This is a genomic window from Streptomyces sp. NPDC094448, assembly GCF_044763775.1.
In the GTDB taxonomy this organism is placed as follows: Bacteria; Actinomycetota; Actinomycetes; order Streptomycetales; family Streptomycetaceae; genus Streptomyces.
The window spans coordinates 104,300-159,984 of sequence record NZ_JBIWGU010000010.1 but is presented as its reverse complement, the minus strand read 5'-3'; the positions used below and the strand labels follow the sequence as shown (position 1 = coordinate 159,984).

The following is a 55,685-nucleotide window of genomic DNA, read 5'->3' as shown; positions in this document are numbered from 1 at the left end:
ACCAGGGCATCGGCGGGGGCGCCCTGGCGGACCTGGGCGGCCAGCTCCTGGGAGCCCGCGAAGGAGAAGGTGACCTTGGTGCCGGGGTGGGCCTTCTCGTAGGCGGCGCCGGCGGTCTTGAAGACGTCGGTGAGCGACGCGGCGGCCAGGACGGTCAGCGCGGACTTGGACTGCTTGCTGCCGCCGTCGCCGTCGCTGTCGTCGCCGCCGCAGGCGGTGAGCGGTACGAGGAGGGCCGCCGCGGCCGTCAGCGCGACGGCCGCGCGGCGGGTGCGTGAGGGACCGGTGCTCGGGGAGAGGGACATCCGTTGAGGCTCCTTCAGGGACGGTCGATGTGCACGCTGGTCGACTTCACACGGGCGGTGGCCTGCATTCCGACCTCCAGCCCCAGCTCTTCCACGGCCTCCCGGGTCAGCAGGGAGACCAGACGGTGCGGTCCGGCCTGGATCTCGACCTGGGCGGCGATATCGCCGAGCTTGACCGCGGTGACGATGCCGGGGAAGGCGTTACGGGCCGAGGTGTAGGAGGATTCGCCCTCGGCTTCGTCGCCCTGGCCCAGTTCGACGGCGAACGCGGCCAGGTCCCGGCCGTCGACGAGACGGCGGCCGCCGTCGTCGCGGTGCGTGGTGAACCGGCCCGCGTCGGCCCAGCGGCGGGCGGTGTCGGGGCTCACCCCCAGCAGCTTCGCCGCCTGCCCGATCGTATAGGACTGCATATGCGACAACATATGCGGGCATGGCTTGCATCTACAAGGTGATATCCCTGATCAGCCAGCAGATGCCAGGTGGCCGGGAAGGCTGTCCACGGGGCGCTTGACCAACCCGGCGGGCGGGCGGAGACTCGGAAGTACGCGCATGACACCGGTGCGCGACAGGCACCCGCAGCAGCCCATGAAGGCCCCGGCCAGTCCCCTCCGGCCGGGGCCTTCACCGCGCGCGTCAGGCCCCTTCCTCCGGGGCCTGAACCTCGGAGGAGTACCGCACCCGGGCCTTGAGCGCCTGTTCCACCGCGTACCGGCTCTCCCCGGAGGCAAGGGCATGAGCGGTGATCGCGGCCTGCACCGCTCCGGCGGTCTCCACCGTGAGCCGCCCCTCCTGGATCTCCCGCCAGGCCCGGGTCTCCAGCTCTACCAACTCATCCGTCAGCTTGATTTCAGCCATGGCCGAAATCATATGCCGCAAGGGCCGCCGGGCCCGGGACGCCCGGACCAGCACCCCCGGAACCGGCCGGACGGACCTCTCCACCGGAACGCACCACAGACCGCTCTTCCCTTTCCCGACCCACTCGCCCCGGGGACCCGGGGATCCGGGGATCCAGGCACCCGGGCACCCGGGCACCCTCAACGGGCCTGCCGATCCTGCCGATCGGCGCGCGGAAGGCGGTAACAAGGGGCGCGCAGAGGAGCATTCGCCGCGGAATTCCCCGCTACAGCGGTTCCAAACCTCCAACTTTCCCATTTTTTCTGCTGAAATGAACGTAATCTACAGATCAGCCAGATGAGTCAGCGCCATCCGCACCACTGGAGTACCTCCATGGCAACACCGATGACCGCCGCCCAGTTCGAGGCCGCCCTCCGAGCCGAGGGGGTGAAGGTCGTCGTGGTCGGCAGCTGGCAGACCCACACCCGTACCGCCGCCGGCCGCCCCTGGGGTCCCGTCCACGGAATCGTGATCCACCACACGGTCACCGAACACCCCACCGATCCCGTCCGGCTCTGCCGGGACGGCTACAGCGCCCTGCCCGGCCCGCTCTGCCACGCTGTGATCACCAAGGACGGCACCGTCCATCTGATCGGCTGGGGCCGCACCAACCACGCGGGCGGCGGTGACCCGCGCGTGCTGGACGTGGTCACGGCCGAGTCCTACGGCGAGCGCCCCCCGGCCCCCACCAAGGGCAACAAGGACGGCATCGACGGCAACCGCCACTTCTACGGCTTCGAATGCGAGAACCTCGGCGACGGCAAGGACCCCTGGCCCGCCGCCCAGCTGGAGGCCATCGAGCAGGTGTCGGCCGCGCTCTGCCGGGTCCACGGCTGGTCGGCAAAGTCGGTGATCGGCCACCGCGAGTGGTCGGACGACAAGGTGGACCCCCGGGGCTTCACCATGCCGGACCTGCGCGCCCGTATCGCGGACCGCCTCGCCGCCAAGCCGAAGCCCGCGAAGCCCTCCAAGCCCTCGAAGCCCTCCAAGCCCGCGAAACCGGTGGTCGACCTCTCCCAACTGATCGCCGCCGCCCGCCGCGACCCCGCCCGCCCCGGCACCCCCGTCAGCTACCCCGGTGTCAAAACCGTGGAAAAGGCCCTGGTCAAGGAGGGCCTGCTGACCGCAAGCCTGGCCGACGGCCACTACGGCACCGCCACCAAGGACGCCTACGCGGCCTGGCAGCGCCGCCTCGGCTACACGGGCGGGGCCGCGGACGGCATCCCGGGCCAGGCCTCCCTGAAGAAACTCGCCACGAAGCACGGCTTCACCGTGACGCCCTGAGCCGGCCCTCTGCACGATCCCCGACCCGAGGCACCCCCCACCCCGTATACATCAAACCTGGTATATTGATACACGATGCCATGTATACGGAGGTGGGGCTCATGAGCCGGACCGTGATCGACCTTGACGACGAAGCACTGGCGGCGGCCGCCGAGGAACTCGGCACCACGACCAAACGCGACACCATCAACACTGCACTGCGTGAGATCGTCGAACGCAACCGCCGCCTCCGCGCTCTGCACGAACTGCAGGACCTCGTGGAGAACGGCGCCTTGGACGCAGACATCCTCCTCGACAAGCGCCGGTACCGGGGCCGGCACAACTCATGAGCGTCACCGACTACCTCATCGACACCTCGGCACTGGCCCGGGTATTACTGCGCCGGACCACCGAGGCCTGGGAACGCCGTATTGCCGCGGGCCTGGTGGGCCTCTGTGATCTGACAGAACTGGAGTTGCTCTACTCGGCACGCTCCGTCGAGGACCGGGCCGCCGTCGGGCAGAGGCTGGACCAATTCGCCTGGTGCCCGGTTCCGGACGGGGTCTACCGCAGGGCCCGCGCCATTCAGCAGGAACTGACCGCCAAGGGCGAGCACCGCAGTGCCGGCCCGGTCGACCTCCTGGTCGCGGCCATCGCCGAACAGTCCGGCCTGACACTGCTGCACTACGACCGGGACTTCGAGACCATTGCACGGGTCACCGGCCAGCCGACCCACATGATCGACCTGAGATAGCCGGCAGAACAACGACGAGGGGCCGCTCGATGCGGCCCCTCGTCGACGTGATCCCACAGGTAGGAACGGTTCTGTGGCCGTTCCGGCGGTGGGGCGGGTGGGACTCGAACCCACGGCCGACGGATTATGAGTCCGCTGCTCTAACCGGCTGAGCTACCGCCCCTAACGGCGCGTCGCGCACACATGTGCGCGCCGTCTGCCGCAGCATAGCCGGTCATACGATCTCCTGCCTCGGACGGTCCGGCCTTCGCTCGCAGGTGAAGACTCCGCCGCGGCCTGCACGGTTCCCTTCGGCGCAGAATTCACCCGGTCCTCGGGAGCGAACTCCTCCAACACCTCGCCCGGGGCGGAAGTTACCGAGCGGTCGTGCCGCCGTCGCCGGGGGTGCCGGAAAAGCGAAAAGGACCCTCGACGGGTCCTCTCGCGCTCACTGCTCCCCCGGCTGGACTCGAACCAGCAACCCTCCGGTTAACAGCCGAATGCTCTGCCAATTGAGCTACAGGGGATCGCGCTCCCCCGACTGGACTCGAACCAGTAACCTGCCGGTTAACAGCCGGCTGCTCTGCCAATTGAGCTACAGGGGATTGCTGCATGTGCACCGAACGTACCCACCGGAGGCTTCCCGGGGGGCGTGTGCTCGCTGCGACACATACATTAGCGCAAGCAGGGGGGTGCTCCGCCAATCGGTAGGGTCCCGGTTGATCACGGCCCGTTCCGGGCAGGCGGCCAACGGGCACCGTCGTACGTCAGGGAAGGGTGGCAGAGCATGCGGTACAAGCTCACGTTCCTCGCCGGGCTCGGGGTCGGCTATGTACTCGGCACACGGGCCGGCCGCGAGCGCTACGAGCAGCTGCGGAAGTCGGTACGGGAGCTGTCCCAGAACCCGGCCGTGCGGAACGCCGCCGAGTCCGCCGCGCAGAACAGCCGTCAGCTCGCGGGCAAGGCGCTGCACGTGGTGAGCGACAAGGTCGGGGACCGGGTCCCCGAGTCCGTCGCCGAGCGGGTGCGGTCGCTGCGGGACCGCGGACAGAACGGCCAGGACGACTGGGGCACCAGCAACACCTAGCCTCCGCCGTGCCGGTAGGAGCCGGGCAGTCGGCCGCGGCGGTCCGGACGGGTTCTCCCGGACGTGGGTACGGCCCCGCAAGCCGGGCGACCGGCCCGGCGTCCGGGGCCGACAGCGCCCCCGGGCACCCCGGAATCGCCGGGTGCGCGACCGGGCCCGTATCCGCGTCACGGCCTCCGCGAAGGCCGTCCCGTGGACCGAACCGGCGGCGGGTGGCGTGGGCGGGCCGCGGTTGCGGCAGAATCCTCTTCCATGGGGATAGTCGCCGGTCTGGACAGCTCGTCCGCCTTCACCCGCATCGTCGTCTGTGACGCGGAGACGGGCACCGTGGTGCGCCAGGGGTACGCGCAGCACCCCGTGGACCCTAAGGCCACGGACATCGACCCGCAGATGTGGCTGCTCTCGCTGGGCGAGGCCGCGGCCGGCGGGCTGCTGGAAGGCGTGCAGGCCATCGGGGTCTCCGCGCAGCAGCACGGGCTGGTGGCGCTGGACCAGCAGGGCGCCCCGGTGCGGCCCGCGCTGGTCGGCAACGACCGGCGGGCCCAGATCGCGGCGGCCGACCTGGTCGACGCCCTCGGCGGACAGCAGGCGTGGGCCGATGCCGTCGGCTCCGTACCGCAGGCCGCGCTGCCGGTGGCCAAGCTCCGCTGGCTGGCGCGCTCCGAACCGGAGGCGGCGCAGCGGGTGGCCGCCGTGCTCCAGCCCCACGACTGGCTGGTGTGGCAGCTGCTGGGACGGCCGCCGCGGCGGACCACCGACCGGGGTGCGGCCTCCGGCACCGGCTACTGGTCGGCGGCGACCGGCGGCTACCGGCACGATCTGGTCGAGCTGGCGCTCGGCCACTCCTGCGAGCTGCCCGAGGTGCTCGGCCCGGCCGAGGCCGCGGGCACCACCCCCGAGGGGCTGCTGATCTCCGCCGGGACCGGGGAGACCATGGCCGCCGCCTTCGGTCTGGGGGTCGGCCCCGGTGACGCCGTGGTGTCGCTGGGCGCCTCCGGTTCGGTGACGGCCGTCCACCACGAGGCGCTGACCGACCCGAGCGGGATGATCACCTCGTACGCCGACGCGGGCGGTATGCATCTGCCGGTCGTCCATATCTCCAACGCGGTCCGGGTCCTGCGCGGCACTGCCGAGATGCTCGGGGCCGAGGATCTCGGCGCCCTGTCCGACCTCGCGATGAAGTCCACGCCCGGCGCCTCCGGGCTGGTGCTGCTGCCCTATCTGGAGGGCGAGCGCACCCCCCGGCTGCCGCATACCGCCGGCACCCTCAGCGGGCTGCGCCGGGAGTCGATGCGGCCGGAGCATCTGGCCCGCGCCGCTTTCGAGGGCATGCTCTGTTCGCTGGCCGACGCGATGGACGTACTGCGGGCCCGCGGGGTCCAGGTGCGCCGGGTCTTCCTGCTGGGGGCCGCCGCCGATCTGCCCGCGGTCCGGTCGGCCGCGCCCGGCATCCTCGGTGCCCAGGTCGTCGTACCGCAGCCCGCGGACTACGCGGCGCTCGGCGCCGCCCGGCAGGCGGCATGGGCCCTCGGGGCCTCGCGCGGTGCGCTCTCCCCCTCGTCCCCGCCCCGGTGGCAGCCCCCGGCGCTGGAGGTGCTGCAGCCGGGCGAGGAGGCGGCGGTGGGCATGGCGGTGCGCCAGCAGTACGGGGCGACCCGCGACCAGCTCCACCCCGGCGCGTTCCCGCCGGTACCGGCCGCCCCGCAGGCGCACGGCGGGTCCGGTTACGGCGGTACGGCCGCGGGCCCGGCCGGTCTCGGCCTGGGCGGCATCCTCGGCTGACGGCCGGTTCCCGGCCCGGTGGGGCCCGGTCGGGCCCGGTGGGGCTCCCCGGGGTTCCCGGCCGGGCTTTCGAGGCGCGTACCGCGGCCCGGCAGAGCCGAAGCACCGTCCGGCGGGCGTCGCACAGCGGCCGCACCGTCCGGCGGGGCCGCCGGGCCGCCGAAGCTCCCGGGGCACGCGAGCCGGGGGCGGCGAGGAGCGACCGGCCCCGTCCGCCGGTCCGCGCGGCGGACTTCCGGCCGCGCGGACCGGCGCCGGACCCGACGGACCTCGGGGGTCTCCCCGGCCATGTGGCGACGATCACATTCTCCGGCGCGCAAGGCCGTGATCCGGCGCATGCGCGCAGATATCCGTTCCCTCGCGGGCGCGGGTCCGCGCCGCTCGGCACCGGCTTGACCCGGGTTTGGCGTTAATCGCCTGGGGTTCCGGCGCGCCGTGCCGCAAGATGGACCGGGGGCCGCCGCTTCCGGATCCGTTCCGCCCCGGGCTTCTTCCGCCCGGCCGGACACTCCGAACCGCTCGCAGCCCCGGGACCGCCGCCCCCGTCGACCGCGAGAGACAGCACGTGCTGATACGACTGCTCCGGACTCATCTGCGTCCGTACACCGGACCGATAGCCCTGTTGGTGCTGTTGCAACTGCTCCAGACCAGCGCCTCCCTCTATCTGCCGACCCTGAACGCCGACATCATCGACGACGGTGTGGTCAAGGGGGACACCGGTCTGGTGCTCCGGCTCGGCGGGGTGATGCTCGCCGTCAGTCTGGTGCAGGTGGTGTGCAATATCGGGGCCGTCTACTACGGAGCCCGTACCGCCGCCGCTCTCGGCCGGGACATCCGGGCCGCCGTCTTCGACCGGGTCCAGAGCTTCTCCGCCCGCGAGGTCGGACGGTTCGGGGCACCCTCGCTGATCACCCGGACGACCAACGACGTCCAGCAGGTGCAGATGCTGGTGCTGATGTCGTTCACGCTGATGGTCTCGGCGCCGATCATGTGCGTCGGCGGTATCGCGATGGCGCTGGGCCAGGACGTGACGCTCTCCGCCGTCCTGCTCGCGGTCGTCCCGGTCCTCGGCATCGCGGTCACGTTGATCGTGATCCGGATGCGGCCGCTGTTCCGGACGATGCAGGAGCGGCTGGACACGGTGAACCGGGTGCTGCGCGAGCAGATCACCGGAAACCGGGTGATCCGGGCCTTCGTCCGGGACGCGTACGAGCGGGAGCGTTTCCGCGAGGCGAACACCGGACTGACCGATGTGTCGATGGCCACCGGCCGGCTGATGGCGCTGATGTTCCCGGCCGTGCTGACGGTCGTCAACCTGTCCTCGGTGGCCGTGGTCTGGTTCGGCGCCCACCGCATCGACAGCGGCGCAATCCAGATCGGCGCGCTGACCGCGTTCCTCGCCTATCTGATGCAGATCGTGATGTCGGTGATGATGGCCACCTTCATGTTCATGATGGTGCCGCGCGCCGAGGTCTGCGCCGAGCGGATCGAAGAGGTGCTGGGAACCGAGTCGAGCGTGGTGCCGCCGCGCCGGCCGGTGCGGGAACTGCCCCGGCACGGCGCGCTGGAGCTGCGGGACGTCGAGTTCCGCTACCCCGGCGCCGAGGAGCCGGTGCTGCGGGGGGTCTCGCTGGCCGCCCGGCCCGGCGAGACGACCGCGATCATCGGCTCCACCGGCAGCGGCAAATCGACCCTGCTGGGGCTGGTGCCCCGGCTGTTCGACGCCACCGACGGCGAGGTGCTGGTCGACGGGGTGGACGTACGGGAGATCGATCCGCCGCTGCTGACCCGCACGGTCGGGCTGGTCCCCCAGAAGCCGTACCTCTTCTCCGGGACCGTCGCGACCAATCTGCGGTACGGCAGCCCCGGCGCGAGCGACGGGGAACTGTGGCGGGCCCTGGAGGTGGCGCAGGCCGCCGATTTCGTCCGGCAGCTCGACGGCGGTCTCGACGCCCCGATCGCCCAGGGCGGCACCAATGTCTCGGGCGGTCAGCGGCAGCGGCTGGCGATCGCCCGCACCCTGGTGCAGCGGCCCGAGGTCTATCTCTTCGACGACTCGTTCTCCGCGCTCGACTACGCCACGGACGCGGCCCTGCGCACGGCGCTGACCGCCGAGACCGCGGAGGCGACGGTGGTGATCGTCGCCCAGCGGGTCTCGACCATCCGGGACGCCGACCGGATCGTCGTCCTCGACGAGGGCCGGGTCGTGGGCAGCGGCACCCACTACGAGCTGATGGAGCGGAACGAAACCTACCGGGAGATCGTGCTCTCCCAGCTGACGGAGGCTGAGGCCGCATGAGCGGGCCACGCATGATGACGGCCGGCTCGGCGGAGCGGTCCATGGACTTCAAGGGGTCGGGCAAACGGCTGCTGCGGCAGCTCTCGCCGGACCGGAAACTGCTGTGGGTGATGCTGGCCGCCGCGGTGCTGAGCGTCGGCCTTTCGGCGGTCGGGCCCTGGGTACTGGGCCGGGCGACCGATCTGGTGTTCGCCGGTGTCGTGGGCCGGCAGACCGCCGACACCGGCGCGACCAGCAAGGAGCAGGTCGTCGAGGGCCTGCGGGCCGACGGTGACGACGGGCTCGCCGATATGCTCTCGGGCGTCTCCTTCACCCCCGGCGAAGGCATCGACTTCACCGCCGTCGGGCAGGTGCTGCTGATCGCCCTGGTGCTCTTCCTGTTCTCGGGACTGCTGGCGCTGGTCGCCTCCCGCTGCTCGATCAAAGTGATCAACCGTGCGGTGTTCCGGATGCGGGAGGACGTCCAGGCGAAGCTGGAGCGGCTGCCGCTGTCGTACTTCGACCGGGCCCAACGGGGCGAGGTCCTCAGCCGGGTCACCAATGACATCGACAACGTCTCCCAGACCCTCCAGCAGACCATGGGGCAGTTGATCAACTCGCTGCTCACCATCGTCGGCGTACTGGTGATGATGTTCTGGGTGTCTCCCCTGCTGGCGCTGGTGGCCCTGGTGACGGTGCCGCTCTCGGTGGTCGTGGCGGCCAGGATCGGCAAACGGTCCCAGCCGCACTTCGTCCAGCAGTGGAAGTCGACCGGCAAGCTGAACGCCCATATCGAGGAGATGTACTCCGGGCATGCCCTGGTGAAGGTCTTCGGGCGGCAGGACGAGTCGGCCCGGGAGTTCGCCGAGCAGAACGACTCCCTGTACGAGGCCGGGTTCCGGGCCCAGTTCCACAGCGGTGTCATGCAGCCGGTGATGTTCTTCATCTCGAACCTGAACTATGTGCTGGTGGCGGTCGTCGGCGGGCTGCGGGTGGCGTCCGGAACGCTGTCGATCGGTGATGTCCAGGCGTTCATCCAGTACTCCCGGCAGTTCTCGATGCCCCTGTCGCAGGTCGCGTCGATGGCGAATCTGGTGCAGTCGGGCGTGGCCTCGGCCGAGCGGGTCTTCGAACTGCTGGACGCCGAGGAGCAGGAGCCGGACGCGCGGCCGGCCCGGGTGCGGACGGCGGAGGACGGAGCGGCCCGCCCGGCGGGCCGGGTCGTGCTGGAGAAGGTGTCCTTCCGCTACGAGCCGGACCGGCCGCTGATCGAAGACCTGTCGCTGCGGGTGGAACCGGGGCAGACGGTCGCGATCGTCGGCCCCACGGGTGCGGGGAAGACCACGCTGGTCAATCTGCTGATGCGGTTCTACGAGGTCACGGGCGGGCGGATCACCCTGGACGGGGTGGACGCGGCCTCCCTGCCGAGGGACGAACTGCGGTCCGGGATCGGCATGGTGCTCCAGGACACCTGGCTCTTCGGCGGCACGATCGCGGAGAACATCGCCTACGGCGCGTCCCGCGAGGTGACCCCGGCCGAGATCGAAGAGGCGGCGCGGGCGGCGCACGCGGACCGGTTCGTCCGGACGCTGCCGAAGGGGTACGACACCGTGATCGACGACGAGGGCTCGGGCGTCAGCGCCGGTGAGAAGCAGCTGATCACCATCGCGCGGGCGTTCCTGTCGGATCCGGTGATCCTGGTGCTGGACGAGGCGACCAGCTCGGTCGACACCCGTACCGAAGTGCTGATCCAGAAGGCGATGGCGAAGCTCGCGGAGGGGCGGACCAGTTTTGTGATCGCCCACCGGCTCTCCACGATCCGGGACGCGGACGTGATCCTGGTGATGGAGGACGGCAGCATCGTGGAGCAGGGGACGCACGAGGAGCTGCTGACGGCGGGCGGTGCCTACGCCGGGCTCTACTCGGCGCAGTTCGCGCAGGCGGTGGCCGAGGTCGACTGAACCGGGGGCGGGTACGGCCCCGTACGGATACCGGCAGGGGTACGGGCAGGGGCTCCCGCGGCGGGAGCCCCGCCCGGCGCCGTCAGTCGAGGTAGCCGCGGAGCTGGTCCGCGAAGGCGTGGTCGCGGAGCTTGTTGAGGGTCTTGGACTCGATCTGGCGTATCCGCTCCCGGGTCACCCCGAAAATCCGCCCGATCTCCTCCAGGGTCCGCGGTCTGCCGTCGACCAGCCCGTACCGCAGCTGCACCACCTTGCGCTCGCGTTCACCGAGGGTGGAGAGCACGGCCTCCAGATGCTCGCGCAGCAGCAGGAAGGCGGCGGATTCAACGGGGGACGCGGCATCGCCGTCCTCGATGAGATCGCCGAGCGCGACATCGTCCTCCTCGCCCACCGGGGCGTGCAGGGAGACCGGTTCCTGGGCGAGCCGCAGCACCTCGCCGATCCGCTCGGGCGACAGATCCAGCTGGGCGGCGACCTCGTCGGCGGTTGGTTCATGGCCCTGCTCCTGGAGCATCCGGCGCTGCACCCGGACGACCCGGTTGATCAGTTCGACGACATGCACGGGGACGCGGATGGTCCTGGCCTGGTCGGCGAGGGCGCGGGACATGGCCTGGCGGATCCACCAGGTGGCGTACGTGGAGAACTTGTAGCCGCGGGCGTAGTCGAACTTCTCCACCGCGCGGATCAGCCCGAGATTGCCCTCCTGGACGAGGTCGAGCATGGTCAGCCCGCGTCCGATGTACCGTTTGGCGACCGAGACCACGAGCCGCAGATTCGCCTCGATGAGGCGGCGCTTGGCCATCCGGCCGAGGACGACGAGCCGGTCGAGGTCCGCGGCGAGCGGGGAGTCGTTGAGGTCGGGGGTGCCGGCGAGCTTCTCCTCGGCGAACAGCCCGGCCTCGACGCAGCGGGCCAGTTCGACCTCCTCAGCAGCGGTCAGGAGGGGGATGCGGCCGATCTCCCGCAGATACTGCCGGAAGAGGTCGGAGGAGGGGCCGCCGCTTTCGGCCCGGTTCAAGGCCCGTGCGGCCTCGGGCACTTCGACGGCTTCGGCCTCGTCGGAGCCTTCGGGGCGGGCGGGCGGCAGGGGCTGCGCGGGTACGGCGGGGAGCACGGCGGCCGGATCGCCGCGGGACCCGGTGGAGCCGTCGGCCAGGGGCCCGGCCGAGGTCGGGGGCGGAGCCGGGGGCGGGGGCTGGCCGAGGGTCCGGGTCCGGGTCTGCACGAGGGCGACCTCCAGGGTGATCTGCCGGTCGAGGGCGTGCGGCAGCGGGACGGCTGCGGACGGGCCGCTGTCCGTCCCGTACACGATGAGGATCCAACGGATGGGAGGCCCACCGGCCGCACTCCGAGGACTCAGGCACCGCCCCCAGTGTGGGGTACGGCACATCCTCACCACGAGGGTCGTGCGGTGACTTTCTGAGTCCCCGACGTGACCGCGCGGTTACGCCTCCGGCGGGGCGGGGTGGGGCGGAGCCGGGTCGGCCGGGGAGTGCCCCGCGCCGGAGGCACCGCACCGGGCCGGGTCCCGATGTCGGGAACGGCGCCGCACGGCACCACGGCGGGCCGGGGCCTCCGGGGAACGGCGCGCCTCGGCGGGGGCAGGCAGGCCCGCGCCTCGGCCGGGGGCAGGCAGGCATATGCCCGCTCCGGTCCCCGACCCGGCCCGCGGGCGGAGCGCCCGGCGCCGTGGCCCGGGGGCCCGCAGGCGCGGCTCACCCGGATCCCGGGCCCGGCCCGAGGTCAGAGCGCCGCGGCGCCGTGGTTGCGGAGGGACTGGGCGTACTGCTGGAGCACCCAGAGTTCGTTCTGGACGGCCGAGTACCGCGCGGGGTCGGCGGCCTGGCCGAGGCGGGCGAGGGTGCCCTGGACCTCGGCGATCCGGCGGTCCACCGCCCGGAGCCGTACCTGCACCAACTGGACACCGGCATAGGTCTCGTCGATGGTCCGGCAGTGGATCGCCTCGACGGCCAGCTCGGTCACCAGGGAGCGGACCGTGTCGTCGGCGGCGGCGTCGCGGACCCGGACGAGATATCCGGCGGCGTCCGCCGTGCCCTGGTCGGCGCCGCCCGCCTCGGCGATGGTCTGCCGGACCGCCGCGTACGGCGGGGCGGTGAACTCGTCGGAGCCGTAGGCGTCGAAGGCGGGCGAGACCAGCTCGGGGCGCTGGAGGGCCAGCTTCAGCAGTTCGCGCTCGGTGCGGTGGGCGGGGCTGCGGAGGTTGAGTGCGGGACCGGCGGGCAGTCCGGCGGCCGGTTGCGCGGTATCGGATCCGGGGCCTCGGCGGTCGCCGCCGGAGCCGGCCCCGCGGGAGGGGCCCCCGGCGGGGCCCCGGCCGCCGCGGTCCCGGGCCCAGCGGGCGAGCTGCGCGACCCGCTTGACCACGAACTGGGTGTCCAGGATGCCGACCATTCCGGCGAGCTGCACCGCGGACTCGTGCTGGATCGCGACGTTCTTGATTCCGGCGACGATGGGCGCGGCCTCGTCGAGCGCGGCGGCCCGGCCCGCCGGGGTCTCCAGATTGTGCCGCTTCACCAACTGGCGCAGGGCGAACTCGAAGAGCGGCGTCCGGCTGCCGACCAGGGACCGCACCGCCTCGTCGCCCTCGGCAAGCCGCAGCTCACAGGGGTCCATGCCGCCGGGGGTGATGGCGATGGAGGTCTCGGCGGCGAACTTCTGGTCGTCCTCGAAGGCCCGCAGGGCCGCCTTCTGGCCGGCCGCGTCACCGTCGAAGGTGAAGATCACCTCGGCGGTGGCATGGTCCATCAGCAGCCGCCGGAGGATCTTGATGTGGTCGCCGCCGAAGGCGGTGCCGCAGGTCGCGATGGCCGTGGTGACGCCCGCCAGATGGCAGGCCATCACATCCGTGTACCCCTCGACGACGACCGCGCTGCTGGTCTTGGCGATCTCCTTCTTGGCCAGGTCGATCCCGTACAGCACCTGGGACTTCTTGTAGATCGCGGTCTCGGGGGTGTTCAGATACTTGGGGCCGTTGTCGGTTTCGTACAGCTTGCGGGCGCCGAAGCCGACGACGTCTCCGGCGATATCGCGGATCGGCCACATCAGCCGGCCGCGGAAGCGGTCGATGGGCCCGCGGCGGCCCTCCTGGGCGAGCCCGGAGAGGGTCAGCTCCTTGTCGCTGAAGCCCTTGCCGCGCAGAAAGCGGGTGAGGTGGTCCCAGCCCTGGGGGCTGTAGCCCACGCCGAAGTGTTCCGCGGCGGCCCGGTCGAAACCGCGCTCGGCGAGGAAGGCGCGGCCGGTCTCGGCCTCGGCGCCGTTCTCCAGCTGGTCGATGTAGAACTGGGCGGCGACCTTGTGGGCCTCGATCAGCCGGATGCGCTCACCGCGCTGGTGGGAGGGGTTGTATCCGCCCTCCTCGTACCGGAGGGTGATCCCGGCCTGGGCCGCCAGCCGCTCGACCGTCTCGGAGAAGGTGAGGTGGTCGATCTTCATGACGAAGGCGATCGTGTCACCGCCTTCCTGGCAGCCGAAGCAGTGGAAAAGACCCTTGCCGGGGCTGACCTGGAAGGACGGGGACTTCTCGTCGTGGAAGGGGCAGAGGCCCTTCAGATTGCCGCCGCCCGCGTTCCGCAGCTGGAGGTACTCGGACACGACGGAATCAATCGGGACCGCGTCCCTGACCGCCTTGACGTCGTCATCGTTGATCCTGCCTGCCACGCGTGAAGTCTACGGCGATCCGGCGGCGGTCCCGGGGGCCTGTGGACAACCGGCCCCCGGGAATCCCGTCCGTACCGTCCCGGCCGTCAGCCGGAATCGCGGCCGGTCAGCTCCGTCAGGGGCACGGACGGGTCCGCCAGGGCCTCCGGGTCGATCCGGTCGCCGGAGCGGATCAGCTCCTGCACGGGCTCTGTGACGTCCCACACATTCACGTTCATGCCGGCGAGCACCCGGCCGTCCGCCAGCCAGAAGGCGATGAACTCGCGCTTTCCGGCGTCGCCGCGGAGGACGATCTGGTCGTACGAGCCGGGCGGCGCCCAGCCGGAGTACTCCATGCCCACGTCGTACTGGTCGGAGAAGAAGTACGGAACGCGGTCGTAGGACACCTCCCGGCCCAGCATGGAGCGGGCGGCGGCCGGGCCGCCGTTGAGTGCGTTGGCCCAGTGTTCGACCCGGATCCGGCTCCCCAGCAGGGGGTGTTCGACGGCGGCGACGTCCCCTGCGGCGTAGATGTCCGGGTCGGAGGTGCGCAGGGCCGCGTCCACGGCGATACCGCCGCCGTCGGCCCGGTCCGCCAGGGTCAGGCCCGCGGCCTCGGCGAGCGCGGTGCGCGGGGCGGCGCCGATCGCGGCGAGCACATCGTGGGCCGGGAACTCCTCGCCGTCGTCGGTCTGCACCGCGAGGACCATGCCGTCCTGTCCGGTGATCTCGGTGAGCCGGGCGCCGAAGTGGAAGGCCACCCCGTGTTCGGTGTGGAGATCGGTGAAGAACTGGCCCAGCTCGGGGCCGAGGACATGGTGGAGCGCGGTGGGTTCGGGCTCGACGACGGTGACCTCGGCGCCGTATCCGCGGGCCGCGGCGGCGACCTCCAGGCCGATCCACCCCGCCCCGGCGACCACCAGCCGGCCGTTCTCGCGGCCCAGCCCGGCCAGCACCTGGCGGAGCCGGTCGGCGTGGGCGAGCCGGCGCAGATGGTGGACCCCGGCCAGTCCGGTGCCGGGAATGTCCAGGCGCCGGGGTTCGGCCCCGGTGGCCAGCAGCAGCTTGTCGTAGTGCAGGACCGTGCCGTCGCCGAGCCGTACCGTACGGGCCGCGCGGTCGACGGCGACCACGGACTGGCCGAGGTGCAGCTCCACATCGGCCTGCGCGTACCAGGCGGGCTCTTGGACGAAGACGCTCTCCCGGCTGTCCTTGCCCTGGAGGTAGCCCTTGGACAGCGGTGGGCGTTCGTAAGGGTGGTCGCGTTCGTCCCCGATGAGGATCACCCGCCCGGTGAATCCCTCCGACCGCAGGGTCTCGGCGGCCTTGGCCCCGGCGAGACCACCGCCGACGATGACGAACGTCTGTTCTCCGTCGACCACTTGATTGCCTCCTCTTGTGCTTCCGCGTCGCCGGCCGCCGCCCGCTCTGCACGCTGCGCAGCCTGGTGCGAGCGTCCCGCACGGAGCGGAACGGCGGAAGAGGGAGTGCGCCGGGCGTGTCTCGGCCCACTCCCCCGCCCGGGGGTGCCCGCGAGGTCAGCGGTGGGCTGTGAGCTGGGCGTGCAGGGTCACCGCCGAGGCATCGGTGAGGGCGGCGATCTGATCCACAATCACCCGACCGCGCGCCCGGTCGTCGGGCGCGGCGTCGAAGAGGGCGCGGAACTGGGGGTCGAGGGCGTCGGGGGCGCGCCGGGCCAGCGCCTCGGCCAGTTCGGCGACGACGATGCGCTGCTCGGCCCGGATCGCCTCCTGCTCGGCGCGCTGCATCACATAGCGGTCGGCGACGGCCTTGAGAACGGCGCATTCGTTGCGGGTGGCGCGCGGGACGACGAGTTCGGCGGCGTAGCGGGTGAGCCGGCCGGTGCCGTACGCCTGCCGGGTGGCGCCCTCGGCGGCCAGGCAGAAGCGGCCGATGAGCTGGCTGGTGGCGTCCTTGAGGCGGGCCTGGGCCGGAGCGGAGCCGTCGTAGTGGTGGGGCCACCAGTCCTGGTCGAGGAGCCGGTCGAGGGCTTCGGCCAGCTCCTCGGGGTCGGTGTCGGCGGGGACGTAGCGGCCGAGGGCGACCCGCCAGATCTCGGCCCGCTCCGGCTCGGCGAGCAGCAGATTGGGGTCGATGTGCCCGGCGTGGAGCCCGTCCTCGAAGTCGTGGACCGAGTAGGCGACGTCGTCGGACCAGTCCATGACCTGGGCTTCGAAGCAGCGGCGGTGCCGGGGGGCGCCGTCGCGGACCCAGGAGAAGACGGGCAGATCGTCCTCGTAGACCCCGAATTTGCCGGAGCCGGGGTCGAAGGGGTGGCCGCCGAGCGGCCAGGGGTACTTGGTGGCGGCGTCGAGGGCGGCGCGGGTCAGGTTGAGTCCGACGCTGACGGGGGCGCTGTCGGCGCGGGTGAGGAACCGTTTGGGTTCGATCCGGGTGAGCAGCCGGAGCGACTGGGCGTTGCCCTCGAAGCCGCCGCAGTCCCGGGCGACCTCGTTGAGCGCCACCTCGCCGTTGTGGCCGAAGGGGGGATGGCCGAGGTCGTGGGCGAGGCAGGCGGCCTCGACGAGATCGGGGTCGCAGCCGAGGGCGGCGCCCAGCTCCCGGCCGACCTGGGCGCATTCCAGGGAGTGCGTGAGCCGGGTGCGGGGGCTGGCGTCCCAGGCCTGGTTGCGGGTGCCGGGGGTGACGACCTGGGTCTTTCCCGCCAGCCGGCGCAGGGCGGCGGAGTGCAGTACGCGGGCGCGGTCGCGCTGGAAGGCGGTCCGGCCCGGGCGTTTGTCGGGCTCGGGGGCCCAGCGGGCGGTGGCGGTCTCGTCGTATCCGTACACGTCGTCGCCGCCGCTGCCCATGCCGCTGCCGCTGCCGCTGCGGGAGCCGGGGTGCTCGTGCGCCTCGCCGGATCCCGGGGCGGCGGGGTGGCCGTACGCATGGGGGTGCGGGAGGTTCCGCGAGGAGGGCGCGGGCCCGTTCGGTGTGCTGCCGGTGGTGCCGTCCATGCCCCGACCGTAGCCGTAGCCGGTGACGGCGGGCGCCCCGGGCCGGTGCCGATTCCGGCCGCCGGGCGAACCGGAACGGGTGTTCATGCGTCTGACCTGGCATGAAAGGTTCACTGCGCGGGCTGCTGACCCGACTGCGGGAGCGGGTGCCGGGGCGGGTCGGGTCCGGCGCAGCGGCGCTGCGGCCGCGGCTGCCCCGGTCGCGCCGGGGGCGGCGGCGGCTGGTGCGGGTGGTGATGGCGGGGGCCGTGCTCGCCCTGGCGCCGACGACATGGCTGCACCTGTCGGCCGGTGACCGGGTCCGTACGGTCGCGGACGTACCGGCGCAGGATGTGGCGGTGGTCTTCGGTGCCGGGCTGTGGGACGGCAGGCCGACGCCGTATCTGGCGCACCGGCTGGACGCGGCGGCCGAGCTGTACCGGACGGGCAAGGTGAAGGTCGTCCTGGTCACGGGGGACAACAGCCGGGTGGACTACGACGAGCCCGATGCGATGCGGACGTATCTGACCGGGCAGGGGGTGCCGGACGGCCGGATCGTCAGCGACTACGCGGGCTTCGACACCTGGGACTCCTGTGTCCGGGCCAAGAAGATCTTCGGGGTGGACCGGGCGGTGCTGGTCACCCAGGGTTTCCATATCCGCCGGGCCCTCGCGCTCTGCGGCTCCGCCGGGATCGAGGCGTACGGGATCGGGGTGTCCGAACGGCGCGATGCGACCTGGTACCACGGTGAGGTGCGCGATCTGGCCGCCTCGGGCAAGGCGGCGCTGGACACCCTGCTCCGGCCGGACCCGCGTTTCCTGGGCGCCGAGGAGCGGGGCGTGCGGGAGGCGCTGGCCGCCGCCGGTCGCTGACCGGGCGGACCCTGACGGGACACGCGGGCACACGCTCGCGTCGTCCCCGCCGCCGCGCGACAGTGGGCGCATGCCCAACATGGAACAGGACATGTCCACCCTGCTCGCCCGGCACTCCGCGGCGCTGGCACTCTTCACGGAACGGGTCCACGCCGTGCGGCCCGACCAGTGGGGCGAGCCGACGCCGTGCACCGAGTGGTCGGTCCGGGATCTCGTCAACCACCTCACGGCCGAACAGCTGTGGGTGCCGGACCTGGTGACGGGCGGTGCCACGATCGCGGAGGTGGGCGACGCCTACGAAGGCGACGTACTCGGCAGCGATCCGCGGGCCGTCTGGGACTCGGCGGCGCGGGCGGCCCGGCGGGCGTTCGCCGCGCCGGGCGCCCTGGAGCGGACGGTGACCCTGTCGTACGGGGAGACCCCGGCGCCGGCGTACTGCGCCCAGATGACGACGGACGCGGTGGTCCACGCCTGGGACCTGTCCCGGGCGATCGGCGCGCCCGAGCGGCTCCCGGACGATCTGGTGGCCTTCGCACTGGAGGAGGTCACCCCGTACGCGGCGCAGCTCTCGCAGACGGGCCTGTTCGCCCCACCGGTGGAGCCCCCGCCGGGCGACAGCCACCAGACCCGGCTGCTGGCGCTGCTGGGGCGCCGGGCGTAGGGCTTGCCCGCCGGGCGTTGCCGGGTTCGCGCGCCTCGGCCCGGGCCCGGCGGTGTCAGGCGGCGTACGGCTGTACGGCTCTGGCCTCCTTCAGCGCCCGCGCCCACCACGCGAGCTGGTCCAGCATCCCCTTGGCGGCGGCGTCGCAGCGCTCGGGGTCGCGGTGGCGGCCCTCCGCGTCGAAGTGGGTGTGGGCGTCGGCGAAGGAGACGGTGGAGCGGACGGTGGTGGCATGCAGTTCGGCGAAGACCTGCCGCAGATGCTCGACGGCGCGCAGTCCGCCGGAGACCCCGCCGTAGGAGACGAAGGCGACGGGTTTGGCATACCACTCGGGGCCGTGCCAGTCGATGAGATTCTTCAGGGCGGCGGGGTAGGAGTGGTTGAACTCGGGGGTGACCACGATGAAGGCGTCGGCGGCGGCCAGGCTCGCCGCCACCGCGCGGGCGCCCTCGTGCGCCGCGGGTTCGAAGGAGGTGGGCAGGTCGGTCGCGGCGACGTCGACGACCTCGGTGGTGAAGTCGGAGCGGACCGCGGTGTGTTCCAGGAACCAGTCGGCGATGACCGGCCCGAACCGGCCGTGCCGGTTGCTCCCCAGGATGACGGCCAGCCTCATCGGCTCCGCGGTCCGGGTGCCGGAACGGTCGTGTTTCTGTGGTTGCGTGGTGATGTCCATGCACCAGAGAGTGCAACCTCAAGTTTGATTGAGGTCAACTGCCGCGGCTCACCCGTCCGGGTGAGGCGGTGCTCGTCCCGGCCGCCGCCCCGGACCGGTCGCCTGATGTGCAACCCGCGCACCTGCGCGCACGGGTACGGAAAGCTACCGTGACCACCATGACGGAACGGCCTGCGCCGACGGACGCCTCATCCGCCGAAACGACCCGGGACGGCGAGGACATCGCGAGCTTCGCCGGGCTGCTCCGGACCGTGGAGGAACTCGACACGCCTGACGGCTACAAGGCCGAACTCATCCGGGGGAAGATCGTCGTGTCACCGTGGTCGAGGCTGCGCTACAAGCGGCCGATGAAGCTGCTGAGGCAGCAGCTCGGGGCACACGCGCCCGAGGGGCACGACGCGGACACCTCACCCTTCCTCTTCGTCTTCCCCCACTCCCGCCGGGCCTTCGGACCCGATCTGCACATCGCCGACGAGCGGGCGTTCGACGCCGAGGGGCGGCATGCCGACGGCGAGGCGCTGTCCCTGGTGGCCGAACTCACCTCCGTCTCGACCCGGGACGCGGACTGGCAGGACAAGCTGGAGGTGTACGGGCGTGTGGTCCCCGTCTATCTCGTCCTGGACATGCAGGCCGAGGAGATCACAGCCTTCTGGGACCCCTCCCCCCAGGGCTACCGGTCCCGGACGACGAAGCCCTTCGGCAAACCGCTGCGGATCCCCGAGCCTTTCGGGTTCGAACTCGACACCGCCGGGCTCGGCGCCGGCTGACCGGTCCTCCCCGGCCGCCCGTCACCCGTTCGGCGCGCCCCGGGTCGCCCTCGGGGATACCGCTCCGACCTGCGGGAACCTCTGGTGTCCAGGGCGACACGCCGAGTGGTCGGGGCCGATCTGACGAGGTTTCAGCAGGCGTGGCCGGCCGGGTGGGACTTATCTCGGAGGGGACGGACCCGAGGCCCCACAGGGCCCCCTCGCTCCCCGGAGGAGACCATGCGCACCACCGCCCGCCTGCTGACCAGTGCCGCGCTGGCCGTTGCGACCACAGGACTCGGCTTCGGTGCCGTGGGAGCGTACGCCGCCGGGGACCACGGGTCGCTGGAGGTCTTCCCCTCCACCGCCGAACCCGGGAGCACGATCACCGTCAACACCACGGCCTGCGGACGGGACGGGCACGGCACGGGTGACGCCCGGGCGCTCGGGGTGGACGAGTTCCATCTGTCGCCCGGGTCGCACAAGGACTCCGTGGTCGGTGAGTTCCGGGTGCCCAGCGGTATCGAGGCCGGGAGCTACCGCGTCGAGGTGCGGTGCAAGAACGGCAAGCGCAGCTCCGGTGACGTGGTGATAAGGCACCGGGGCAACAGTGAGGACCAGGGCGGATCGCGCCGCGAGCAGCCCAGCGGTCATGTGCGGACCGGGCTCGGCGGCAGCGTGGGCCCGGACACCACCCGGATTGCGGCGGGCACGGCCGTACTGGCCGCTGCCGCCGTCGGCGGGACGCTGCTGCTGCGTCGTCGGGCGAGAGGCGCGCAGGGCAGCTGACGGGCCCGCCCCACCTGTCCCCCGTTCCCGCCGGTGCGTCCGGCGGGAACGGGGGACAGCTCCGACTCCCCCGGCCGTTGTGACCGCACCGTGGAGGACCGTTGAGCTCCAAGGCCAAGGGGTGGTGTCTGGCCGCCGCCGTCTGCGCCGGGCTGTGGCTCGTCCACGACGGCTCACGGACCGTGACCCCGCCCGTCCCGTCCGCCGCCCAGGCCTTCGCGGCGGGCCCCAGGTTCCATACGGACGCCGCCGCCGACCCCCTGCCACCCTCCCAGCCGCTGCGGTTCCGGATTCCCGATATCGACGTCGACGCCCCGTTCATCGGGCTGGGTCTCGGCCGGGACGGCAGTCTCGACGTACCGCCCGCGGAGAACCGGAATCTGGTGGGCTGGTTCCGGGACGGCACCCCGCCGGGCTCGAAGGGCACGTCCGTCGTCGCGGGCCATGTCGACAACGCGAGCGGCCCGGCCGTCCTCTACGCCCTGGGCGCCCTGGCGAAGGGCCACCGGATCGAAATCGTCCGGGCCGACCGGCAGGTGGCGGTGTTCACCATCGACGCCATCGAGGTGTACGAGGCCGACGCCTTCCCCGACAGCAAGGTGTACGGCCCCGAGGACCGCGCCGGACTCCGCGTCATCACCTGCGGCGGCGGCTTCGACAAGAAGTCCGGCGGCTACCGGGGCAATGTCGTCGCCTACGCCCATCTCATCGGGGTCAGGAAGGTGTGACGCTGGTTCCGGTGGCGCGCGTCCCCGTGACGACCGTCGCCCACCAGGTGTCGGAGTGCGCCACGTCCGGGACCAGCCCCGCGTCCGCGACGATGTCCCGGGCCCGTGCGGCCTGCCGCTCCCCGGTCTCGAAGAGCAGCCGGCCGCCGGGCGCGAGCCACCCGGCCGCCCCGGCGGCGACCCGCCGCAGTACGTCGAGTCCGTCGGCGCCGCCGTCCAGGGCGGTCCGGGCCTCGTGCTCCCGGGCCTCGGCGGGCAGCAGGCCGATCTCCTCCGTGGGCACGTACGGCACATTGGCCAGCAGCACGTCGACGCGCCCCCGCAGCCCGGCCGGAAGCGGGGCATAGAGGTCGCCCTCGTACACCCGGCCGCCGAACGGCAGCACATTGCGGCGGGCGCAGGCGACGGCGGCCGGGTCGATATCGGCCGCGTGGAGTTCCACGCCCGTGACCCCGGCGGCCAGCGCGGCGCCCAGCGCACCGGAGCCGCAGCAGAGATCGGCGACGACGGGCCGGGGCGGGGCGAGGGCGACGGCCCGCCGGACGAGGAACTCCGTACGGCGCCGGGGCACGAACACCCCCGGGTCCACGGAGATCCGCAGCCCGGCGAACTCGGCCCAGCCGACGATGTGCTCCAGCGGGCGTCCCGCGGCCCGCAGCCCGACCATGGCGTCGAGCCGTGCGGGGGTCTCGGCGGCGGAGATCAGCAGGGCGGCCTCGTCCTCGGCGAAGACACAGCCGGCCGCGCGGAGCCGGGCCACGACCGGCCCGGGGTCCGTACCCCGAAGGGGAGAGGAGGAAGGAGAAGAAGAGGGAGAGAACGGCATGGCGGGGCCTTCCGGGGGTCCGAAGGGCGCTCCACGGCTCTCACCTCAGCCGGTGGGCCGTCCCGGCCGTCGTCCGGCCGTACGGGAGGAGCACCCGGTCCTTCACAGCGGAAATCGGGCTCACCTCCTTGTTCCTCCACAGCGGCGTCCGGTCCCGCAGCCGGGCGGCCGGCGGGGCCGTGGTTCCCGGGCACGGGACGGCCACTGTATCCCGGCCCTCCCCCGGGGACACGGGGAAGGGCCGGGGGCTCAGGGTTCAGCGCAGCCCGGACGCCTCGAAGACCGCGCGGGCCCGCTCCGTCTCGATGTCGTCCATGCGGCTGCGCAGCCCGTCCAGTACCCGGGTGCCGGTACAAAGCAGTCCGCTCTCCCGCGAGCGGCGCGCGCCCCGGTCGATCTCGTGCCAGATCAGCGGGTTCTCGGCGAGGGTGATCGGGTCGATCTCCACCCGGCGGCCGGTCGCGTCCCGCAGGACGACCCGCTGCGCGATGCCTTCGCGGCGCGATATCCGGGTCAGCAGATGGGTGTGGACGCGCTGCTCGCGCAGCAGTCCGCGGACCGCCAGCCAGTCGTGACCGACCGTCACCCGGGGCGGATACAGAACGGCGAAGAGCAGCGCCGCGAGCCCCGACCAGAGCGCGGATCGCGCCGCGTCGAGGGTTCCGGCGCCCAGGTCGACGATATGCAGCAGGACCAGCAGGGCGAGGGCGCAGAAGGCCGCCGCCCACAGGTCACGGGTCCATCCGCGGTCCTCGGCGACGACATCGCCGGATCCGGGTCCGCCGGATCCGGTCACCGTGTGCTTCCCGTGTTCCCCCGGCCCACCGTCCGGGGCGTGAGTTCCCATGGCCGGAGGGTAGGGCCGCCGGGGCCTTCCGTCCCCGTCCCCGCGGCCTCACTGACGATTTCCGTACGCACCGCGTCAACATCCCGTGAAGACCGGTCGTCCGGGCGCAAGAGACACGACAAGACGGCCCATGACGGGAAATCGGCGCCCTCACTCTGGGGTCGGCCCGTTTCCGGGTGCCGTCTCAGGAGGGGGACCAGCTCGATGACCAGTATTTCCACACCGCGCGGTCCGGCCGGGAGCCCGGCGGGCGGCCCGGCGCCGGACGGTCCCCCGTGGCCGGACAGCGGGCCGGAACCTGCCCCCGGGCTCCTCCGCGACCGGCAGGACCGGCACAAGCTGACCGCGCTCCAGGGGCTGGCCGCGCTCTCCCTGGACGCGATGGCGTCGGTGGCGTACGGGCCGGAGGCCATCGTCCTGGTCCTCGCGGTGGCCGGGTCCGCCGGCCTCGGCTACACCCTGCCGGTGACGCTCGCGATCGCCGCGCTGCTGGTCGTTCTGGTGGCCTCGTACCGGCAGGTCATCGCCGCCTTCCCGGACGGCGGCGGATCGTACGCGGTGGCCCGCCGCCATCTGGGGCGGCGCACCTCGTTGACGGCGGCGGCTTCGCTCGTCCTCGACTACGTCCTGAACGTCGCGGTCTCCGTGACGGCCGGGGTCGCGGCCCTCACCTCGGCCTTCCCCTCCCTCTACGACGACCGGCTGCCGCTCTGCCTGGGGGTGCTGGTCCTGGTCACCGCGGTCAATCTGCGGGGCATCGTGAACTCCGCGAAGGCGTTCATCCTGCCGACCGCGGTCTTCGTCGGGTCCATCCTCACGCTGATCGTGGCCGGGCTGTTCCGCAGCGCCCCGGTGTCCACGGAGGCAGCCGCCGGACACGCCTCGGTACTGGGCGAGAACACGACTACCGTCGGCGCGCTGCTGCTGCTCAAGGCGTTCGCCTCGGGCTGTTCGGCGCTGACGGGGGTGGAGGCGGTCGCCAACGCGGTGCCGTCGTTCCGCGCCCCCGCCGCGCGGCGGGCCCAGCACACGGAGATCGCGCTCGGCGCGCTGCTGGGGGTGATGCTGATCGGTCTGTCGATCCTGATCGGCCGGTTCCATCTCCAGCCGGTCGAGGGCGTGACCGTACTGGCGCAGCTCGCCGATGCCTCACTGGGCCACAACTGGGGCTTCTACGTCGTCCAGTTCGCCACGGTCGTACTGCTGGCCCTGGCCGCCAACACCTCCTTCGGCGGGCTGCCGGTGCTGATGTCGCTGCTCGCCAGGGACAACTATCTGCCGCACGTCTTCCGGCTGAAGGCCGACCGGGAGGTCCACCGGCACGGTGTGGTGGCACTGGCCGCCGTTGCCGCGCTGCTGCTCCTCTTCTCCGGGGGCGACACCAACACCCTCGTACCGCTCTTCGCGATCGGGGTCTTCGTGGGCTTCACCATCTGCCAGGCCGGGATGGTGATCCACTGGCGGACCGGGCGGGCGCCGGGGTGGGCCCGGAAGGCGCTGCTCAACGGGCTCGGGGCGGTGCTGACGGGGGTGAGCGCGCTCGTCGTCACCGCGACCAAGTTCACCGAGGGCGCCTGGCTGATCGTGATCGCGCTGCCCGCGCTGGTGGTGCTCTTCGAGCGGGTGCACCGGGCGTACGGGCGGATCGACGAGCGGATCGGCCTGGGCCGGGTGCCGGAGGCGCCGCACCGGGACCGGTCGCTGGTCATCGTCCCCGTATCGCATCTGTCCCGGCTGACCTGCGAGGCGGTGAACGCGGCGGTGTCCCTCGGCGACGAGGTGCGGGCGGTGACCGTCACCCATATGGACCCGGAGGACCGGGAGGCGGCGCGGGCGCTGCGCCGGGACTGGGAGCTGTGGAACCCGGGGGTCGATCTGGTGGAGCTGCACTCGGAGCACCGCAGGATAGGGCGGCCGGTGTCGGAGTACGTCCGGCGGGTCTACAAGTACCACCCGAACACCCGGGTCACTGTACTGATTCCGGAGGTGGAGCCGGACCGGTGGTGGCAGCGGGTGCTCCAGAACCAGCGGGGCGCGGTGCTGGCGCATGCGGTGCGCCGGGACACGGAGGCGGTGATCTGCCGGCTGCGGTTCCGCCTGGCGAACCCGGAGCAGTGTCCCGGCCGGACGGACGAGGCGTAGGCCGTCCTCTCCGGAATGTGCCGGGTCCGCACCTGCCGTGCGGCGCCGGGGACTGAAGGGTCCCCGGCGCTGTCGTTCCGCCGTACGGAAGCGGCACGGAAGCGGCACGGAGCGGCACGGAGCGGAGAAGCAGCAGAAAGGCGGCGGTACGACCCCGGGGCACCGCGGACGGCCGCTCGTCCGCGGGGTCGGCACCGGCAGCCGGGGCCGCAGGGCAGCGGTCGTCCACCGCGCCTCCGGGCCGGTCCGCGCCCGCCCGGACGGGGCGGCCGCCCCGCCACCGGTCCCCGCAACCGCGCTCCGGCGCTCAGCCCGCGGTCGGCGCCTCCGCCGGAGCGCCGCCCCGCAGCAGGGCCGCGCCCAGCGGGGTGAGGGTGTGGAGGACGGCGTTCCCGTGCCGGAGGGTGAGGACGAGCCCCGCCTCCCGCAGGACCGCCGCATGCTGACTCGCCGAGGCCAGGGAGACGCCCGCCCTGCGGGCCAGTTCGCTGGTGGTGCAGCCGTACTGGATGGCCTGGAGGACCGCGGACCGGGTGTGGCCGACCAGCCGCCCCAGCGAGGGGGCGAGCGCGGTGGCGGTCTCGCCGAAGACCGGGTCGGGCGGGTGGTCGACGGGGTAGACGAGAACCGGCGGCAGCGCCGAATCGCGCAGTACGACGGGGGTGTCCCGGCAGAAGAACGACGGCTGGAGCAGGAGTCCGCGGCCGTCGAGGCGGAGTTCGCGGTCGACGGGGTAGTCGGCTTCCAGCACCGGCTGGCGCCAGCGGAACACGGGCGGCAGCGAGCAGAGGAGTTCGGCGGCTCCCCCGTCGAGCAGCGCCCGGCCGCGGACCGCGCGGTCGGCTTCGACCCTGGCCTGAATCTGCGGCCAGTACGGCTCGACCGCGGCCCGGTAGTAGCTGCGGATCGTGGTCAGCAGCCGGGACATGGGGGCGGGCCGCCCCTCCGCGAGGGCGGCGACCGCGGGAGCCGGGGCGGGGACGGCCGCCGGGGGCGCCTGGGCCCGCTCCGCGGCCGCCCCGGCCCTCGCCACAGGTCCGGGCCCGGCCCCCGGTGCACGGCCGCCTGCACGGGCGGATGCACGGGATGCTGAAGCGAGAGTCAGTTCGGAATGAAGTCGAGCCGGTTCGGTCCCGCGTATCGCCGCGAGGCCGGATTCCAGGCCGCCGCCCGCTTCCGACGGGGTCAGAAAGTCCGGAAAATAGCCCCTCGGCGGCACCACAGCCGCCAGCAGGCTTGTTTCACCATTCAACCTGGACCGGGTTTCCGATCGCCATTCCCCGAACATCACCGCACGTCGGCGCTCTCTCAATCGGTGAAAACTAAGAATCGTTTCCCACAGGACATCCGGTTTCGCTGCCATTCTCACTCTGGCCAGATCGTCACCGGTGAAATGGATACGGAGCACTGAACCCCCACTGTTGCATGAGCAATCGCCCCCTACCACTGAGTATGCACACCATCACAACCGGTTACCACGGAGTTTCAGCCAGAGTTGAAAAGCCTCGCCCGGGACGGGTGCCAACCGAAAGGCTGTACCGCGTCGGGCAGGTTCCTTCTGTCTCCGATGGACGCTGCGAAGACCGTGGGGGGCTTTGCACTGTCCGGCGGCGGGTGACAGAAGGTGCGGCTCCCTGTCCGGCCGGGGTAATGGGGCGCGGCCCGGGGATGGGGATCCACGGGCCGCGCCCCGCCCGTGTCCGAGGGGCGGAATCCCGACTTCCGTTCGTTAACGGACGGGGCTGCAGAGGTGAATTCAGCAACCACATTATGGAAGTCGCGCAATCAGCCGACGACTGCGCGAAACCGGAGTTGCACAGAAGAGCCGAGTAAGCAGCGAAGGAGCGGGCGCCCCGCACAAGGCGCCCGCTCCTTCCGTTCTGGGTTCCGGGGCCGCCGCCGCCCGTTGAGGGATGGGGTACGGACTGCGGCGACCCCGGAGTTCGAAGGTCAGCGCGAATCGCTGCCCCGGGACTCGACGGCCGCCCGTCCGGCCTCCAGCCGGGCCACCGGGATCCGGAAGGGTGAACAGGACACGTAGTCGAGGCCCACCTCGTGGAAGAAGTGCACCGACTCCGGGTCGCCGCCGTGCTCCCCGCAGACCCCGAGTTTGAGGCCGGGCCGGGTGGCCCGGCCGGCCGCCACCGCGCTCCGGACCAGGGAGCCGACGCCGTCCTGGTCGATGGTCTCGAACGGCGAGACCCCGAAGATGCCCTTCTCCAGGTAGGCGGTGAAGAAGCTCGCCTCCACGTCGTCGCGTGAGAAGCCCCACACCGTCTGGGTGAGGTCGTTGGTGCCGAAGCTGAAGAACTCGGCGGCCTCCGCGATCTGAGCGGCGGTCAGCGCCGCCCGCGGCAGTTCGATCATGGTGCCGAGCGCCAGCTTCAGCCGGGTCCCGGTGGCCGCCTCGACCTCGGCGATCACGGCCTCGGCCTCGTCGCGGACGATCTCCAGCTCCTGGACCGTACCGACCAGCGGGATCATGATCTCGGCGCGCGGATCGCCCTTGGCGTCCTTGCGGGCGGCCGCGGCCTCGGCGATCGCCCGTACCTGCATCGCGAAGAGACCGGGGATCACCAGACCGAGCCGGACCCCGCGCAGCCCCAGCATCGGGTTCTGCTCGTGCAGCCGGTGGACGGCCTGGAGCAGCCGCAGATCGTTCTCGTTGTGGTCCTTGCGGGCCTCGGCCAGCGCCACCCGTACCGACAGTTCGGTGATATCGGGGAGGAACTCGTGCAGCGGCGGGTCGAGCAGCCGTACCGTCACCGGCAGTCCGTCCATCGCCTCGAACAGCTCGACGAAGTCCTTCTTCTGGAGCGGCAGCAGCTTCTCCAGGGCCTCGGCCCGCTCCTCGTCGTGGTCGGCGAGGATCAGCCGCTCGACCATCTCGCGCCGCTCGCCGAGGAACATGTGCTCGGTACGGCAGAGGCCGATCCCCTGGGCGCCGAACCGCCGGGCCCGCAGCGCGTCCTCGGCGTTGTCGGCGTTGGCCCGGACCCGCAGCCGGCGCACCCGGTCCGCGTACGCCATGATCCGGTGCACGGCGGCGACCAGTTCGTCCGCGTCGTCGGCGCCCGCGTGCATCCGGCCCTCGAAGTACTCGACGACCGGGGACGGCACAACCGGCACCTCACCGAGGTACACCTTGCCGGTGGAGCCGTCGACGGAGACCAGATCGCCCTCCTCCACCACGGTGCCGCCGACGGTCATCCGCCGCCGCTTGGTGTCGACCTCCAGGTCCTCGGCGCCGCAGACACAGGTCTTGCCCATCCCGCGGGCCACGACGGCCGCGTGCGAGGTCTTCCCGCCGCGGGAGGTGAGGATGCCCTCGGCCGCGATCATCCCGTCGAGGTCGTCGGGGTTGGTCTCGCGGCGGATGAGGATGACCTTCTCGCCGGAGCGGGACCATTTCACGGCGGTGTACGAGTCGAAGACGGCCTTGCCGACCGCGGCGCCCGGCGAGGCGGCGATCCCGCGCCCCAGCAGCTCGACCGGGGCGTCCTCGTCGAAGCGGGGGAACATCAGCTGCGCGAGCTGGGCTCCGTTGACCCGCATCAGGGCCTCGGCCTCGTCGATCAGCCCCTGGTCGACGAGCTGGGTGGCGATCCGGAAGGCGGCACCCGCGGTGCGCTTGCCGACCCGGGTCTGGAGCATCCACAGCTTTCCGCGCTCGATGGTGAACTCGATATCGCAGAGGTCGAGGTAGTGGTTCTCCAGCACCTCCATGATCTGCATCAGCTGGTCGTACGACGCCTTGTCGATGTTCTCCAGCTCGGCCAGCGGCACGGTGTTGCGGATGCCCGCGACCACGTCCTCGCCCTGGGCGTTCTGGAGGTAGTCGCCGTAGACGCCCTGCTGGCCGCTGGCGGGGTCGCGGGTGAAGGCGACTCCGGTGCCGGAGTCGGGGCCGAGGTTGCCGAAGACCATGGAGCAGACGTTGACGGCGGTGCCCAGATCGTTGGGGATGCGCTCCTGACGGCGGTAGAGCCGGGCCCGGTCACCGTTCCACGAGGCGAAGACGGCCTTGATCGCGAGGTCCATCTGCTCCCGCGGGTCCTGCGGGAAGTCCCGTCCGGCCTCGGCCTTGACGATCTTCTTGAACCGCTTGACCAGCTGCTTCAGATCGGCCGCGTCGAGATCGGTGTCGACGGTGACGCCCTTGGACTCCTTGGCCTCCTCCAGCGCCTCCTCGAAGAGTTCGCCGTCGACGCCGAGTACGGTCCGGCCGAACATCTGGATGAGCCGGCGGTACGAGTCCCAGGCGAACCGCTCGTCGCCCGCCTGCTGGGCGAGTCCGGTCACGGAGGCGTCGGAGAGTCCGATATTGAGGACGGTGTCCATCATGCCGGGCATGGAGAACTTGGCGCCGGAGCGGACCGAGACCAGGAGGGGGTCGCCGGGCTCGCCGAGCCGCTTGCCCATCCGCCGCTCCAGGGCTTCGAGGTGCGCACTCACCTCGGACCTGAGGGCGGCCGGCTCGTCACCGCTGTCGAGGTACGCCTTGCACGCCTCGGTGGTGATGGTGAAGCCCGGAGGGACGGGCAGCCCGAGGTTGGTCATCTCGGCGAGGTTGGCGCCCTTGCCACCGAGCAGGTCCTTGAGGTCCTTGTTGCCCTCGGTGAAGGCGTAGACGAACTTCTGATCGGACGTCTGATCGGGGAGGTCTCTGATTTCCGACACGGCTCTCGACCCTTCGAGGCTCGGTGGCTGCCCTGACGGCGAGGAACATACCCAGATCGAAGGCGTCTGGGTATGTCCACTTGGCCGTCATACGGCTGTAACCACTCGTCCGCCACCGGATCGAAAGTGAACTGACGGGTAGACGGCTTTACCCTCCCCCTTCAGAGCTTGAACACATCACCGCGTTCGGCAGCCTTGGGCTGCCATGAAATCGACGGAGGGTGACGAAAGACGCAAGAGGTCGAACACAGCCGGGGTGGCACTCCGTGCCACCCTTCCGAGTTCTGCAACCGCCCTTAAAGCGCTCATCCGAGCAGAGCCCCTCTCAAGGGTGGCGAGAATCACGCAGCGGGCGACCCGGTGTTTCCACCATCCGGACGCAGCAGAACGCCCGCCGCCACAGGGGCGACGGGCGTTTCGGAACGGGGGAGGCGTCAGCCGCCGGAGGTGTCCAGCTCCGCGTCGGCGGCGACGCCCGCACAGTCGTACGGGTCCTTCAGCCAGCCGTCCGGAAGCACCACCCGGTTGTTCCCGGAGGTCCGCCCGCGCGGCCCGTCCGCGCCCTCGGGCCACGGCTGGTCGAGGGCGAGCAGCCCGAGCTGTTCGTCGAGTTCCGCCAGCGAGGAGGTGATCGCGAGCCGCTTGCGCATCTCGGAGCCGACCGAGAAGCCCTTCAGATACCAGGCGACGTGCTTGCGGAAGTCGATGACGCCACGGGACTCGTCCCCGATCCACTCCCCCAGCAGTTCGGCGTGGCGCCGCATCACCGCGGCCACCTCGCGCAGGGTCGGCGTCACCCGCTCCGTACCGCCCTCGAAGGCGGAGACCAGATCGCGGAAGAGCCACGGCCGGCCCAGACAGCCGCGGCCGACCACGACACCGTCGCAGCCGGTCTCGCGGACCATCCGCAGCGCGTCGCTGGCGGACCAGATATCGCCGTTGCCGAGGACCGGGATCTCGGGGACGTGCTCCTTGAGCCGGGCGATGGCGTCCCAGTCGGCGGTGCCGCCGTAGTGCTGGGCGGCCGTCCGGCCGTGCAGGGCGATGGCGGTGACGCCCTCGTCGACGGCGATCCGGCCGGCGTCCAGATAGGTCAGATGGCCGTCGTCGATGCCCTTGCGCATCTTCATGGTCACCGGCAGGGCACCCGCGTTGCCGACGGCCTCGTGCAGGATCGCCCGGAGCAGCGGCCGCTTGTAGGGCAGGGCCGAGCCGCCGCCCTTGCGGGTGACCTTGGGAACCGGGCAGCCGAAGTTGAGGTCGATATGGTCGGCGAGGTCCTCGTCCACGATCATCCGGACCGCCTTGCCGACGGTGACCGGGTCGACTCCGTACAGCTGGATGGAGCGGGGCGTCTCGGTGGCGTCGAAGTGGATGAGCTGCATGGTCTTGTCGTTCCGCTCGACCAGCGCCCGGGTGGTAATCATCTCGCTCACGAAGAGGCCCTTGCCGCCGCTGAACTCCCGGCACAGCGTCCGGAAGGGGGCGTTGGTGATCCCGGCCATCGGGGCGAGCACCACCGGCGGGCGCACCGCGTGCGGGCCGATGGTGAGCGTCGCGGCGGCCGCGGCCGCGGGGGCCGCCGGCGCCGGGGCGGCGGGGGGCGTGACGGCGGAGGGCGTGGCGAGCGTGGTCATCCGTCCATTGTCGCGTATGGCGCAGCGCACGAGGACAGGCTTTATTAGTTAACCGTACTATCGACATATGTCTGTGTCCCAGCTCACATCGCGGCGGCGCCTGCTCGTCCTGGGCATCTGCTGTATGAGTCTGCTGATCGTCAGCCTCGACAACACCATCCTCAATGTGGCGCTGCCGTCGATCGGCCGTGAGCTGGGCGCCTCCGTCTCCGGCCTCCAGTGGGCCATCGACGCCTACACGCTGGTGCTGGCATCGCTGCTGATGCTCGCCGGGTCGACCGCGGACCGGATCGGGCGCCGCCGGGTCTTCATGGCGGGCCTGGTGCTGTTCACCCTGGGCTCGGCCCTGTGTTCGCTCGCCCCCAGCCTGGAACTGCTGGTGGTCTTCCGGATGGTGCAGGCGGTCGGCGGTTCGATGCTCAACCCGGTGGCCATGTCGATCATCACCAACACCTTCACCGATCCCGCCGAGCGGGCCCGCGCGATCGGGGTCTGGGGCGGGGTCGTCGGCATCTCCATGGCCGCGGGACCGCTGGTGGGCGGTCTGCTGGTGGACTCGGTCGGCTGGCGTTCGGTCTTCTGGGTCAATATCCCCGTCGGTCTGCTGGCGCTCCTGCTGACCTGGCGGTACGTCCAGGAGTCCCGGGCTCCGAAACCGCGGCGCGCGGACCCGGTGGGCCAGGTGCTGATCATCGTGCTGCTGGGCTCGCTGACGTACGCGATCATCGAGACGGACCCGGTGGCCGGGGTGGTCGCTGCCCTGGCGCTGCTGGGTGTGCTCTTCTACGAGCCCCGTCGCCGGGAGCCGCTGATCGACCTCCGGTTCTTCCGCAGCGCGCCGTTCAGCGGGGCCACGGTCATCGCGATCGCGGCCTTCGCGGCCCTCGGCGGCTTCCTCTTCATGAACACGCTCTACCTCCAGGAGGTCCGCGGCTACGACGCCCTGCACGCCGGGCTCTACATGCTGCCGATGGCCGCGGTGACGCTGGTCGCCGCGCCGCTGTCGGGCCGGCTGGTGGGGAGCCTGGGGCCCCGGCTGCCGCTGCTGGTCGCCGGAGCGGCGATGGCGGCGAGCGGGGTGCTGTTCGCCGTGTTCGAGGCGGAGACCTCGAACACGCTGCTGTTCACCGGGTACGTGCTGTTCGGTCTCGGCTTCGGCATGGTGAACGCGCCGATCACCAATACCGCGGTCTCCGGGATGCCTCGGTCGCAGGCGGGGGTGGCGGCGGCGGTGGCCTCGACCAGCCGGCAGATCGGCCAGACCCTCGGGGTCGCGGTGATCGGCACGGTGCTGGCGGCGGGCGTCTCCCTCGGTCTGGGCACGGTGACGCAGAGCGCGGCGCGCACGGACGCGTTCCTGGCCGCGAGCCGCCCGGCCTGGTGGATCATCGCGGTCTGCGGGGCCCTGGTCCTGCTGGTCGGCGCCGCGACCACCGGCAGCTGGGCCCGGCGCACGGCCTTCGCCTGCGCGGTGCGCCTCCAGGAGCCGGAGGTGTCCCAGGAACCGTCCCGCACCGGCTGAGCGCGGGGCTGCCACCGGGCACGGGAACGGCCCCGGACCGCGGGCATCGCGGTGCGGGGCCGTCCGCCGCCTGTGGCGCCCCGCCGGCTCGGCGGGGCGCCGCAGGGCATTTCGGCGGGTGGAGCGGTCAGCCGTCCTGGCCGGGGGTCTCCGGCGCGCTCCGGTCGGCGGCGGCGTCCTCGGGGCCTTCGGCGCCCTGGGTCCGCGCCCGCATCCGGTTCAGCAGCTCGGTCTTGCGGTCGTCGGCCGCCCGGCGGTCGGAGAGACCGGCGGGGCCGACGCCCTCCTGTCCCTGGCGGGACAGCTTGCGGCGCTGACCGCCGACACCGAGAAGGTTGTTACGGCTCTTGGCCATGGGGTTCTCCCATCGTGGTGAGACTTGACTGTGGGGTCGTCAGCAAGGAGGCGGAGGCGGGGCGGACGCCGCCCGTGCCGCCGCCGGGCGCTCACTCGTAGATCTGGAAGAACGAAGACATACCCGGGACGTTACCGGGCCCGGTCCGTGGAGCGCATCCCGTTTTGGCACCGGTACGGGCCCGTGCGCGCCGGGCGTCCGTACCGTACGGGGCAGGCGCCGGCAGAGGGGGTGCCCGATGCGCCGGAGGCCGGCCGGGCGCCCGCCCGGCCGGCCTCCTGATGTCGTCGCGCTCCGCGGCCGGGCGGCCGTCGAAGGCCCGTCCGGCAGGGGCTCAGCAGCCCAGCAGACGCTCGCCCAGATATGCCTGGATGCGGTCGAGGGAGACCCGCTCCTGCTTCATGGTGTCGCGCTCGCGCACGGTCACCGCGTTGTCGTCGAGGGTGTCGAAGTCGACGGTGACGCAGAACGGGGTGCCGATCTCGTCCTGGCGGCGGTAGCGGCGGCCGATGGCGCCCGCGTCGTCGAACTCGATGTTCCAGTTCTGGCGCAGGTCCGAGGCGAGGCCCTTGGCCTTCGGGGAGAGCTGCGGGTTGCGGGAGAGCGGCAGCACCGCGACCTTCACCGGGGCGAGGCGCGGGTCGAGGCGGAGCACGGTCCGCTTCTCCATGACGCCCTTGGCGTTCGGCGCCTCGTCCTCGTTGTAGGCGTCGAGGAGGAAGGCGAGCATCGTCCGGCCGACACCGGCGGCGGGCTCGATGACATACGGCGTCCAGCGTTCGCCGGCCTCCTGGTCGAAGTACGACAGGTCGTGGCCGGAGGCCTTGGAGTGCGCGGAGAGGTCGTAGTCGGTGCGGTTGGCGACGCCCTCCAGCTCGCCCCACTCGCTGCCGCCGAACCGGAAGCGGTACTCGATGTCGGCGGTGCGCTTGGAGTAGTGGGAGAGCTTCTCCTTGGGGTGCTCGTACCAGCGCATGTTCTCCTCGCGCATGCCGAGCCCGGTGTACCAGTTCCAGCGCTGGTCCATCCAGTACTGCTGCCACTCCTCGTCCTCGCCCGGCTTGACGAAGAACTCCATCTCCATCTGCTCGAACTCACGGGTCCGGAAGATGAAGTTGCCGGGCGTGATCTCGTTGCGGAAGGACTTGCCCATCTGCGCGATGCCGAACGGCGGCTTCTTGCGCGAGGTCTGCTGGACCTGGGCGAAGTTGGTGAAGATGCCCTGGGCGGTCTCGGGACGCAGATAGGCGACCGAGCCCGAGTCCTGGGTGGGGCCGAGGTGGGTGGCGAGCAGACCGGAGAACTGCTTGGGGTCCGTGAAGGCGCCCTTGGTGCCGCAGTGCGGGCAGTTGATGTCCGCGAGGCCGTTCTCGGGCGACTTGCCGGAGTGCTTCTCCTCGTACGCCTCGATCAGGTGGTCCGCGCGGAACCGCTTGTGGCAGGAGGTGCACTCGGTGAGCGGGTCGGTGAAGGTGGCGACGTGGCCGGACGCCTCCCAGACCTCGGTCGCCAGGATGACCGACGAGTCGAGACCGACGACGTCCTCCCGCGAGGTGACCATGTAGCGCCACCACTGGCGCTTGATGTTCTCCTTCAGCTCGACACCCAGCGGCCCGTAGTCCCAGGCGGCCCGCTGGCCGCCGTAGATCTCACTGCAGGGATAGACGAAGCCACGGCGCTTGCTCAGGTTGACGATGGTGTCGATCTTGTCGGCGGCCACGGTGCTCTCTTCATAGACGACGGCGACGAACGGCGAATGCTTCAGATTACCGGCGTGCGCACCCCCGGGATCAAATCGAGGGCGGTCAGCGGCCCGACGAGAAGCGGACTCTCTTCTTCCGTGGACCTGCCATCGACCCGTCGATGTATCCGACAACCAGCTTGTTGACAATCGTTTCCACATTTGTTGAAAATGACTGTCATGAACGTACGCCCCCTGATACCCACGGCCGTCACCGCGGGAGCCGCCGCCCTCGGACTCCTCGCGCTGTCGGCCTGCTCCACCGCCGATGCCTCGGACGGCCGTGAGGACGGAAAGCTCAAGGTGGTGGCGTCGTTCTATCCGATGCAGTTCCTCGCCGAGCGGATCGGCGGCGATCATGTGAAGGTCTCCACCCTGACCAAGCCGGGTGTCGAGCCGCACGATCTGGAACTCAAGCCCCGCCAGGCCGCCCAGCTGGAGAAGGCGGGCTACATCCTCTACCTCAAGGGCGTCCAGCCCGCCGTCGACACCGCCATCGAGAAGACGGACATCGACCACAAGACGGACGCGGCAAAGCTCACGGACACCGGGCTCCACCCCGAGAAGGCCGAAGCCGACGGCCACGACCACGGCGCCGAGAAGGACGACCACGGTCACGACCACGGCGCGGAGGGCGACGGGCACGGCCACGAGCAGGGCGCGGAGGACGACGGGCACGGCCACGAGCACGGTGACGGCGATCCGCATATCTGGCTGGACCCGCTGAAGTACGCACAGGTCGCCGAAGGCGTCGGCGCCGCACTCGCCAAGGCCGACCCCGACCACGCCGCGGACTACCGCAAGAACGCCGCCGCGCTGTCCGGCGAGCTGAAGGCGCTGCACACCTCCTTCGAGCAGGGCCTGAAGAACACCACCACCCGCACCTTCGTCACCACGCACTCCGCCTTCGGCCACCTCGCCGAGCGGTACGGGCTGAAGCAGGAGGGCATCGCCGGCATCGACCCCGAGGCCGAGCCCAGCCCCGCCCGGATCAAGGAGCTGCAGACCGTCGCCAAGAGCGACCGGGTGACCACCGTCTTCTTCGAGACCCTCGCCAGCGACCGGACCGCGAAGACCCTCGCCGGTGACACCGGACTCCGGACCGATGTCCTCGACCCCCTGGAGGGCATCACCGAGAAGTCGAAGGGCCGGGACTACTTCGAGGTGATGAACGCCAACCTCACCGCCCTCAAAACGGCCCTGGGGGCGAAATGAGCGCCCCCGACTCCGCGGACGCCCCCGCCGTCGCCCTGACCGGCGCCCGTGCCGCCCTCGGTTCCCGGCCCGTGCTGCGCGGCGTCGATCTGACCGTGGCCCGCGGCGAGGTCGTCGCCCTGCTCGGGGCCAACGGCTCCGGCAAGTCCACCGCCGTCCGCGCGGCGATCGGCCGGGTGCCGCTCACCGAGGGCCGGGCCGAACTCTTCGGCACCGAACTGCGCCGCTTCCGCCAGTGGGCCCGGGTCGGCTACGTACCCCAGCGGACCACCGCGGCGAGCGGGGTGCCCGCGACCATCCGCGAGGTCGTCTCCTCCGGACGGCTCTCCCGGACCCGGTTCGGACTGCTGTCCCGCACCGACCGGGCCGCCATCGACCGGGCGATCGGCCTGGTCGGGCTCGCGGACCGGGCCGGGGACCCGGTGGAGGCGCTCTCCGGCGGACAGCACCAGCGGGTGCTGATCGCCCGTGCGCTGGCCGCCGAACCCGAGCTGCTGATCATGGACGAGCCGATGGCCGGCGTCGACCTGGCCAGCCAGGAAGTCCTCGCCGCCACCCTGCGCGACCAGGTCGCCGCGGGCACCACCGTGCTTCTCGTGCTGCACGAGCTGGGCGCGGTGGAGCCGCTGATCGACCGGGCCGTCGTGCTCCGCGACGGCTGCGTGGTCCACGACGGGCCGCCCCCGCGGGCCGTGGGCCAGCATGCGCTGCCCGGCCACGACCACGTACATCCGCACGCGGCCGACGAGCCGCTCCGCACCGGACTGCTGAGCTGACCATGGAAATCCTCGAAACGGCGTTTATGCAGCGGGCGCTGATCGCCGCCGTGCTGGTCGGCATCACCGCCCCCGCGATCGGCGTCTATCTCGTCCAGCGCCGACAGGCGCTGATGGGCGACGGCATCGGCCATATCGCGATGACCGGTGTGGGCCTCGGCTTCCTGCTCTCCACCAACCCCATCTGGATGGCGACGCTGGTCTCCGTCGCCGGTGCCGTCACCATGGAGCTGATCAGGGCGTACGGCCGCACCCGCGGCGATATCGCCCTGGCCCTGCTCTTCTACGGCGGTATGGCGGGCGGAGTGATGCTGATCAACGTCTCCGACACCGGCTCGACGGCCGATCTCGGCTCCTTCCTCTTCGGTTCGCTCTCCACCGTCTCCGATGCCGATCTGACGGCCATCGCCCTGCTCGCCGCCTTTGTGGTGCTGGTCTCGGTGGGTCTGCGCAGACAGCTCTTCGCGGTCAGCCAGGACGAGGAGTTCGCCCGGGTCACCGGCCTGCCGGTACGGGCGCTGAACCTCCTGATCGCCGTCACGGCCGCGGTCACGGTCTCGGTCGCCATGCGGGTCGTGGGGCTGCTGCTGGTCAGCGCGCTGATGGTGGTCCCGGTGGTCGCCGCCCAGCAGATCTCGCGCTCCTTCAAGGCGACCTTCGCCCTGGCCGTCGGGATCGGGGTCACCGTGTCCCTCGCGGGCACCACGACCTCGTACTACCGCGACGTACCGCCCGGGGCGACGATCGTGCTGCTCGCGATCGGGGTCTTCCTGCTGCTGACCACACTGGCGGCGCCGGTGGCCCGGCGGCGGGCGAAGGCGGCCGAGGCAGTGGTCACCGCCGAATGCCCGGTCCCGGTGCCGGGCGTACGGTCCGCGGGGGACGATGTCACGGTCTGAAGCCGAGGCGTTCCGCACCGGCCGTTCCGTACCGGGCGGGCCCCCGGCGGACCTCGGCGCGACGGGCGCCCACGGCGAAACGGAAGGTTGGCTTCCGGGGTCGGCAGGGCGCCCCGCCGGGACGAGGGTGCCGAGTGCGGCGCCGCGCCTGGCAGAATTGGCCGTGACACGTTGTGCGGCCGAACGAGGAGGCACCTGTGGCCACGGCGCCATCCGGCGGAAACACCACCCCCGTACGAGGCCGGTCGACCCGGCAGCGCGCCGCTGTCGCGTCCGCGCTCAACGAGGTGGACGAGTTCCGCAGCGCCCAGGAACTGCACGACATGCTCAAGCACCGCGGTGATTCGGTGGGCCTGACCACGGTCTACCGCACCCTCCAGTCCCTGGCGGACGCGGGCGAGGTCGATGTCCTGCGCACCAGCGACGGCGAATCCGTCTACCGCCGCTGCTCCACCGACGACCACCACCACCATCTGGTCTGCCGGGTCTGCGGCAAGGCCGTCGAGGTCGAGGGCCCCGCGGTGGAGACCTGGGCCGAATCGGTCGCGGCCCAGCACGGCTATGTCAATGTGGCGCACACCGTGGAGATCTTCGGCACCTGCGCCGAGTGCGCCGCCCGGCCGACCGCCAAGGGCTGACCCGCACAGGAACACCTCAGGACGCGTACGGGAGAGGGCGGCGAGCCGTTGGCCCGCCGCCCTCTCCCCTGTCCCGGTCCCCCGGGCGGACCGGTCAGGTCCGCAGGGAGCACTCGTCCAGTACGGCCCGGAGCCGGGCCTCGCCGTCCTCCCCGAGGATGCCCCGCTTGGGCAGCAGGGCCACCCCGAGGGACTTCCGGTCCGCGCTGAGCAGCACGAAAAGCTCGGGGGTCTCCTTGTAGCGCGGCCAGGCCTGCCAGGCGAAGGACTGGTCGATCCCGGAGGCCACGAACCGTACGCCCGTGATGTCGACGACGGCGCGGGTCTCCCCGTACGTCTTCAGTGCGGCCGCGAGCTGCCGTCCGACCAGCCACGGCTGGAGCGGGATCAGCGCGCCCACGATCAGCCCGGCCACGATCAGCCCGCTGCCGACCTGTGTGTACTCGCCGGCCCTCAGCAGCAGCGCCCCCGCCCCCACCAGCACCAGGGCGACGACGGCGTCCGCGAAGCGCCGCGCCTGGCTGGTGACCGCGGTGTTCCTGGCCCTGACGGCGCCGATGGCATCGGCCAACCCCGGCAGGTAGAACAGCTCCACCGCCGTCGGCCCGGCCGTCTGCCGTCCCTCACTCTGCTCCACGCTCATACCGGACAGCCTACGTCGTTCCGGCAGACCGTCCGGCGCCCTCGGGCGGGACCGCATTGGGCTGGGCACCGCCGAAGCGGCGGTCCCGCCGGGCGTACTCCAGACAGGCCCGCCACAGGTCGCGCCGGTCGAAATCGGGCCAGAGGACATCCTGGAAGACCAGCTCGGCATAGGCGCTCTGCCAGAGCAGATAGTTCGAGGTGCGCTGCTCGCCACTGGGCCGGAGGAACAGGTCCACATCCGGCATATCCGGATAGTAGAGATACTTGCGGAGGGTCTTCTCATTCACCTTCGACGGGTCGAGCCGGCCCGCGGCCACCTCTTGGGCGACCCGCTGCGCGGCATCGGCGATCTCCGCACGGCCGCCGTAGTTGACGCAGAAGTAGAGCGTCATGGCGTCGTTGTCCTTGGTCTGCTCCTGGGCGACCTGAAGCTCCTGGACGACCGACTTCCACATCTTCGGCATCCGGCCGACCCAGCGGATCCGGATGCCCAGCTCGTCCATCTCGTCCCGGCGGCGGCGGATGACGTCCCGGTTGAAGTTCATCAGGAAGCGGACCTCGTCCGGGGAGCGCTTCCAGTTCTCGGTGGAGAAGGCGTACAGCGAGAGGTTGTCGACACCCATCTCCAGACAGCCCTTGAGGACGTCGAGGACTACGCCCTCGCCGACCTTGTGGCCCTCGGTGCGGGGCAGCCCGCGCTCCTTGGCCCAGCGGCCGTTGCCGTCCATCACGATCGCCACATGGTTCGGCACCAGCTCGCCGGGGATCTTCGGCGGCCGCGCACCCGACGGGTGCGGCTCGGGGACCTTGTACTCACGGCGGTTACGGCCGAGGATTCCGCGTCGTGCCATGCGGCTTCTCACTTCTCCTGTGTGCGTGCGGTACCTGTTGTTGTGGTTGCCGGCGCTGTCCGCGCCGGCGGTGCTGTGCACGGCATGCCGCGTGCGGCGGCGGCTACTGCGGGCCGCCGGCCGCCCCCACCCGCCGGTCGTCCTTCTCGACGTACCGCAGGGAGCGCAGCCCCCGCTCCAGATGCCAGTGCAGATAGGCGGAGACCAGTCCGCTGCCCTCCCTGACGTGCCGCGGCTCGCAGGCGTCCGCCGCGGGCCAGTCGCCGGTCAGCAGCGCGCTGAGCAGACCGACGGCCTCGGCCGACGGTACGACACTGCCCGGGACCCGGCAGTCGGTGCAGACCACTCCGCCCGCGGCGACCGAGAAGAAGCGGTTGGGCCCGTCGAGCCCGCAGCGGGCGCAGTCCTTGAAACTGGGCGCGTAGCCGTTCACCGCGAGGGAGCGGAGCAGGAACGCGTCCAGGATGAGATGCGGGGCGTGCTCGCCGCGGGCCAGCGCCCGCAGCCCGCCGACCAGGAGCAGATACTGCTGGACCGCGGGCTCGCCCTCGTGGTCGGTGAACCGTTCGGCGGTCTCCAGCATGGCGGTGCCCGCCGTGTACCGTGCGTAGTCGGTGACGATGGCGCCGCCGTAGGGGGCGATCGTCTCGCTCTGGGTGCAGAGCGGCAGTCCGCGGCCGACCAGCTCGCTGCCGCGGGCGAAGAACTGCACATCGACATGGGAGAACGGTTCCAGCCGGGCCCCGAACTTCGATTTGGTGCGCCGCACCCCGCGCGCCACGGCCCGCACCCGTCCGTGCCCGCGCGTCAGCAGGCTGATGATGCGGTCGGCCTCGCCCAGCTTCTGAGTGCGCAGGACGACGCCTTCGTCGCGGAAGAGGCTCATGGGCCCATTCTCCCGTACCCGGTGGGCCGCCGGTGCCGCCAGGGCAGACGGATCGGGGGTATCAGGGGGACGGGGTACGGGCGGCGGTGCTCAGCAGCTGGGCCGTATCGGCGGGCGGCAGCCGGAGCGCGGTGCCGACCGTGGTCAGCACCTCCCGTTCGGCGGGGGTGTAGGGGCCGTCCGCGAGGGCGATCCGGGCGCCCTGGAGGAGGATGGACTCCCGGCCCGCCGGGGCGAGATGGGGCGACAGCGGCTCCAGGGCCTCGTGGAGTTCGATGGCGAGGGCGGCGCCGCAGGGCCCGCTGTCGCTGACGAACCGGCCGGTGTCGGCGGCGAGCGCCTCGATGAGACCGGTGAGCTGCTCCTCCGTACAGTCGTGGAGTCCGGCGGCGCGGACGGTGGCCACGGCGGTCTCGCGGACCGGGCGGGAGCCGGTGCCCCCGGAGGCGAGGACGGCGAGGGCGACGGTGTGGACCGCGTCCCGGAGCATCGCGGAGAACCGGGCGGTGGTCGGGTGGTCGAGGACGTCCGTCCCGAAGTGGCCGTGACAGGCCGCGCATTCGACGACGGGTCCGGCCGAACCGCGCGGCAGCAGGGGGACCCCGAGCAGGGTGAAACGGCGCCGGCCGGTCCGGCGGCGGTAGTTGCGGTCACCGCCGCAGGCGGCGCAGAAGAACTCGCCGTCACCGACGGTGTTCCAGGCGGTGGATACGCCGCAGACCAACAGTCTCCGACCGAATACGCCCCGGTCCGTCCGCATCTCGCACCTCCGCCGTACCTCTCCCCGCGGACCTGCGACCACGGGCGTCACTGTGCCTCGGCACAGCCGCGTTGGCGTGATGTTAGCCACATGGACCACGGCCCGTCAGCACCCCGGAGGCTCCCGGTCCGCACATGGCCGATTACCGACGACGGCGCCCCCGTGCCGTACACCCTCCCGAACAGGGGGAACGGGTGGGCGACGGCACAGGGGCGCCGGAACGAACGGACGGGGCTCCTACGGAAGTACGAGCGGGGAATGCGCCGGACGGCCGACCGGACCCCGGTCGGGGTCCGGCGGGCCGGGGTCAGCGTGCGGCGCGGTTGACCGCCGATACGACGGCCTTCAGGGAGGCCCGGGTGGTGTTGGCGTCGATCCCGATACCCCACAGCACCTTGCCGTCGATGGCGCACTCGATATAGGAGGCGGCCTGCGCCGAAGCGCCTTCGCTCATCGTGTGCTCGGTGTAGTCCAGCAGCCGGGCGTCGATGCCGATGCCCTGGAGCGCGGCGAAGAAGGCGGAGATCGGCCCGTTGCCGGAGCCGGTCAGTACGGTGTCCGTACCGTCGACGACCGCTTCGACCGTCAGGGTGTCCACACCGTCGGTGTCGGTGGTGGACTGACCGGAGCGCAGCTGGATCCGGCCCCACGGGTTGTCCGGGTTGGGCAGGTACTCGTCCCGGAAGACCGTCCAGATCTCGGCCGGGGTGACCTCGCCGCCCTCGGCGTCGGTCTTGGCCTGGATGAGCTTGGAGAACTCGATCTGCATCCGGCGCGGCAGGTCCAGCTTGTGGTCGTTCTTCAGGACGTACGCGATCCCGCCCTTGCCGGACTGCGAGTTGACCCGGATCACGGCCTCGTAGGAGCGGCCGACGTCCTTGGGGTCGATCGGCAGATAGGGAACGTTCCACTCGATGTCGTCGACGGTCTTCCCGGCCGCGGCGGCGTCGGCCTCCAGCGCGTCGAAGCCCTTCTTGATGGCGTCCTGGTGGGAGCCGGAGAAGGAGGTGTAGACCAGGTCGCCCGCGTAGGGGTGGCGCGGGTGGACCTCCATCTGGTTGCAGTACTCGCTGGTACGGCGGATCTCGTCGATCCGGGAGAAGTCGATCTGCGGGTCGACACCCTGCGAGAACAGGTTCATGCCCAGGGTGACCAGGTCGACGTTGCCGGTCCGCTCGCCCTGGCCGAACAGACAGCCTTCGATCCGGTCGGCCCCGGCCATGATCGCCAGTTCGGCGGCGGCGACGGCGGTGCCGCGGTCGTTGTGCGGGTGGACGGAGAGACAGACGTACTGGCGACGGGAGAGATTCCGCGACATCCACTCGAAGCGGTCGGCGTGGGTGGACGGGGTCGACCGCTCGATGGTGGCCGGCAGATTCAGGATGATCTCGCGGCCGTCCTCGGGCTGCCAGATGTCCATCACGCCCTCGCAGACCTCCAGGGCGAAGTCCAGCTCGGTGTCGGTGAAGATCTCGGGGCTGTACTGGTAGCCGAAGACCGTCTCCGGGCCCAGCAGCTTCTCCGCGTACTCCATCACCAGCCGGGTGCCGTCCACCGCGATCTGCCTGACCTGCTCCTTCGAACCGCGGAAGACGACCCGGCGGAAGGTGGGGGCGGTGGCGTTGTACAGATGGACGGTGGCCCGGTGGGCGCCCTTCAGCGATTCGACGGTCCGCTCGATCAGCTCTTCACGGGCCTGGGTGAGAACGGAGATCGTCACGTCCTCGGGGATCGCGCCCTCTTCGATGATGGAGCGGACGAAGGCGAAGTCGGTCTCGCCGGAGGAGGGGAAGCCGACCTCGATCTCCTTGTAGCCCATCCGGACCAGCAGATCGAACATCTCGCGCTTGCGGGCCGGGGACATCGGGTCGATCAGCGCCTGGTTGCCGTCGCGCAGATCGGTGGAGAGCCACCGGGGGGCCTGGGTGATGCGGTTCTCCGGCCAGGTGCGGTCGGGGATGTTCACGGCCTCGTACGGACGGTACTTATGGACCGGCATCCCGGACGGCCGCTGCGAATGGGTCGCGTTGGTGATCGGGGTGGGACGGCCAATGGTCACGTCGGACATATGCGCGGGCTCCTCGGAATACCGGTGGGGAAATCGACCGGCCGACGATTCGAAGCAGCAGCTCATCCCGCGGGGAGGGGGTCGGCCTACGACTACAGGCCCTCGCCGCGGCAGCTAAGAAGAAGCAGCCCGAAACGCATGATGCCGGGGAGCATATCCGACGGACCGGGCGTACGACGTCCGCGTATCACCATACGGGACGGCCCCGGCGGGGGAGACCCCGAAGAGACCCGGCGCACAGCCCGCCACCAGCGCCGTCACCGACCGTGCCGTCGCTCGTGCCACCGGTGACACCCCGAGTCAGTCAAACGGCGCGCTTCACTCCATTTCACTAAAACCGGTCGCGGCTAGTGACAGCGCGATACCCCGCTGTCACATTGCGGTGCATGGCATTCCACTCCGTCTTCTGCACCGTCGTCCCGCCCCATCTGCTGGACAGACTGGCGCAGGCCGCGAACCAGCAGATCGCCGACCGCGCCCTCCGCACCCTGGAGCACGACGCCCTCCAGCGCACCCGCCGCCGGATCACCACGGTGCGCGGTTTCACGGCGGCGGTGGCGCCCCCGGAGGCCGACCCCCGGCCGAGGCGCACGGTCTACGACTGCAAAAACGGTACGGTCCTGCCGGGCCGCAAGGTCCGCGGCGAGGGCGACGCCCCCGGTCAGGACGCCACCGTCAACCGTGTCTACGCCGGTCTGGGCGCCACCTTCGAACTGCTGCTGAAGCAGTACGGGCGGAACTCCCTCGACGACGCCGGGCTGAAGCTGGACGCCAGCGTCCACTACGACCGGGAGTACGCGAACGCCTTCTGGGACGGCTCGCAGATGGTGTTCGGCGACGGCGACGGCGAGATCTTCCTCGACTTCTCCATCCCGGTCGACGTGATCGCCCACGAGCTGGCGCACGGGCTCACCCAGTACACCGCCAATCTGGAGTACTTCAGCCAGTCCGGCGCGCTCAACGAGTCCGTGTCGGACGTCTTCGGCGCCCTGGTGAAGCAGTACACCCTGGACCAGACCGCCGAGCAGGCCGACTGGCTGATCGGCGAGGGGCTGCTGGCGCCCGCGGTCACGGGCACCGCGCTGCGCAGCATGAAGGCGCCGGGCACCGCGTACGACGACGATGTCCTCGGCAAGGACCCGCAGCCCGCGACGATGGACGACTACGTCCGCACCGGCCGGGACAACGGCGGCGTCCATATCAACTCGGGCATCCCGAACCACGCCTTCTATCTGCTCGCCACCGAGCTGGGCGGCAAGGCGTGGGAGCGGGCCGGGCAGATCTGGTACGACACCCTGACCGGCGGTGAGCTGTCGCAGGACGCGCGCTTCGGCGAGTTCGCCCGGCTCACGGTCGCCGCGGCGCAGGCCCGCTACGGCGACGGCGCCGAACTCCAGGCCGTGCAGAAGGCGTGGTCGACGGTCGGGGTCCCGCACTCCTGAGGTACCGGCGCCCGTGGGGGGCTCCCCCGGCGAGCGCGGGCTTCCCCCGGGCGGGGCGGTAGCGCTACCGCCCCGCCCGGATCCGTGAGAGAACGGATGGCATGCAAATCCATGTACGGCGTACCGGCGGCTTCGCCGGAATCGAGCGGTCCGCCACGGTGGACACCACCGCGCTGCCCGACGCGGCCGAATGGAGCGCGCTCGCCCGGGAAGCGGCCGGCGACGGTGACGGCGGGCGGACGGGTCCGCTCCGGGCCGGGGTGCCGGACGGTTTCGCGTACGAGATCACCGTCGACGGCCGGACGGTGCACGCGGCCGAGCCCGGTCTCACCGCGGCGCAGCGGAAGCTGGTCTCGCGGGTGCTGCGCGAAGGCGCCTGAGCGCGCCGCCCGGCCGTGCCCCGGACGAACGCGCCGGGGCGGGGGCGGGGCCGGACGCGGCGGCTCAGAAGCCGAGCTTGCGGAGCTGCTTGGGGTCGCGCTGCCAGTCCTTGGCAACCTTGACGTGCAGATCGAGGAAGACCGGCGTACCGAGCAGCGCTTCGATGTGCTTGCGCGATTTGGTGCCGACCTCCTTCAGCCGCTGCCCCTTGGGGCCGATGATGATCCCCTTCTGGCTGGACCGTTCGATGTAGACATTGGCGTGGATGTCCAGCAGCGGACGGTCCTTGGGGCGGTTCTCGCGCGGGATCATCTCCTCGACGACCACGGCGATGGAGTGCGGCAGCTCGTCCCGTACGCCTTCGAGCGCGGCCTCGCGGATCAGCTCGGCGACCATCACCTGCTCGGGCTCGTCGGTGAGGTCGCCCTCGGGGTAGAGCGCCGGACCCTCGGGCAGCAGCGGCACCAGCAGATCGGCGACCAGCTGGACCTGCTTGCCGCCGACCACCGACACCGGGATGATCTCGGCCCATTCGAAGCCCAGCTCCTGCGCGAGCCGGTCGACGGCGATGAGCTGCTCGGCGAGGGTCTTGGAGTCCACCAGGTCCGTCTTGGTGACGATGGCGACCTTCGGGGTCTTCCTGATCCCGGCCAGCTCCTTGGCGATGAAGCGGTCGCCGGGGCCCAGCTTCTGGTCGGCGGGCAGACAGAAACCGATCACGTCGACCTCGGCCCAGGTGGCGCGGACGACGTCGTTGAGCCGCTCGCCGAGCAGGGTGCGCGGTTTGTGCAGGCCGGGTGTGTCGACCAGGATCAGCTGGGCGTCCGGGCGGTGCACGATCCCGCGCACGGTGTGCCGGGTGGTCTGGGGCCGGTTGGAGGTGATCGCCACCTTCTGGCCGACCAGAGCGTTCGTAAGGGTGGACTTGCCCGCGTTGGGGCGGCCGACGAAACAGGCGAAGCCCGCCCGGTGGGGGGCGGACTCGGTGGGCTGGGTACGCACGCTCATGCCGTTCATTGTCCCCGATGCGGGCCGCCGCCGTGCCCGCTCCCCCCGCCCCGGGGCGCCACGGGTGTCGCGGCGGGGCCGAGAAGGGCCCGCCGGGGCCCGGCGCCCGGTGGCCGGAGCGGGCTCGGTACGGGCCCGCGGCGGGAGCTGCGGCACCGTCCCGGCGGGCCCGTCCCGGGCCGGGTTCCCTGCTCAGGCCGTACGGGGGCGGCGGGTCCTGCGGCGGAGCCGGATCGCGAGTGCGCCGCCTGCGGCGAGCAGCGCCAGGGCGACGGCGGGCAGCCACGGTACGGCGACGTACCGTGCGCCCGCGGATTCGCGGACGTCGCGGGCGGTCGCGGTGAGCCGTATCTCACCCCATTCGGCCTGCGGGGCGCCCCGCCAGCGCTCCGTGAGCCGGACCTTCTGCCGGGGCAGCAGCTCGGCCGGGACACCCGCCGCGTCCCGGGTCAGCAGGGTGCGGCCGAAGAGGCCCCGGGCGGTGAGGACGACCTTCGGGGCGAGGGTGGTATTGCCCCGGTTGTGGAGGGTGTACGAGATCAGGGCACGGCTCTCGCCGGTGCCGGGCAGCAGCGGCCGGTCCGGGCGGACCGCCACGTCCTCGACGGAGAGCGCGGAGACGGCGGGTCCGCTCACCCGGAGGTGGATCCGGGCGCCGACGGCCCGCCGTACGCCGACCGCGACGGAGCCGCCCGCCGGGGCGATCCGTTCGTCGAGGGCGACCAGCGCGCCCGCGTGGTCACCGGGTTCGGCGTCCTCGGGGACGGTCAGGGTGAAGGGGACGGTGACGGAGCCGCGGGCCGGGACGGTGATCCGCTCCCGGCCGGGGCGGGCCCAGGCGCCGATGCCGCGCTGCCGTTCGCCGAGGGTGCGGACGGCGAATCCGCCGTCGCGCTCGGTGTTGTAGGCGTCGGCCGCGTACAGCCGGAAGGAGAGGGGTGCGGCGGTCTTGTTGGTGACGGTGGCCCGGTCGGCGAGGGTGGCGCCGGGGCCGGCCGCGAGGTGGAAGTAGGGCCGTCCGCCGAGCGCGGAGGAGACGGGGTGGACGGACCACTCGCCGTTCTCGGCGGCCTTGGCCGTATCCGGGGGCGCCGACAGGGTGAGCAGGACGGCCGCGAGGGCCGCCGACAGGGGGAAGCGCAGGGGGCGGAGGGCCTTCGGGGGCCGGGTGGGGCGGTGCGGGCGCGGCCTGGGCATGGGTGCGGTTCCCCCCGGGGGCGGGGCGGCCGGGCGGGTGCGCGCTCCGGCCGCCGTACGGTCAGATGAGGGTGAGCGTGAGCACCCCGGCGTAGGAGCCGGGTGTCGTGAAGGCGGGGACGTTCAGCGACAGCTGCGCGTCCACGGTGAATTCGCCGCCGGTCACCGTCCCGTCGGGGGCGGAGGCCAGCGTGGCGCCTCCGGTGCCGACGGTCCCGGCGGATCCGGGGACGCAGGTGCTGGGGCTGCCCGCCGTGGTGGTGCAGGCGGGGGTCCAGCTCAGGGCCCCGGCGTGGATTCGGCCGCCGGGGCCGGTGAAATCGGTGACCTTGCCGGTGAGGGACCAGCCCGCGGGGCCGCCGCGGAAGTCCTTGACGGTCACCTTCCGCAGCTCACCGGAGGCCGCCCCGCCGGTGCCGAAGTCCACCGCGGACAGCTGGACGGCGTCGCCCGCCTGGGTCATCGACAGGGTGCCCGCGGTCACGGACGCGGTCAGCTTCTGGCTGTTCCGCGGCAGCGGGGCGTCGTCGACGACGGTGTACGCGGCGGGGCCTGCGCCCTTGTCGGCGGTCCAGGCCGGTCCCTCGTACGCGACGATTCCGGTGGTCGCCTTGTCGTTGACCCTGAGCCGGGCGGTGAAGGCACCGGCGGAGTCGGCCCGGAAGGTCAGCCGGTCGGCGGTTTCGGCGGCCCCGGCACGGCCCGCGACGGTGATATCGGCGAGCGGGGTGAATCCGCTGCCCGTGACGGTGACCCGCTCCCCCGGCTTCCCGGAGGCGGTGGCGAGGGAGACGGCGCGCTCATTGGCGCCCGGACCTTCGGTGGCGACGATCGTCCGCGAGACGGGCGCGGGCGGAGCGGAGACCGTGCAGGGGGTGTCGAGTTCCATGAGGTAGCTGGTGTGGATGTTGTAGTCGCCGGGCGAGAGGGTGATCGAACCGGCCGTGGTGACCGTGAAGGTCCCGGTCATCGAGAACGGCGGGAACTCCCCCTTGCCGGGCACCGGCGGGTTCTTCTTCGGTCCGGTGACGGTGAGGCCGCCGGGCTGGGCGCCGCCGAGCGTCACCTTCCCGGTCGGGGTCATGATGTCGGCGGGCAGCGCGAGGTCCACCGGGTTGCTCGCCGCGGGCTTGGCGACCCGGTAGGTCACGGTGACGACATCGCCGATCCGCGGGGCGGCGTTGTCGACGGTGATCTCCGCGGTGGTGGTGCCGTTGATGGGCGGGATGCCCGCGATCGGGGGCGGCACACAGCGGGTCGCGAAGTCCACGGGCACGGCGGCGGTCGCCGCGCCCGCGGGCGCGGTGAGGACGGCGGTGGACGCCAGCAGCGCCGCCCCGGCGACCGCCGCGGCCCACCGCCGCGGCCGGGCCGGGGCGGGTCCGGCGGCTGGTCTTCGCGCGGCGGTCCGGATGGCAAGGGACATGGATGTGCCTCCTCGGGAAGGCTTCGCGGGAGTCCGGGGCAGCACCGGGATCCGGCCCCCGGGACCCGGGGGCCGCCATTGACGAGCGGTGGCCGGAAGAAGTCAAGGCGTACGGAGCCCGTCAACTGATGACCCATCAGTTGCTGGCAGAGTTCACCGGGGTTGCCGGGGTTCCGTGCACCGGAAGGAACGGCGGGCGGGCGCCCCGGAGGGGACGGCACCGCCCCCGGCCGGCGGTACGGCCGGACGGGGGCGGTACGGAGCCGGAGCCGGGCGCCTGCGCGGCGCCGCGGCCCCCGGCCGGCGGTCAGAACACGAACGGGCCCGGCGACTGGGAGGTCACCGCGTCACAGCTCACCGGGAACCCGAAGATCGACATCGTCAGCGCGGGTCCGGCGAAGTACGAGTTCAGGGAGTCACCGGGGGCGACCGTCGCCGACAGCGGCCCGATCTCCACCGTGCCCCGGGCCGGCAGCGCCGGGTTCCGGGTGCCGGTGAACGCCTTCGTACCGCCACCGGCCTTGGCGAACGTCAGAGTCGCGCTGATGGTGTCGGCGCCCACCGCGACCGGCGTCCGCACCGAGGACCGCAGGGTGACGGTCGCCCTGGTGCCGTCCTGGGTGGCGGTCAGCCTCGCCTGGCCCGCGCCCCAGGTTCCGCAGTCGTAGTCGGCCGTCGCCAGGGTCGGCGTGACCGCCCCGGCGGCCGGGGCGTAGGCCAGCGACAGGGCGGCCAGCGCCGCCGCCGTCACCGCACCGGCCCCCGCGGTCCTTCCCCTGCGCGCGCCCCTGCCTGTGCCTGTGCTGCCTCGCATGCGTACCCCTTCCGTTTCCCCGTGGGGGATCGTCGGTGCAGCCCGCCGCGCACGGGCACCCGGCCGTGGCACGCTGCGGTGCATCGCGTACGCGGGCGGGCACACCGCGCCGGAGGCTGCGGTCACCAGGGTGTGCGTGGATCGCCGGTGAACTCCGCGGGCGGGGTGCGCACGCCTCACGGTGAAACGGACGGCCGGTGCCGGCCCGGAACCGCGGCTCGCGTCCCGGGCCCGACCGCCCCAGCAGATCTGACGATCCGTCGGTCGAGCTGCTGTTCATTGATGCGCAACCGGCCGGGGATTACAAGAAGGATCCCCTTGATTTCTGCGGCCGTGCCGGACCCGGCGCCGCGGGGACAAGGGGCACGGACCCCGGCACCGGCCGGGCCGAGGCCGCTTCAGCCCGCCGGGACCGTGGCCACGAGCTGCCCGTCGGGTCCCGCCAGCAGGACCGGGGTGTCCGGCCCGCCCAGGTCCCGTACCGCTGCCCGGTCCTCCGCCGGAACGGACTCCGCCTCACCGACCACCGCCGCCGCCTCCAGCGACCGCGCCCCGCTCGCCACCGCCATCGCGACGGCGGTCCGCAGCGCACTCAGCTCCAGCGACGGCAGCGCGACCGTCCCGGCGACGTACGTCCGCCCGGTCTCGTCCCGTACGGCGGCACCCTCCGCGACCCCGTTGCGCGCCCGCGCGCTCCGCGCCAGGGTGATGATCTTCCGGTCCTCGGCGCCCGGCTCGGCCGGTGCGCCCCCCGCTCCGGGGCCCTGCGATTCACTGCTCTGCGTCATGGCACGAGCATAGATCGCGGGGCGCACGGCGCCCCGGGCAGAGCCCCGGCCACGGGTCAGGGGCGGTCCAGCGAGAGCCGGACGGCCCGCGGCAGACCGGCGACGACCAGATCGTACGAGTCCTCCACCAGCTCCCGGACCAGACGCGCCGGCAGCTCCCCGACCGTCACCGTGTTCCAGTGGCGCTTGTTCATGTGGTAGCCGGGGACGATCGCCGGATGGTCGGCGCGCAGCCGGAGGGCGTACTCCGGCTCGCATTTGAGATTGACCCGCAGCGGCGACCCCTCCAGCCACGACAGGGCGAAGATCTTCCCCCCGACCTTGAAGACGGAGACCAGGTCGCCGAACGGGAACTCCTCCACCGAGCCGTTGAAGCCGAGGCAGAACGACCGCAGCCCGGCCGCCCTCATCCCGCCCCCGCGGCCGGTCATGCCGCGGACTCCTCGCCCACCGCAACGGGCACGGGCTCGACCAGGACCGTGACGATCCGGTTGCGCCGGCCGGCCGGGGATTCGGCGGTCAGCTTCAGGGGGCGGCCGTCGGGCAGTTCGAACCGGCCCGCGGCCCCCGCGATCGGCACCCGCCCCAGCGCCTTGGCCAGCAGTCCGCCGACGGTCTCCACATCCTCGTCGTCCAGCTCGCCCACGCCGTACAGGTCACCGAGGTCACCGATGTCGAGCCGGGCGATCACCCGGAACCGTCCCCCGCCGAGATCCTCCACGGGCGGCAGCTCGCGGTCGTACTCGTCGGTGATCTCCCCGACGATCTCCTCCAGGATGTCCTCGATGGTGACGATCCCGGCCGTACCGCCGTACTCGTCCACGACGACGGCGACATGGTTCCGCTTCTGCTGCATCTCCCGGAGCAGATCGCCCGCGTTCTTGGTGTCGGGGACGAAGACGGCGGGCCGCATCGCGGTCGACACCACATCGGCCTCGGCGTCACGGTTGACATGCGTCTTGCGGACCAGGTCCTTGAGGTAGACCACGCCGACGACGTCGTCCTCGTTCTCACCGGTCACCGGTATCCGGGAGAAACCCGAGCGCAGGGCGAGCGTCAGCGCCTGACGGACCGTCTTGTGCCGCTCGATGCAGACCAGATCGGTCCGCGGGACCATCACCTCGCGGACCAGTGTGTCGCCCAGCTCGAAGACCGAGTGCACCATCCGGCGCTCCTCGTCCTCGATGAGCGACTCCTGTTCGGCCAGGTCGACGAGGGCCCGCAGTTCGGCCTCGGAGGCGAAGGGGCCCTTGCGGAACCCCTTCCCCGGGGTCAGCGCGTTGCCCAGCAGGATCAGCAGCTGCGGGATCGGGCCCATGATCCGGGCCAGCGGCAGCAGGACGTACGCGGCGGCGGTCGCGGTGCTCAGCGGGTGCTGGCGGCCGATGGTGCGGGGCGAGACGCCCACGGCGACGTACGAGACGAGGACCATCACCGCGATGGCGACGAGCAGCGCCTCCCAGGTCTCCGGGAAGGCCTGGAGACAGCCGTAGGTGACGAGCACCCCGGCGGCCGTCTCGCAGGCGACCCGCACCAGCAGGGCCACATTGAGATAGCGCGTCGGATCGGCGGCGACCTGGGCCAGCTTCGCCGCGCCGCGCCGCCCGGAGCGCAGCGCCTCGGCGGCGCGGAAGCTGGACACCCGGGCGATACCTGCCTCGGCGCAGGCCGCCAGCCAGGCGACGACGACCAGCAGGACCGCCCCGGCGATCAGGGGGCCGCTCATGACACGGTCGGGGCCGGGGAGGGCCCGGTCAGTCCGCGCTCGGTCCGCCAGCCGTCGACGATGGCCGCCTGGAGGCCGAACATCTCCGCCTTCTCGTCCGGCTCCTCGTGGTCGTACCCGAGGAGATGCAGCACCCCGTGGACGGTGAGCAGTTGCAGCTCCTCATCCATGGAGTGCTGCGTCGGGGCCTCCTGGCCCTGGCGCTCGGCGACCTCCGGGCAGAGCACGATGTCGCCGAGGAGCCCCTGGGGGGGCTCCTCGTCGTCCTTGGCGGGCGGCCGCAGCTCGTCCATCGGGAAGGACATGACATCGGTCGGCCCGGGCAGGTCCATCCACTGGATGTGCAACTGCTCCATGGCCTCGGCGTCCACGACGATCACCGAGAGTTCGGAGAGCGGGTGGATGCGCATCCGGGCGAGGGCGTAGCGGGCGATGTCGAGCACAGCCGGCTCGTCGATCTCGATTCCGGACTCGTTGTTGACGTCGATCGACATGGTGTGGTTCGTACTACTTCCCGTGGGAGCCTCGGCCGTCGTGGGGATGCGGCCGGCCGTGCTGGGCACCGCCGGTCCGCTCGCCCGCGAGGCCGTCGTACTTCTCGTACGCGTCGACGATACGGCCGACGAGCCGGTGCCGGACGACGTCCTGGGACGTGAGCCGGGAGAAGTGGACGTCCTCCACACCGTCGAGGATGTCCTGCACCTGGCGCAGACCGCTCTTGGTCCCGTTCGGCAGGTCGACCTGGGTGACGTCACCGGTGATGACGATCTTCGAGTCGAAGCCGAGCCGGGTCAGGAACATCTTCATCTGCTCGGGATTGGTGTTCTGCGCCTCGTCGAGAATGATGAAGGCGTCGTTCAGGGTGTTGTGCGTCAGCAGATAGTCCTGCGTGACGTAGAGAGAGTCCTCGGCAGCCACCTGGATGCAGACGGTCTCCTCCCGGCCCGCGGGTTCGATGGAGTCGATGAACCGCATCGGCCGGCCACCTCTGCCCGCCGCGTGGTACGTCTCCCGCTTCCGGGCGAGCCGGAAGGGCTCGATGCCCTGCGGAAGCCGGATGTCGACGACATGGCTGTTGTACCGGTGAGCGGCGAGAGCGCTGCCCTGCTTCCGGCCCTCCGCCCGGCGGCGGCGGGTGTACGCAACGCCTCCGAGGGACTGGACCAGCGCGATCACATCGTCCCGCAGCACGATCGAGGCAGTCGAGTACTGGACCCGGCAGCTCCGGCCGTCCTGGGTGACGGGGCCGCCGTCCGAGTCGAGCAGTCCCTGAAGCACAGCAAGGCGGACCTCGGCCGTGTTGAAGAGATAGTCGTCGGGGACGAACTTGGAGTGCGAGCGGGTGCCCAGCAGGTCCAGTTCGCGCAGGATCCGGGTGACCGGGTTCTCCAGTGTGACGACGTCCCCGGGGGCCTTGACCCGGTTCAGTACGTAGTCGGGTCCGCCCTTGTGCCGGACGGTGACGCCCGGGAGGGACGCCTCCAGCGCCCAGGCCAGCTCCTCGTCCTCGCTTGCGAAGGAGGGCGTGGTCGAGCCGGTCAGACAACCGTCGCCCAGCAGAAGCCCGAGGGCATAGGGGTCCATCGGGACCTCCCGCTCCGGGAACGAGACGGGCGCGGTGAGCATCGGCAGCTCGTAGCGGCGGGCGTCACCGGCCCGGAGGTCACCGATCATCTCCTGGGTCTCCAGGACCCGCCACGGCTTGTCGCGGCGCTTGTCGGAGGCCGTACGCACGGTCCACAGGTGCTCGGCACAGGCCAGGGTCCAGGAGCCGTCCTGGGCACTGACCCGGTAGACGTCCTTCTCGCCCTGCGGGTAGACGCCGAGGACCGGTGTCGGCTCGCCGTTCGAGCCGACGACCAGGTCGCCCACGCGGAGTTCACCGATGGGGCGCCAGCCGTCGGGGGTCAGCACGTTCGTGAAGACGGGCTGTGCGCGACCCCGCATATAGGCCAGCGGCGCGACCTCGATCGTCCCGGCCGCCATCAGACGGGGGATGGAGTCCGGGTCGAGCATATCGTGCAGGGCGTCGTAGAGCGGGCGGAGATAGGGGTCGATCTTCTCGTAGAGCGTGCCGGGCAGGAAACCGAGGCGCTCGCCCGCCTCGACGGCCGGGCGGGTCAGGATGATCCGGGTGACCTGCTTGGACTGCAGGGCCTGGACAGCCTTCGCCATGGCGAGATACGTCTTGCCGGTGCCCGCCGGGCCGATGCCGAACACGATCGTGTGCTTGTCGATGGCGTCGACGTAGCGCTTCTGGTTGAGGGTCTTGGGGCGGATCGTGCGGCCGCGGCTGGAGAGGATGTTCTGGGTGAGCACCTCGGCGGGGGTCTCCGGACCGTCTCCGCTGCCGTTCGCCTCCGCCCTGAGCATGGCGATCGAGCGTTCCACCGCGTCCTCCGTCATCGGCTGTCCCGTGCGGAGCACGAGCATCATCTCGTCGAAAAGCCGCTGGATCAGGGCGACTTCCGAGGGATCCCCGACCGCGCTGATCTCATTGCCCCGGACATGGATATCGGCCGCCGGGAAAGCCGCCTCGATCACGCGCAGCAGGGAATCGCCCGAGCCGAGGACCGTCACCATCGGGTGCTTCGCCGGAACCGTGAAGAAGGCCCGCGCCGCGCCGGGCCCGGACGGCCCGGTCCGCTGCGAACGCTGCGCCTGCTTCGAGCGCTGTGCTGCCTTCGAGGTCTGTGCTGTGGGTGTCTGAGTCATGGGCCGGCTCTGTGGCCTGCGCCTACCTCCTGCTGCAGGGTTCTCGCCGCTCGACAACCTCTGGGACACCAGCGTACGACGCCGGACCGGCAACGGCCGAGGGCATTTTCCGGGGCCGGGGCGGCGGGGGCTTCGGAGCGGGGTGCCCCGCCGCCGGTCCCGCGGGGCTGCGGGCAGGCGGTTCGGCGGGGCTGCGGTCAGGCGGGGCTGCGGAAGCCGATCGTCGGGACGGCCCGGCGCAGCGGCAGCGGGCGGGCCGGGGCGGGCAGCAGCTCGTCGAGGAACGCGTAGCGGCGCAGGGCCGCCGGATCCTG

50 protein-coding genes and 3 tRNA genes (2 of these 53 running past the window's edge) are annotated in these 55,685 nt (G+C 71.7%); 20 read left to right on the top strand and 33 right to left on the bottom strand.

Annotated features, from left to right (window positions below):
- The 3 genes from modA to ACIQ9E_RS20805 all read right to left on the bottom strand — a co-directional run.
- Positions 1 to 305 carry the beginning of a molybdate ABC transporter substrate-binding protein gene (gene modA / locus ACIQ9E_RS20815; RefSeq protein ID WP_403709073.1) on the bottom strand. The gene continues 499 nt to the left of window position 1, outside the view, so the window shows 305 of its 804 coding nt (coding positions 1-305); it begins with the start codon at positions 303 to 305; its stop codon lies beyond the left edge, outside the window.
- Between the two features lie 14 nt (positions 306 to 319).
- Entirely contained in the window at positions 320 to 715 is a 396-nt protein-coding gene (locus ACIQ9E_RS20810; RefSeq protein ID WP_403709071.1) for a molybdopterin-binding protein, read from the bottom strand.
- Between the two features lie 223 nt (positions 716 to 938).
- The gene (locus ACIQ9E_RS20805; RefSeq protein ID WP_403709069.1) at positions 939 to 1,160 is read right to left on the bottom strand and encodes a hypothetical protein; all 222 of its coding nucleotides are present in this window, start codon (positions 1,158 to 1,160) and stop codon (positions 939 to 941) included.
- Positions 1,161 to 1,532: 372 nt separating this feature from the next.
- Here ACIQ9E_RS20805 and ACIQ9E_RS20800 point away from each other — a divergent pair, with 372 nt between their 5' ends.
- The 3 genes from ACIQ9E_RS20800 to ACIQ9E_RS20790 all read left to right on the top strand — a co-directional run bounded on the left by ACIQ9E_RS20800 (position 1,533) and on the right by ACIQ9E_RS20790 (position 3,216).
- The gene (locus tag ACIQ9E_RS20800) at positions 1,533 to 2,483 is read left to right on the top strand and encodes an N-acetylmuramoyl-L-alanine amidase (protein ID WP_403709067.1); all 951 of its coding nucleotides are present in this window, start codon (positions 1,533 to 1,535) and stop codon (positions 2,481 to 2,483) included.
- Between the two features lie 101 nt (positions 2,484 to 2,584).
- The gene (locus tag ACIQ9E_RS20795; RefSeq protein WP_403709065.1) at positions 2,585 to 2,812 is read left to right on the top strand and encodes a type II toxin-antitoxin system VapB family antitoxin; all 228 of its coding nucleotides are present in this window, start codon (positions 2,585 to 2,587) and stop codon (positions 2,810 to 2,812) included.
- Entirely contained in the window at positions 2,809 to 3,216 is a 408-nt protein-coding gene (locus ACIQ9E_RS20790; RefSeq protein ID WP_403709063.1) for a PIN domain nuclease, read from the top strand. The genes ACIQ9E_RS20795 and ACIQ9E_RS20790 overlap by 4 nt, the downstream gene beginning before the upstream one ends.
- 89 nt (positions 3,217 to 3,305) lie before the next feature.
- Here the strand turns inward: ACIQ9E_RS20790 and ACIQ9E_RS20785 are convergent.
- The 3 genes from ACIQ9E_RS20785 to ACIQ9E_RS20775 form a co-directional block, all read right to left on the bottom strand.
- Positions 3,306 to 3,379 (bottom strand) — tRNA-Ile (locus ACIQ9E_RS20785).
- 270 nt (positions 3,380 to 3,649) lie between these two features.
- A tRNA-Asn gene (locus tag ACIQ9E_RS20780) sits at positions 3,650 to 3,722 on the bottom strand.
- 5 nt (positions 3,723 to 3,727) lie between these two features.
- Positions 3,728 to 3,800: transfer RNA gene (locus ACIQ9E_RS20775), tRNA-Asn, on the bottom strand.
- A gap of 182 nt (positions 3,801 to 3,982) precedes the next feature.
- On the opposite strand from ACIQ9E_RS20775, the gene ACIQ9E_RS20770 reads away from it, so the two are divergent.
- The 4 genes from ACIQ9E_RS20770 (at position 3,983) to ACIQ9E_RS20755 (ending at position 10,303) form a co-directional block, all read left to right on the top strand.
- Positions 3,983 to 4,282: a YtxH domain-containing protein gene (locus tag ACIQ9E_RS20770; RefSeq protein WP_403709061.1), complete on the top strand. Its 300-nt coding sequence runs from the start codon at positions 3,983 to 3,985 to the stop codon at positions 4,280 to 4,282.
- Positions 4,283 to 4,534: 252 nt separating this feature from the next.
- Positions 4,535 to 6,064, top strand: coding sequence for an FGGY family carbohydrate kinase (locus tag ACIQ9E_RS20765; RefSeq protein WP_403709059.1), 1,530 nt, complete (start codon positions 4,535 to 4,537; stop codon positions 6,062 to 6,064).
- Between the two features lie 565 nt (positions 6,065 to 6,629).
- Positions 6,630 to 8,363: an ABC transporter ATP-binding protein gene (locus ACIQ9E_RS20760; protein WP_403709057.1), complete on the top strand. Its 1,734-nt coding sequence runs from the start codon at positions 6,630 to 6,632 to the stop codon at positions 8,361 to 8,363.
- The gene (locus tag ACIQ9E_RS20755; protein WP_403709055.1) at positions 8,360 to 10,303 is read left to right on the top strand and encodes an ABC transporter ATP-binding protein; all 1,944 of its coding nucleotides are present in this window, start codon (positions 8,360 to 8,362) and stop codon (positions 10,301 to 10,303) included. The genes ACIQ9E_RS20760 and ACIQ9E_RS20755 overlap by 4 nt, the downstream gene beginning before the upstream one ends.
- An 82-nt stretch (positions 10,304 to 10,385) precedes the next feature.
- Here ACIQ9E_RS20755 and ACIQ9E_RS20750 read toward each other — a convergent pair whose 3' ends face one another.
- The 4 genes from ACIQ9E_RS20750 to ACIQ9E_RS20735 form a co-directional block, all read right to left on the bottom strand.
- Complete coding sequence (locus tag ACIQ9E_RS20750) at positions 10,386 to 11,612, bottom strand: RNA polymerase sigma factor (protein WP_403709053.1); 1,227 nt, start codon at positions 11,610 to 11,612, stop codon at positions 10,386 to 10,388.
- Between the two features lie 434 nt (positions 11,613 to 12,046).
- Entirely contained in the window at positions 12,047 to 13,981 is a 1,935-nt protein-coding gene (gene dnaG / locus ACIQ9E_RS20745) for a DNA primase (protein ID WP_403709051.1), read from the bottom strand.
- An 86-nt stretch (positions 13,982 to 14,067) separates the two neighbouring features.
- Complete coding sequence (locus tag ACIQ9E_RS20740) at positions 14,068 to 15,342, bottom strand: NAD(P)/FAD-dependent oxidoreductase (protein ID WP_403709049.1); 1,275 nt, start codon at positions 15,340 to 15,342, stop codon at positions 14,068 to 14,070.
- 156 nt (positions 15,343 to 15,498) lie between these two features.
- Positions 15,499 to 16,791 (bottom strand): deoxyguanosinetriphosphate triphosphohydrolase, encoded by a 1,293-nt coding sequence (locus tag ACIQ9E_RS20735; RefSeq protein ID WP_403709383.1) that lies wholly within the window; start codon positions 16,789 to 16,791, stop codon positions 15,499 to 15,501.
- A 248-nt stretch (positions 16,792 to 17,039) separates the two neighbouring features.
- Between ACIQ9E_RS20735 and ACIQ9E_RS20730 the strand changes: the two genes are divergently transcribed.
- Positions 17,040 to 17,789, top strand: a complete 750-nt coding sequence (locus ACIQ9E_RS20730; protein WP_403709047.1) for a vancomycin high temperature exclusion protein — start codon at positions 17,040 to 17,042, stop codon at positions 17,787 to 17,789.
- Between the two features lie 79 nt (positions 17,790 to 17,868).
- A complete protein-coding gene (locus tag ACIQ9E_RS20725) occupies positions 17,869 to 18,450 on the top strand; it encodes a TIGR03086 family metal-binding protein (protein ID WP_403709381.1) in 582 nt (193 codons plus the stop codon).
- 55 nt (positions 18,451 to 18,505) lie between these two features.
- Here the strand turns inward: ACIQ9E_RS20725 and ACIQ9E_RS20720 are convergent, their stop codons facing one another.
- Complete coding sequence (locus tag ACIQ9E_RS20720) at positions 18,506 to 19,123, bottom strand: NADPH-dependent FMN reductase (protein ID WP_403709045.1); 618 nt, start codon at positions 19,121 to 19,123, stop codon at positions 18,506 to 18,508.
- Between the two features lie 158 nt (positions 19,124 to 19,281).
- Between ACIQ9E_RS20720 and ACIQ9E_RS20715 the strand changes: the two genes are divergently transcribed.
- From ACIQ9E_RS20715 to ACIQ9E_RS20705, 3 genes are all read left to right on the top strand, one after another.
- Complete coding sequence (locus ACIQ9E_RS20715; protein ID WP_403709043.1) at positions 19,282 to 19,890, top strand: Uma2 family endonuclease; 609 nt, start codon at positions 19,282 to 19,284, stop codon at positions 19,888 to 19,890.
- A gap of 219 nt (positions 19,891 to 20,109) precedes the next feature.
- Positions 20,110 to 20,658 carry a hypothetical protein gene (locus tag ACIQ9E_RS20710; protein WP_403709041.1) on the top strand — a complete coding sequence of 183 codons (549 nt, stop codon included), beginning with the start codon at positions 20,110 to 20,112 and terminating at the stop codon, positions 20,656 to 20,658.
- 101 nt (positions 20,659 to 20,759) lie between these two features.
- Positions 20,760 to 21,386, top strand: coding sequence for a class F sortase (locus ACIQ9E_RS20705; RefSeq protein WP_403709039.1), 627 nt, complete (start codon positions 20,760 to 20,762; stop codon positions 21,384 to 21,386).
- On the opposite strand, the gene ACIQ9E_RS20700 is transcribed toward ACIQ9E_RS20705, so the two are convergent.
- Entirely contained in the window at positions 21,373 to 22,212 is an 840-nt protein-coding gene (locus ACIQ9E_RS20700) for a putative protein N(5)-glutamine methyltransferase (protein WP_403709037.1), read from the bottom strand. The two genes, ACIQ9E_RS20705 and ACIQ9E_RS20700, sit on opposite strands and share 14 nt — an antisense overlap.
- 256 nt (positions 22,213 to 22,468) lie before the next feature.
- Positions 22,469 to 23,059: a hypothetical protein gene (locus ACIQ9E_RS20695; RefSeq protein ID WP_403709035.1), complete on the bottom strand. Its 591-nt coding sequence runs from the start codon at positions 23,057 to 23,059 to the stop codon at positions 22,469 to 22,471.
- 204 nt (positions 23,060 to 23,263) lie between these two features.
- Between ACIQ9E_RS20695 and ACIQ9E_RS20690 the strand changes: the two genes are divergently transcribed.
- Positions 23,264 to 25,201, top strand: a complete 1,938-nt coding sequence (locus ACIQ9E_RS20690; protein ID WP_403709033.1) for an APC family permease — start codon at positions 23,264 to 23,266, stop codon at positions 25,199 to 25,201.
- Positions 25,202 to 25,508: 307 nt separating this feature from the next.
- On the opposite strand, the gene ACIQ9E_RS20685 is transcribed toward ACIQ9E_RS20690, so the two are convergent.
- From ACIQ9E_RS20685 to dusB, 3 genes are all read right to left on the bottom strand, one after another.
- Positions 25,509 to 26,609 carry an ArsR/SmtB family transcription factor gene (locus ACIQ9E_RS20685; protein ID WP_403709031.1) on the bottom strand — a complete coding sequence of 367 codons (1,101 nt, stop codon included), beginning with the start codon at positions 26,607 to 26,609 and terminating at the stop codon, positions 25,509 to 25,511.
- Between the two features lie 542 nt (positions 26,610 to 27,151).
- Complete coding sequence (gene ppdK / locus ACIQ9E_RS20680) at positions 27,152 to 29,872, bottom strand: pyruvate, phosphate dikinase (RefSeq protein WP_403709379.1); 2,721 nt, start codon at positions 29,870 to 29,872, stop codon at positions 27,152 to 27,154.
- 443 nt (positions 29,873 to 30,315) lie between these two features.
- Positions 30,316 to 31,518: a tRNA dihydrouridine synthase DusB gene (gene dusB / locus ACIQ9E_RS20675; protein WP_403709029.1), complete on the bottom strand. Its 1,203-nt coding sequence runs from the start codon at positions 31,516 to 31,518 to the stop codon at positions 30,316 to 30,318.
- 67 nt (positions 31,519 to 31,585) lie between these two features.
- Between dusB and ACIQ9E_RS20670 the strand changes: the two genes are divergently transcribed.
- Positions 31,586 to 33,040 carry an MFS transporter gene (locus tag ACIQ9E_RS20670; RefSeq protein ID WP_403709027.1) on the top strand — a complete coding sequence of 485 codons (1,455 nt, stop codon included), beginning with the start codon at positions 31,586 to 31,588 and terminating at the stop codon, positions 33,038 to 33,040.
- Positions 33,041 to 33,167: 127 nt separating this feature from the next.
- Here the strand turns inward: ACIQ9E_RS20670 and ACIQ9E_RS20665 are convergent, their stop codons facing one another.
- Both ACIQ9E_RS20665 and ACIQ9E_RS20660 read right to left on the bottom strand, forming a co-directional pair.
- Positions 33,168 to 33,395: a DUF6243 family protein gene (locus ACIQ9E_RS20665; protein WP_403709025.1), complete on the bottom strand. Its 228-nt coding sequence runs from the start codon at positions 33,393 to 33,395 to the stop codon at positions 33,168 to 33,170.
- A gap of 334 nt (positions 33,396 to 33,729) precedes the next feature.
- The gene (locus tag ACIQ9E_RS20660) at positions 33,730 to 35,115 is read right to left on the bottom strand and encodes a glycine--tRNA ligase (protein WP_366255382.1); all 1,386 of its coding nucleotides are present in this window, start codon (positions 35,113 to 35,115) and stop codon (positions 33,730 to 33,732) included.
- Positions 35,116 to 35,316: 201 nt separating this feature from the next.
- On the opposite strand from ACIQ9E_RS20660, the gene ACIQ9E_RS20655 reads away from it, so the two are divergent.
- The 4 genes from ACIQ9E_RS20655 (at position 35,317) to ACIQ9E_RS20640 (ending at position 38,664) form a co-directional block, all read left to right on the top strand.
- Positions 35,317 to 36,351, top strand: a complete 1,035-nt coding sequence (locus ACIQ9E_RS20655; RefSeq protein WP_403709022.1) for a metal ABC transporter substrate-binding protein — start codon at positions 35,317 to 35,319, stop codon at positions 36,349 to 36,351.
- Positions 36,348 to 37,127: a metal ABC transporter ATP-binding protein gene (locus ACIQ9E_RS20650; protein WP_403709020.1), complete on the top strand. Its 780-nt coding sequence runs from the start codon at positions 36,348 to 36,350 to the stop codon at positions 37,125 to 37,127. The genes ACIQ9E_RS20655 and ACIQ9E_RS20650 overlap by 4 nt, the downstream gene beginning before the upstream one ends.
- Positions 37,128 to 37,129: 2 nt before the next feature.
- The gene (locus ACIQ9E_RS20645; protein WP_403709018.1) at positions 37,130 to 38,026 is read left to right on the top strand and encodes a metal ABC transporter permease; all 897 of its coding nucleotides are present in this window, start codon (positions 37,130 to 37,132) and stop codon (positions 38,024 to 38,026) included.
- Between the two features lie 197 nt (positions 38,027 to 38,223).
- A complete protein-coding gene (locus ACIQ9E_RS20640; protein ID WP_403709016.1) occupies positions 38,224 to 38,664 on the top strand; it encodes a Fur family transcriptional regulator in 441 nt (146 codons plus the stop codon).
- A gap of 94 nt (positions 38,665 to 38,758) precedes the next feature.
- Here the strand turns inward: ACIQ9E_RS20640 and ACIQ9E_RS20635 are convergent, their stop codons facing one another.
- From ACIQ9E_RS20635 to leuA, 5 genes are all read right to left on the bottom strand, one after another.
- Positions 38,759 to 39,307, bottom strand: a complete 549-nt coding sequence (locus ACIQ9E_RS20635; RefSeq protein ID WP_403709014.1) for a hypothetical protein — start codon at positions 39,305 to 39,307, stop codon at positions 38,759 to 38,761.
- A 10-nt stretch (positions 39,308 to 39,317) separates the two neighbouring features.
- Positions 39,318 to 40,160 carry an isoprenyl transferase gene (locus ACIQ9E_RS20630; RefSeq protein WP_403709012.1) on the bottom strand — a complete coding sequence of 281 codons (843 nt, stop codon included), beginning with the start codon at positions 40,158 to 40,160 and terminating at the stop codon, positions 39,318 to 39,320.
- 103 nt (positions 40,161 to 40,263) lie between these two features.
- Complete coding sequence (gene recO, locus ACIQ9E_RS20625) at positions 40,264 to 41,046, bottom strand: DNA repair protein RecO (protein ID WP_403709010.1); 783 nt, start codon at positions 41,044 to 41,046, stop codon at positions 40,264 to 40,266.
- A gap of 61 nt (positions 41,047 to 41,107) precedes the next feature.
- A complete protein-coding gene (locus ACIQ9E_RS20620) occupies positions 41,108 to 41,806 on the bottom strand; it encodes a TerB family tellurite resistance protein (protein WP_403709008.1) in 699 nt (232 codons plus the stop codon).
- 307 nt (positions 41,807 to 42,113) lie between these two features.
- Positions 42,114 to 43,874, bottom strand: a complete 1,761-nt coding sequence (gene leuA, locus ACIQ9E_RS20615) for a 2-isopropylmalate synthase (RefSeq protein ID WP_403709006.1) — start codon at positions 43,872 to 43,874, stop codon at positions 42,114 to 42,116.
- A gap of 386 nt (positions 43,875 to 44,260) precedes the next feature.
- Between leuA and ACIQ9E_RS20610 the strand changes: the two genes are divergently transcribed.
- Positions 44,261 to 45,316, top strand: a complete 1,056-nt coding sequence (locus ACIQ9E_RS20610; RefSeq protein ID WP_403709004.1) for a M4 family metallopeptidase — start codon at positions 44,261 to 44,263, stop codon at positions 45,314 to 45,316.
- A 101-nt stretch (positions 45,317 to 45,417) separates the two neighbouring features.
- Positions 45,418 to 45,696 carry a protealysin inhibitor emfourin gene (locus tag ACIQ9E_RS20605; RefSeq protein WP_403709002.1) on the top strand — a complete coding sequence of 93 codons (279 nt, stop codon included), beginning with the start codon at positions 45,418 to 45,420 and terminating at the stop codon, positions 45,694 to 45,696.
- Between the two features lie 64 nt (positions 45,697 to 45,760).
- On the opposite strand, the gene era is transcribed toward ACIQ9E_RS20605, so the two are convergent.
- The 10 genes from era to ACIQ9E_RS20555 form a co-directional block, all read right to left on the bottom strand.
- The gene (era, locus tag ACIQ9E_RS20600; RefSeq protein WP_403709000.1) at positions 45,761 to 46,714 is read right to left on the bottom strand and encodes a GTPase Era; all 954 of its coding nucleotides are present in this window, start codon (positions 46,712 to 46,714) and stop codon (positions 45,761 to 45,763) included.
- A gap of 183 nt (positions 46,715 to 46,897) precedes the next feature.
- Positions 46,898 to 47,902 carry a DUF916 domain-containing protein gene (locus tag ACIQ9E_RS20595; protein ID WP_403708998.1) on the bottom strand — a complete coding sequence of 335 codons (1,005 nt, stop codon included), beginning with the start codon at positions 47,900 to 47,902 and terminating at the stop codon, positions 46,898 to 46,900.
- Between the two features lie 61 nt (positions 47,903 to 47,963).
- On the bottom strand, positions 47,964 to 49,328 hold the full coding sequence (locus tag ACIQ9E_RS20590) for a beta-xylosidase (protein WP_403708996.1): 1,365 nt from the start codon (positions 49,326 to 49,328) through the stop codon (positions 47,964 to 47,966).
- 307 nt (positions 49,329 to 49,635) lie between these two features.
- Complete coding sequence (locus tag ACIQ9E_RS20585; protein WP_403708994.1) at positions 49,636 to 50,142, bottom strand: hypothetical protein; 507 nt, start codon at positions 50,140 to 50,142, stop codon at positions 49,636 to 49,638.
- 398 nt (positions 50,143 to 50,540) lie between these two features.
- Positions 50,541 to 50,930, bottom strand: a complete 390-nt coding sequence (locus tag ACIQ9E_RS20580; protein WP_403708992.1) for a cytidine deaminase — start codon at positions 50,928 to 50,930, stop codon at positions 50,541 to 50,543.
- 56 nt (positions 50,931 to 50,986) lie between these two features.
- Entirely contained in the window at positions 50,987 to 51,340 is a 354-nt protein-coding gene (locus tag ACIQ9E_RS20575; RefSeq protein WP_403709377.1) for an MmcQ/YjbR family DNA-binding protein, read from the bottom strand.
- Positions 51,341 to 51,357: 17 nt separating this feature from the next.
- A complete protein-coding gene (locus ACIQ9E_RS20570) occupies positions 51,358 to 52,656 on the bottom strand; it encodes a hemolysin family protein (RefSeq protein ID WP_403708990.1) in 1,299 nt (432 codons plus the stop codon).
- On the bottom strand, positions 52,653 to 53,150 hold the full coding sequence (gene ybeY / locus ACIQ9E_RS20565) for an rRNA maturation RNase YbeY (RefSeq protein WP_006349387.1): 498 nt from the start codon (positions 53,148 to 53,150) through the stop codon (positions 52,653 to 52,655). The genes ACIQ9E_RS20570 and ybeY overlap by 4 nt, the downstream gene beginning before the upstream one ends.
- Positions 53,151 to 53,163: 13 nt before the next feature.
- Positions 53,164 to 55,239 (bottom strand): PhoH family protein, encoded by a 2,076-nt coding sequence (locus ACIQ9E_RS20560; RefSeq protein ID WP_403709375.1) that lies wholly within the window; start codon positions 55,237 to 55,239, stop codon positions 53,164 to 53,166.
- 329 nt (positions 55,240 to 55,568) lie between these two features.
- A protein-coding gene (locus ACIQ9E_RS20555) for a PfkB family carbohydrate kinase (RefSeq protein WP_403709373.1) crosses the window boundary here: on the bottom strand, positions 55,569 to 55,685 show its final stretch. 987 nt of this gene lie beyond the right edge of the window; 117 of the gene's 1,104 nt are visible here — the last part of the coding sequence; its start codon lies beyond the right edge, outside the window; the stop codon is at positions 55,569 to 55,571.

Bases quoted from the DNA above. Each gene is read 5' to 3' on its own strand.
- ACIQ9E_RS20810 (WP_403709071.1), bottom strand. From the start codon at position 715: ATGCAGTCCTATACGATCGGGCAGGCGGCGAAGCTGCTGGGGGTGAGC.
- ACIQ9E_RS20805 (WP_403709069.1), bottom strand. From the start codon at position 1,160: ATGGCTGAAATCAAGCTGACGGATGAGTTGGTAGAGCTGGAGACCCGG.
- ACIQ9E_RS20800 (WP_403709067.1), top strand. From the start codon at position 1,533: ATGGCAACACCGATGACCGCCGCCCAGTTCGAGGCCGCCCTCCGAGCC.
- ACIQ9E_RS20795 (WP_403709065.1), top strand. From the start codon at position 2,585: ATGAGCCGGACCGTGATCGACCTTGACGACGAAGCACTGGCGGCGGCC.
- ACIQ9E_RS20790 (WP_403709063.1), top strand. From the start codon at position 2,809: ATGAGCGTCACCGACTACCTCATCGACACCTCGGCACTGGCCCGGGTA.
- ACIQ9E_RS20770 (WP_403709061.1), top strand. From the start codon at position 3,983: ATGCGGTACAAGCTCACGTTCCTCGCCGGGCTCGGGGTCGGCTATGTA.
- ACIQ9E_RS20765 (WP_403709059.1), top strand. From the start codon at position 4,535: ATGGGGATAGTCGCCGGTCTGGACAGCTCGTCCGCCTTCACCCGCATC.
- ACIQ9E_RS20755 (WP_403709055.1), top strand. From the start codon at position 8,360: ATGAGCGGGCCACGCATGATGACGGCCGGCTCGGCGGAGCGGTCCATG.
- ACIQ9E_RS20735 (WP_403709383.1), bottom strand. From the start codon at position 16,791: ATGGGCAGCGGCGGCGACGACGTGTACGGATACGACGAGACCGCCACC.
- ACIQ9E_RS20730 (WP_403709047.1), top strand. From the start codon at position 17,040: ATGAAAGGTTCACTGCGCGGGCTGCTGACCCGACTGCGGGAGCGGGTG.
- ACIQ9E_RS20725 (WP_403709381.1), top strand. From the start codon at position 17,869: ATGGAACAGGACATGTCCACCCTGCTCGCCCGGCACTCCGCGGCGCTG.
- ACIQ9E_RS20720 (WP_403709045.1), bottom strand. From the start codon at position 19,123: ATGGACATCACCACGCAACCACAGAAACACGACCGTTCCGGCACCCGG.
- ACIQ9E_RS20715 (WP_403709043.1), top strand. From the start codon at position 19,282: ATGACGGAACGGCCTGCGCCGACGGACGCCTCATCCGCCGAAACGACC.
- ACIQ9E_RS20710 (WP_403709041.1), top strand. From the start codon at position 20,110: ATGCGCACCACCGCCCGCCTGCTGACCAGTGCCGCGCTGGCCGTTGCG.
- ACIQ9E_RS20700 (WP_403709037.1), bottom strand. From the start codon at position 22,212: ATGCCGTTCTCTCCCTCTTCTTCTCCTTCCTCCTCTCCCCTTCGGGGT.
- ACIQ9E_RS20695 (WP_403709035.1), bottom strand. From the start codon at position 23,059: ATGGGAACTCACGCCCCGGACGGTGGGCCGGGGGAACACGGGAAGCAC.
- ACIQ9E_RS20690 (WP_403709033.1), top strand. From the start codon at position 23,264: ATGACCAGTATTTCCACACCGCGCGGTCCGGCCGGGAGCCCGGCGGGC.
- dusB (WP_403709029.1), bottom strand. From the start codon at position 31,518: ATGACCACGCTCGCCACGCCCTCCGCCGTCACGCCCCCCGCCGCCCCG.
- ACIQ9E_RS20670 (WP_403709027.1), top strand. From the start codon at position 31,586: ATGTCTGTGTCCCAGCTCACATCGCGGCGGCGCCTGCTCGTCCTGGGC.
- ACIQ9E_RS20665 (WP_403709025.1), bottom strand. From the start codon at position 33,395: ATGGCCAAGAGCCGTAACAACCTTCTCGGTGTCGGCGGTCAGCGCCGC.
- ACIQ9E_RS20655 (WP_403709022.1), top strand. From the start codon at position 35,317: ATGAACGTACGCCCCCTGATACCCACGGCCGTCACCGCGGGAGCCGCC.
- ACIQ9E_RS20650 (WP_403709020.1), top strand. From the start codon at position 36,348: ATGAGCGCCCCCGACTCCGCGGACGCCCCCGCCGTCGCCCTGACCGGC.
- ACIQ9E_RS20645 (WP_403709018.1), top strand. From the start codon at position 37,130: ATGGAAATCCTCGAAACGGCGTTTATGCAGCGGGCGCTGATCGCCGCC.
- ACIQ9E_RS20635 (WP_403709014.1), bottom strand. From the start codon at position 39,307: ATGAGCGTGGAGCAGAGTGAGGGACGGCAGACGGCCGGGCCGACGGCG.
- ACIQ9E_RS20630 (WP_403709012.1), bottom strand. From the start codon at position 40,160: ATGGCACGACGCGGAATCCTCGGCCGTAACCGCCGTGAGTACAAGGTC.
- recO (WP_403709010.1), bottom strand. From the start codon at position 41,046: ATGAGCCTCTTCCGCGACGAAGGCGTCGTCCTGCGCACTCAGAAGCTG.
- ACIQ9E_RS20620 (WP_403709008.1), bottom strand. From the start codon at position 41,806: ATGCGGACGGACCGGGGCGTATTCGGTCGGAGACTGTTGGTCTGCGGC.
- leuA (WP_403709006.1), bottom strand. From the start codon at position 43,874: ATGTCCGACGTGACCATTGGCCGTCCCACCCCGATCACCAACGCGACC.
- ACIQ9E_RS20610 (WP_403709004.1), top strand. From the start codon at position 44,261: ATGGCATTCCACTCCGTCTTCTGCACCGTCGTCCCGCCCCATCTGCTG.
- ACIQ9E_RS20605 (WP_403709002.1), top strand. From the start codon at position 45,418: ATGCAAATCCATGTACGGCGTACCGGCGGCTTCGCCGGAATCGAGCGG.
- era (WP_403709000.1), bottom strand. From the start codon at position 46,714: ATGAACGGCATGAGCGTGCGTACCCAGCCCACCGAGTCCGCCCCCCAC.
- ACIQ9E_RS20595 (WP_403708998.1), bottom strand. From the start codon at position 47,902: ATGCCCAGGCCGCGCCCGCACCGCCCCACCCGGCCCCCGAAGGCCCTC.
- ACIQ9E_RS20590 (WP_403708996.1), bottom strand. From the start codon at position 49,328: ATGTCCCTTGCCATCCGGACCGCCGCGCGAAGACCAGCCGCCGGACCC.
- ACIQ9E_RS20585 (WP_403708994.1), bottom strand. From the start codon at position 50,142: ATGCGAGGCAGCACAGGCACAGGCAGGGGCGCGCGCAGGGGAAGGACC.
- ACIQ9E_RS20580 (WP_403708992.1), bottom strand. From the start codon at position 50,930: ATGACGCAGAGCAGTGAATCGCAGGGCCCCGGAGCGGGGGGCGCACCG.
- ACIQ9E_RS20575 (WP_403709377.1), bottom strand. From the start codon at position 51,340: ATGAGGGCGGCCGGGCTGCGGTCGTTCTGCCTCGGCTTCAACGGCTCG.
- ACIQ9E_RS20570 (WP_403708990.1), bottom strand. From the start codon at position 52,656: ATGAGCGGCCCCCTGATCGCCGGGGCGGTCCTGCTGGTCGTCGTCGCC.
- ybeY (WP_006349387.1), bottom strand. From the start codon at position 53,150: ATGTCGATCGACGTCAACAACGAGTCCGGAATCGAGATCGACGAGCCG.
- ACIQ9E_RS20560 (WP_403709375.1), bottom strand. From the start codon at position 55,239: ATGGTGACGGTCCTCGGCTCGGGCGATTCCCTGCTGCGCGTGATCGAG.